Annotated in this window: 56 protein-coding genes, 2 pseudogenes and 1 riboswitch (2 of these 59 cut by a window edge); of the genes and pseudogenes, 24 read left to right on the top strand and 34 right to left on the bottom strand. The window is 71.5% G+C overall.

The window, feature by feature from the left end; genetic code table 11:
* The 4 genes from ACQEV1_RS24970 to ACQEV1_RS24955 form a co-directional block, all read left to right on the top strand.
* Positions 1 to 230, top strand: partial view of an ABC transporter permease gene (locus tag ACQEV1_RS24970; protein ID WP_433396449.1) — the 3' end only. It extends 535 nt beyond the left edge of the window; the window shows 230 of its 765 coding nt (coding positions 536-765); the start codon falls outside the window, past its left edge; its stop codon occupies positions 228 to 230.
* A gap of 3 nt (positions 231 to 233) precedes the next feature.
* The gene (locus ACQEV1_RS24965) at positions 234 to 1,175 is read left to right on the top strand and encodes an EamA family transporter (RefSeq protein WP_433396447.1); all 942 of its coding nucleotides are present in this window, start codon (positions 234 to 236) and stop codon (positions 1,173 to 1,175) included.
* Positions 1,176 to 1,324: 149 nt separating this feature from the next.
* Positions 1,325 to 1,906 carry a Uma2 family endonuclease gene (locus ACQEV1_RS24960; protein WP_285636692.1) on the top strand — a complete coding sequence of 194 codons (582 nt, stop codon included), beginning with the start codon at positions 1,325 to 1,327 and terminating at the stop codon, positions 1,904 to 1,906.
* A 61-nt stretch (positions 1,907 to 1,967) separates the two neighbouring features.
* A complete protein-coding gene (locus tag ACQEV1_RS24955; protein ID WP_433396445.1) occupies positions 1,968 to 2,993 on the top strand; it encodes a COX15/CtaA family protein in 1,026 nt (341 codons plus the stop codon).
* Here the strand turns inward: ACQEV1_RS24955 and ACQEV1_RS24950 are convergent.
* Positions 2,950 to 3,747: an MBL fold metallo-hydrolase gene (locus ACQEV1_RS24950; RefSeq protein ID WP_433396443.1), complete on the bottom strand. Its 798-nt coding sequence runs from the start codon at positions 3,745 to 3,747 to the stop codon at positions 2,950 to 2,952. The genes ACQEV1_RS24955 and ACQEV1_RS24950 overlap by 44 nt on opposite strands.
* A 47-nt stretch (positions 3,748 to 3,794) precedes the next feature.
* On the opposite strand from ACQEV1_RS24950, the gene ACQEV1_RS24945 reads away from it, so the two are divergent.
* Positions 3,795 to 4,202 (top strand): MerR family transcriptional regulator, encoded by a 408-nt coding sequence (locus tag ACQEV1_RS24945; RefSeq protein WP_433396442.1) that lies wholly within the window; start codon positions 3,795 to 3,797, stop codon positions 4,200 to 4,202.
* Here ACQEV1_RS24945 and polX read toward each other — a convergent pair.
* The 3 genes from polX to ACQEV1_RS24930 all read right to left on the bottom strand — a co-directional run bounded on the left by polX (position 4,184) and on the right by ACQEV1_RS24930 (position 7,411).
* Positions 4,184 to 5,896 (bottom strand): DNA polymerase/3'-5' exonuclease PolX, encoded by a 1,713-nt coding sequence (polX, locus tag ACQEV1_RS24940; protein WP_433396440.1) that lies wholly within the window; start codon positions 5,894 to 5,896, stop codon positions 4,184 to 4,186. The genes ACQEV1_RS24945 and polX overlap by 19 nt on opposite strands.
* Before the next feature lie 20 nt (positions 5,897 to 5,916).
* Complete coding sequence (locus ACQEV1_RS24935; RefSeq protein ID WP_285636677.1) at positions 5,917 to 6,615, bottom strand: hypothetical protein; 699 nt, start codon at positions 6,613 to 6,615, stop codon at positions 5,917 to 5,919.
* Between the two features lie 175 nt (positions 6,616 to 6,790).
* Entirely contained in the window at positions 6,791 to 7,411 is a 621-nt protein-coding gene (locus ACQEV1_RS24930; RefSeq protein ID WP_285584125.1) for a GntR family transcriptional regulator, read from the bottom strand.
* A 140-nt stretch (positions 7,412 to 7,551) separates the two neighbouring features.
* Here ACQEV1_RS24930 and pdhA point away from each other — a divergent pair, with 140 nt between their 5' ends.
* From pdhA to ACQEV1_RS24910, 4 genes and pseudogenes are all read left to right on the top strand, one after another.
* Entirely contained in the window at positions 7,552 to 8,610 is a 1,059-nt protein-coding gene (gene pdhA / locus ACQEV1_RS24925) for a pyruvate dehydrogenase (acetyl-transferring) E1 component subunit alpha (RefSeq protein WP_285636672.1), read from the top strand.
* A 10-nt stretch (positions 8,611 to 8,620) separates the two neighbouring features.
* Positions 8,621 to 9,610 (top strand): alpha-ketoacid dehydrogenase subunit beta, encoded by a 990-nt coding sequence (locus tag ACQEV1_RS24920; protein ID WP_433396438.1) that lies wholly within the window; start codon positions 8,621 to 8,623, stop codon positions 9,608 to 9,610.
* 7 nt (positions 9,611 to 9,617) lie between these two features.
* A complete protein-coding gene (locus tag ACQEV1_RS24915; protein WP_433396436.1) occupies positions 9,618 to 10,916 on the top strand; it encodes a dihydrolipoamide acetyltransferase family protein in 1,299 nt (432 codons plus the stop codon).
* Positions 10,917 to 11,021: 105 nt separating this feature from the next.
* Positions 11,022 to 11,477 (top strand): annotated as a pseudogene (locus tag ACQEV1_RS24910) (hypothetical protein); the annotation flags it as partial.
* 168 nt (positions 11,478 to 11,645) lie between these two features.
* Here ACQEV1_RS24910 and ACQEV1_RS24905 read toward each other — a convergent pair.
* The 3 genes from ACQEV1_RS24905 to ACQEV1_RS24895 form a co-directional block, all read right to left on the bottom strand.
* Positions 11,646 to 11,951 (bottom strand): glycoside hydrolase domain-containing protein, encoded by a 306-nt coding sequence (locus ACQEV1_RS24905; RefSeq protein WP_433396434.1) that lies wholly within the window; start codon positions 11,949 to 11,951, stop codon positions 11,646 to 11,648.
* A 171-nt stretch (positions 11,952 to 12,122) separates the two neighbouring features.
* The gene (locus ACQEV1_RS24900; RefSeq protein ID WP_285584117.1) at positions 12,123 to 13,394 is read right to left on the bottom strand and encodes a PrsW family intramembrane metalloprotease; all 1,272 of its coding nucleotides are present in this window, start codon (positions 13,392 to 13,394) and stop codon (positions 12,123 to 12,125) included.
* A gap of 15 nt (positions 13,395 to 13,409) precedes the next feature.
* Positions 13,410 to 14,354 carry a heme o synthase gene (locus ACQEV1_RS24895; RefSeq protein WP_432705685.1) on the bottom strand — a complete coding sequence of 315 codons (945 nt, stop codon included), beginning with the start codon at positions 14,352 to 14,354 and terminating at the stop codon, positions 13,410 to 13,412.
* A 476-nt stretch (positions 14,355 to 14,830) separates the two neighbouring features.
* Between ACQEV1_RS24895 and tkt the strand changes: the two genes are divergently transcribed.
* From tkt to pgl, 6 genes are all read left to right on the top strand, one after another.
* The gene (gene tkt / locus ACQEV1_RS24890) at positions 14,831 to 16,873 is read left to right on the top strand and encodes a transketolase (RefSeq protein WP_432705687.1); all 2,043 of its coding nucleotides are present in this window, start codon (positions 14,831 to 14,833) and stop codon (positions 16,871 to 16,873) included.
* Positions 16,874 to 16,881: 8 nt separating this feature from the next.
* The gene (gene tal, locus ACQEV1_RS24885; RefSeq protein WP_285636652.1) at positions 16,882 to 17,982 is read left to right on the top strand and encodes a transaldolase; all 1,101 of its coding nucleotides are present in this window, start codon (positions 16,882 to 16,884) and stop codon (positions 17,980 to 17,982) included.
* A gap of 115 nt (positions 17,983 to 18,097) precedes the next feature.
* Complete coding sequence (locus ACQEV1_RS24880; RefSeq protein ID WP_433396432.1) at positions 18,098 to 19,705, top strand: glucose-6-phosphate isomerase; 1,608 nt, start codon at positions 18,098 to 18,100, stop codon at positions 19,703 to 19,705.
* Between the two features lie 381 nt (positions 19,706 to 20,086).
* Entirely contained in the window at positions 20,087 to 21,622 is a 1,536-nt protein-coding gene (gene zwf, locus ACQEV1_RS24875; protein WP_433396430.1) for a glucose-6-phosphate dehydrogenase, read from the top strand.
* Between the two features lie 2 nt (positions 21,623 to 21,624).
* Positions 21,625 to 22,593 (top strand): glucose-6-phosphate dehydrogenase assembly protein OpcA, encoded by a 969-nt coding sequence (locus tag ACQEV1_RS24870; RefSeq protein ID WP_433396429.1) that lies wholly within the window; start codon positions 21,625 to 21,627, stop codon positions 22,591 to 22,593.
* A gap of 2 nt (positions 22,594 to 22,595) precedes the next feature.
* Entirely contained in the window at positions 22,596 to 23,363 is a 768-nt protein-coding gene (pgl, locus tag ACQEV1_RS24865; RefSeq protein WP_433396427.1) for a 6-phosphogluconolactonase, read from the top strand.
* Positions 23,364 to 23,371: 8 nt separating this feature from the next.
* Here pgl and ACQEV1_RS24860 read toward each other — a convergent pair whose 3' ends face one another.
* On the bottom strand, positions 23,372 to 23,824 hold the full coding sequence (locus ACQEV1_RS24860) for an Lrp/AsnC family transcriptional regulator (protein ID WP_285636638.1): 453 nt from the start codon (positions 23,822 to 23,824) through the stop codon (positions 23,372 to 23,374).
* 106 nt (positions 23,825 to 23,930) lie between these two features.
* Here ACQEV1_RS24860 and ACQEV1_RS24855 point away from each other — a divergent pair, with 106 nt between their 5' ends.
* Positions 23,931 to 24,548 carry a LysE family translocator gene (locus tag ACQEV1_RS24855; protein ID WP_433396424.1) on the top strand — a complete coding sequence of 206 codons (618 nt, stop codon included), beginning with the start codon at positions 23,931 to 23,933 and terminating at the stop codon, positions 24,546 to 24,548.
* Here ACQEV1_RS24855 and ACQEV1_RS24850 read toward each other — a convergent pair.
* Positions 24,526 to 25,284 (bottom strand): class I SAM-dependent methyltransferase, encoded by a 759-nt coding sequence (locus ACQEV1_RS24850; RefSeq protein ID WP_285584104.1) that lies wholly within the window; start codon positions 25,282 to 25,284, stop codon positions 24,526 to 24,528. The two genes, ACQEV1_RS24855 and ACQEV1_RS24850, sit on opposite strands and share 23 nt — an antisense overlap.
* Before the next feature lie 56 nt (positions 25,285 to 25,340).
* Here ACQEV1_RS24850 and ACQEV1_RS24845 point away from each other — a divergent pair, with 56 nt between their 5' ends.
* Positions 25,341 to 26,027: a (2Fe-2S)-binding protein gene (locus tag ACQEV1_RS24845; protein ID WP_433396422.1), complete on the top strand. Its 687-nt coding sequence runs from the start codon at positions 25,341 to 25,343 to the stop codon at positions 26,025 to 26,027.
* A 22-nt stretch (positions 26,028 to 26,049) separates the two neighbouring features.
* On the opposite strand, the gene ACQEV1_RS24840 is transcribed toward ACQEV1_RS24845, so the two are convergent.
* Positions 26,050 to 26,676 (bottom strand): ATP-dependent Clp protease proteolytic subunit, encoded by a 627-nt coding sequence (locus ACQEV1_RS24840; RefSeq protein ID WP_433396420.1) that lies wholly within the window; start codon positions 26,674 to 26,676, stop codon positions 26,050 to 26,052.
* 120 nt (positions 26,677 to 26,796) lie between these two features.
* Here ACQEV1_RS24840 and ACQEV1_RS24835 point away from each other — a divergent pair, with 120 nt between their 5' ends.
* Positions 26,797 to 27,384, top strand: a complete 588-nt coding sequence (locus tag ACQEV1_RS24835; protein ID WP_433396418.1) for a carboxymuconolactone decarboxylase family protein — start codon at positions 26,797 to 26,799, stop codon at positions 27,382 to 27,384.
* Positions 27,385 to 27,693: 309 nt separating this feature from the next.
* On the opposite strand, the gene glyA is transcribed toward ACQEV1_RS24835, so the two are convergent.
* The 7 genes from glyA to gap all read right to left on the bottom strand — a co-directional run bounded on the left by glyA (position 27,694) and on the right by gap (position 33,458).
* Entirely contained in the window at positions 27,694 to 28,959 is a 1,266-nt protein-coding gene (gene glyA / locus ACQEV1_RS24830) for a serine hydroxymethyltransferase (RefSeq protein WP_433396416.1), read from the bottom strand.
* 20 nt (positions 28,960 to 28,979) lie between these two features.
* Positions 28,980 to 29,062: riboswitch (ZMP/ZTP riboswitch) on the bottom strand.
* Between the two features lie 18 nt (positions 29,063 to 29,080).
* Positions 29,081 to 29,497 carry a DUF5655 domain-containing protein gene (locus tag ACQEV1_RS24825; RefSeq protein ID WP_285584095.1) on the bottom strand — a complete coding sequence of 139 codons (417 nt, stop codon included), beginning with the start codon at positions 29,495 to 29,497 and terminating at the stop codon, positions 29,081 to 29,083.
* 125 nt (positions 29,498 to 29,622) lie between these two features.
* Positions 29,623 to 29,994, bottom strand: coding sequence for an RNA polymerase-binding protein RbpA (locus ACQEV1_RS24820; protein WP_285584093.1), 372 nt, complete (start codon positions 29,992 to 29,994; stop codon positions 29,623 to 29,625).
* Between the two features lie 82 nt (positions 29,995 to 30,076).
* Complete coding sequence (secG, locus tag ACQEV1_RS24815; RefSeq protein WP_285584091.1) at positions 30,077 to 30,319, bottom strand: preprotein translocase subunit SecG; 243 nt, start codon at positions 30,317 to 30,319, stop codon at positions 30,077 to 30,079.
* A 129-nt stretch (positions 30,320 to 30,448) separates the two neighbouring features.
* Entirely contained in the window at positions 30,449 to 31,255 is an 807-nt protein-coding gene (gene tpiA, locus ACQEV1_RS24810) for a triose-phosphate isomerase (protein ID WP_285636619.1), read from the bottom strand.
* Between the two features lie 2 nt (positions 31,256 to 31,257).
* The gene (locus ACQEV1_RS24805; protein WP_433396412.1) at positions 31,258 to 32,448 is read right to left on the bottom strand and encodes a phosphoglycerate kinase; all 1,191 of its coding nucleotides are present in this window, start codon (positions 32,446 to 32,448) and stop codon (positions 31,258 to 31,260) included.
* Between the two features lie 5 nt (positions 32,449 to 32,453).
* The gene (gene gap / locus ACQEV1_RS24800; protein ID WP_285584087.1) at positions 32,454 to 33,458 is read right to left on the bottom strand and encodes a type I glyceraldehyde-3-phosphate dehydrogenase; all 1,005 of its coding nucleotides are present in this window, start codon (positions 33,456 to 33,458) and stop codon (positions 32,454 to 32,456) included.
* 331 nt (positions 33,459 to 33,789) lie between these two features.
* On the opposite strand from gap, the gene ACQEV1_RS24795 reads away from it, so the two are divergent.
* Positions 33,790 to 34,404, top strand: coding sequence for a hypothetical protein (locus ACQEV1_RS24795; protein WP_433396410.1), 615 nt, complete (start codon positions 33,790 to 33,792; stop codon positions 34,402 to 34,404).
* A gap of 60 nt (positions 34,405 to 34,464) precedes the next feature.
* Here the strand turns inward: ACQEV1_RS24795 and whiA are convergent, their stop codons facing one another.
* The 11 genes from whiA to ACQEV1_RS24740 all read right to left on the bottom strand — a co-directional run bounded on the left by whiA (position 34,465) and on the right by ACQEV1_RS24740 (position 46,861).
* Positions 34,465 to 35,445, bottom strand: a complete 981-nt coding sequence (whiA, locus tag ACQEV1_RS24790; RefSeq protein WP_285584085.1) for a DNA-binding protein WhiA — start codon at positions 35,443 to 35,445, stop codon at positions 34,465 to 34,467.
* 29 nt (positions 35,446 to 35,474) lie between these two features.
* A complete protein-coding gene (locus ACQEV1_RS24785; RefSeq protein WP_285584084.1) occupies positions 35,475 to 36,452 on the bottom strand; it encodes a gluconeogenesis factor YvcK family protein in 978 nt (325 codons plus the stop codon).
* A 6-nt stretch (positions 36,453 to 36,458) separates the two neighbouring features.
* On the bottom strand, positions 36,459 to 37,358 hold the full coding sequence (rapZ, locus tag ACQEV1_RS24780) for an RNase adapter RapZ (RefSeq protein ID WP_285636609.1): 900 nt from the start codon (positions 37,356 to 37,358) through the stop codon (positions 36,459 to 36,461).
* 31 nt (positions 37,359 to 37,389) lie between these two features.
* Positions 37,390 to 39,327, bottom strand: a complete 1,938-nt coding sequence (uvrC, locus tag ACQEV1_RS24775; protein WP_285636607.1) for an excinuclease ABC subunit UvrC — start codon at positions 39,325 to 39,327, stop codon at positions 37,390 to 37,392.
* Positions 39,328 to 39,337: 10 nt separating this feature from the next.
* A complete protein-coding gene (locus tag ACQEV1_RS24770; protein WP_433396407.1) occupies positions 39,338 to 39,760 on the bottom strand; it encodes a DUF664 domain-containing protein in 423 nt (140 codons plus the stop codon).
* A gap of 37 nt (positions 39,761 to 39,797) precedes the next feature.
* Positions 39,798 to 40,268, bottom strand: a complete 471-nt coding sequence (locus tag ACQEV1_RS24765) for a hypothetical protein (RefSeq protein ID WP_285636605.1) — start codon at positions 40,266 to 40,268, stop codon at positions 39,798 to 39,800.
* Positions 40,265 to 40,762, bottom strand: coding sequence for an RNA polymerase sigma factor (locus tag ACQEV1_RS24760; RefSeq protein ID WP_285636602.1), 498 nt, complete (start codon positions 40,760 to 40,762; stop codon positions 40,265 to 40,267). Before ACQEV1_RS24760 ends, ACQEV1_RS24765 begins: the two co-directional genes overlap by 4 nt.
* The gene (locus ACQEV1_RS24755; protein ID WP_433396405.1) at positions 40,752 to 42,119 is read right to left on the bottom strand and encodes an alpha/beta fold hydrolase; all 1,368 of its coding nucleotides are present in this window, start codon (positions 42,117 to 42,119) and stop codon (positions 40,752 to 40,754) included. The genes ACQEV1_RS24760 and ACQEV1_RS24755 overlap by 11 nt, the downstream gene beginning before the upstream one ends.
* Before the next feature lie 353 nt (positions 42,120 to 42,472).
* Positions 42,473 to 42,934 carry a Rieske (2Fe-2S) protein gene (locus tag ACQEV1_RS24750; protein WP_285636596.1) on the bottom strand — a complete coding sequence of 154 codons (462 nt, stop codon included), beginning with the start codon at positions 42,932 to 42,934 and terminating at the stop codon, positions 42,473 to 42,475.
* A 116-nt stretch (positions 42,935 to 43,050) separates the two neighbouring features.
* Positions 43,051 to 45,888: an excinuclease ABC subunit UvrA gene (gene uvrA, locus ACQEV1_RS24745; protein ID WP_285636594.1), complete on the bottom strand. Its 2,838-nt coding sequence runs from the start codon at positions 45,886 to 45,888 to the stop codon at positions 43,051 to 43,053.
* 154 nt (positions 45,889 to 46,042) lie between these two features.
* Positions 46,043 to 46,861, bottom strand: coding sequence for a hypothetical protein (locus ACQEV1_RS24740; RefSeq protein WP_285636591.1), 819 nt, complete (start codon positions 46,859 to 46,861; stop codon positions 46,043 to 46,045).
* A 120-nt stretch (positions 46,862 to 46,981) separates the two neighbouring features.
* On the opposite strand from ACQEV1_RS24740, the gene ACQEV1_RS24735 reads away from it, so the two are divergent.
* Positions 46,982 to 47,635, top strand: a complete 654-nt coding sequence (locus tag ACQEV1_RS24735) for an MBL fold metallo-hydrolase (protein ID WP_285636589.1) — start codon at positions 46,982 to 46,984, stop codon at positions 47,633 to 47,635.
* Between the two features lie 170 nt (positions 47,636 to 47,805).
* Positions 47,806 to 48,261: a MarR family winged helix-turn-helix transcriptional regulator gene (locus ACQEV1_RS24730; protein WP_285584068.1), complete on the top strand. Its 456-nt coding sequence runs from the start codon at positions 47,806 to 47,808 to the stop codon at positions 48,259 to 48,261.
* Here ACQEV1_RS24730 and ACQEV1_RS24725 read toward each other — a convergent pair.
* Entirely contained in the window at positions 48,252 to 48,845 is a 594-nt protein-coding gene (locus tag ACQEV1_RS24725) for a TetR/AcrR family transcriptional regulator (RefSeq protein WP_433396401.1), read from the bottom strand. The genes ACQEV1_RS24730 and ACQEV1_RS24725 overlap by 10 nt on opposite strands.
* Before the next feature lie 61 nt (positions 48,846 to 48,906).
* Here ACQEV1_RS24725 and ACQEV1_RS24720 point away from each other — a divergent pair, with 61 nt between their 5' ends.
* A complete protein-coding gene (locus ACQEV1_RS24720) occupies positions 48,907 to 50,187 on the top strand; it encodes an alpha-amylase family glycosyl hydrolase (protein ID WP_433396399.1) in 1,281 nt (426 codons plus the stop codon).
* 37 nt (positions 50,188 to 50,224) lie between these two features.
* On the opposite strand, the pseudogene ACQEV1_RS24715 reads toward ACQEV1_RS24720, so the two are convergent.
* A pseudogene (locus ACQEV1_RS24715) lies at positions 50,225 to 51,055 on the bottom strand (DMT family transporter); the annotation flags it as partial.
* Positions 51,056 to 51,120: 65 nt separating this feature from the next.
* On the opposite strand from ACQEV1_RS24715, the gene ACQEV1_RS24710 reads away from it, so the two are divergent.
* On the top strand, positions 51,121 to 51,717 hold the full coding sequence (locus ACQEV1_RS24710) for a TetR/AcrR family transcriptional regulator (RefSeq protein ID WP_285636582.1): 597 nt from the start codon (positions 51,121 to 51,123) through the stop codon (positions 51,715 to 51,717).
* Here the strand turns inward: ACQEV1_RS24710 and ACQEV1_RS24705 are convergent.
* Positions 51,714 to 52,190, bottom strand: coding sequence for a hypothetical protein (locus tag ACQEV1_RS24705; protein WP_433396397.1), 477 nt, complete (start codon positions 52,188 to 52,190; stop codon positions 51,714 to 51,716). The two genes, ACQEV1_RS24710 and ACQEV1_RS24705, sit on opposite strands and share 4 nt — an antisense overlap.
* A 138-nt stretch (positions 52,191 to 52,328) precedes the next feature.
* Between ACQEV1_RS24705 and ACQEV1_RS24700 the strand changes: the two genes are divergently transcribed.
* On the top strand, positions 52,329 to 52,652 hold the full coding sequence (locus ACQEV1_RS24700) for a hypothetical protein (RefSeq protein ID WP_285636576.1): 324 nt from the start codon (positions 52,329 to 52,331) through the stop codon (positions 52,650 to 52,652).
* Here the strand turns inward: ACQEV1_RS24700 and ACQEV1_RS24695 are convergent.
* The 3 genes from ACQEV1_RS24695 to murJ all read right to left on the bottom strand — a co-directional run.
* Positions 52,615 to 53,616: a TerC/Alx family metal homeostasis membrane protein gene (locus ACQEV1_RS24695; RefSeq protein WP_285636573.1), complete on the bottom strand. Its 1,002-nt coding sequence runs from the start codon at positions 53,614 to 53,616 to the stop codon at positions 52,615 to 52,617. The two genes, ACQEV1_RS24700 and ACQEV1_RS24695, sit on opposite strands and share 38 nt — an antisense overlap.
* 188 nt (positions 53,617 to 53,804) lie before the next feature.
* Positions 53,805 to 54,923 (bottom strand): glycosyltransferase family 4 protein, encoded by a 1,119-nt coding sequence (locus ACQEV1_RS24690; protein WP_285584184.1) that lies wholly within the window; start codon positions 54,921 to 54,923, stop codon positions 53,805 to 53,807.
* Between the two features lie 5 nt (positions 54,924 to 54,928).
* Positions 54,929 to 55,622, bottom strand: the 3' portion of a protein-coding gene (gene murJ / locus ACQEV1_RS24685; protein ID WP_433396395.1) for a murein biosynthesis integral membrane protein MurJ. Its footprint extends 911 nt past the window's final position; the window shows 694 of its 1,605 coding nt (coding positions 912-1,605); its start codon lies beyond the right edge, outside the window — the gene reads right to left on this strand; the stop codon is at positions 54,929 to 54,931.

The following is a 55,622-nucleotide window of genomic DNA, read 5'->3' as shown; positions in this document are numbered from 1 at the left end:
ACCTCGTCTACCTGCTGCTGCTCGTGCTCGGCGGGGTGGTATTCCCGTTGACAAAATTCTCCGGCGGGCTACGTTCGGTCCTCGAACTGCTTCCGATCTCCGCGCTCGCCGACGGCCTGCGGCAGGTCCTGCAGCACGGCGCCGGCCTGCCCGTACGTGACCTGGTCGTCCTGCTGGTATGGGCCGTGCTCGGCCTCGCCCTGGCGGCGCGCTTCTTTCGCTGGGAGTGACCGATGGCGCTCGCTGACGCCCAGGGCTCGTACGGCCGGGCGGGTTGGTTCCGCACGCGGGCGGGGGCCCTGCGCCCCTCGCTCGGCTCGGTGCCGCCGCCCGCGCTGATCCTGCTCGGCATCGTCTCGGTCCAGATCGGCGCGGGCCTGGCGAAAAACCTGTTCGCCCGGTCCTCCCCCGACGCCGTCGTGATGATGCGCCTGCTGACCTCGGCGGTCGTCCTCGGCGTGGCGTACCGGTCGTCCCTGCGCGACCTGCGCCGCCTGCACTCCTGGCGCGACATCGGCGTGGCCGCGCTGTTCGGCCTGACGCTGGCCGGGATGAACGCCTGTTTCTACCAGGCCCTGGCGCGGCTGCCGCTGGGCATCGCGGTGACCGTGGAGTTCCTCGGCCCCCTGTCGGTGTCCATCCTCGCGTCGCGGCGGCGGCTCGACCTGCTGTGGGCGCTGCTGGCCCTCGGCGGGGTGACCCTGCTGGCCCGCGGCAACGGCGACGTGACGCTCACCGGAGTGGCGTTCGCGCTGCTGGCGGCGGCCGGCTGGGCCTTCTACATCCTGCTGAGCGGTGCGACGGGGCGGCGGTTCGCCGGCTCGTCCGGGCTGGCGGTGGCGAGCATCGTCGGCGCGGCCGTCATGCTGCCCGTCGGCGTCGGCACCGCCGGCACCAAGCTGCTGGACCCCGAACTGCTCCTCGTCGCCGCCGGCGTCGGCCTGCTGTCGTCGGTCATCCCCTACACGCTGGAGCTGGAGGCGCTGCGGCGCATGTCGGCACGCCTGTTCGGCATCCTGATGAGCATCGAACCGGCGGTGGCGGCAGTGGTGGGGCTGGTGTTCCTGGGCGAGATGCTGTACTGGCGCGAATGGCTGGCCATCGGCATGGTCATCACCGCCTGCGTCGGCGCCACCCGCTTCCAGCAGTCCCCACCCGAAGCCCCCGAGGCCTGATATCCACACGCGTGAGACGTTCTGTCACCGTCCATGTACGGTGGGTGTGCACCGAGGGTATTTCGCGATGACGTGACACACTTGAGAGGACGATTGGCATGCCAGGCATGACGACGGCTTCTCCGCTCACGTCTTCCGCGAGGACACCGATGACCGGCGCACCGGACTGGCCCTACGGGCCCTACACCATCGATGACCTGGATGCACTACCCGACGAGGGGGTGCGCCGTGAACTCGTGAACGGGTGGATTCTCGTGGCTCCCTGGCCGAGCACCTTCCACGACCATGCGGCAAAGATCCTGGGACGTGCGCTGGAAGACGCCGCCGACGATGTAGACGCCGACGTCTACGTCAATGGCCCGCTCGACGTCGACACCGGACCATCGATCCGCGTGCCGGACGTCGTGGTCGTCGAGGGGGAAGCCGCGAGAGCGGCTCGGGCCCGCCGGGCGCGTGCCTACGACGCGTTGGACGTGCTTCTGGTCGTGGAGATCGTTTCGCCGAGGAGCGGCAGCGAGCAGCACGATCGCGTCGACAAGGTCTTCGAGTACGCGCGGGCGGGCATCCCGCAGTACTGGTTGATCGATCTGGAGCCCGAGCCGTCGATCGTCGTCCGTGCTCTGGGGGATGACGGCAGGTACCACGTCACCGCCTCGGCCACTGCGAGTGCGCAGCTCAAGATCGAGGAGCCGTTCCCGTTCTCGTTCGATCCGGTGCGTCTGCTCGGCTGAGTCCGGCCGTCCGTGGTGACCCGGATCCGGGTCATCACGCGGCACTCATACGATGAGGGGCGTGCGATCCGACAATCCCGTGGCCCGGCTCGTCGATGCCGTGTGGCGTCCCACGTCCGCCTCGATGCGGTGGCTCGCCCTCGCCGGGGTGGCCGGTAACGCCGTCATCATGTCCACCGGCGCGGCCGTACGCGTCAGCGGGTCCGGCCTCGGGTGCCCCACCTGGCCCAAGTGCACCGGCGACAGTCTCGTGCCGTCCCACTCCCCCGAGCACGCCGCCGTCAACATGGCGATCGAGTTCGGCAACCGGCTGCTGACCTTCCTGGTGCTCGCCGTCGGCGTGGCGGTCTTCGTGGCGGCGGTGCGCCTGTCGCCCCGGCGGCGCGACCTCGTACGGCTCGCCGCGGTCCAGCCGCTCAGCGTCGTCGCCCAGGCCGTGGTCGGCGGCATCGTCGTGCTCACCGACCTCAACCCGGCCGCGGTCACCGCGCACTTCCTGCTCTCCCCCGCCCTGCTGGCCGCGGCGACCGCGCTGTGGATCCGCGCGAGCGAGGGCGACGCGCCCGCCCACCGGCTCGTACGCGCGGAGCTGGTCTGGCTCGCCCGCGCGCTGATCGGCGTGGTCGTCGTGCTGCTGGTGGCGGGCACCGTCGTGACCGGCACCGGGCCGCACGCCGGTGACGCGAAGGCGCCGCGTTTCGGGTTCCGGATCGAGCAGGTCGCGCAGCTGCACGCCGATGTCGTCTGGGCCACGGTCGGCCTGACGTTCGCGCTGCTGCTCGGGCTGCGGCTGACGAACGCGCCACGCCGCGCCCAGCGATGCGCGCTGGAGTTGCTCGTGGTCGAGCTGGCCCAAGGCGTCATCGGCTATGTCCAGTACTTCACCGGCGTGCCCGGCCCGCTCGTCGTCGTGCACGTGCTCGGCTCGGCGCTGGTGTGGATCGCCACCCTGCGGGTCGCCTTCGCCCTGCGCGAGCGGGGTCCCGTGCCCGCGACGACGCCGCGCGCCGTGCGGGAGAGCGGGCCGGAGCCCCGGCTCCCGGTCAGCCCCGAAGGCGATCCAGCTCCCACGGGTCGTGCGCGCTGAACACCGACACCTGATCGCCGTGGTCACGGACCAGCTCGCGTAGCCGCGCCTGCGTGCCCAGCCGCAGGTCGTGGTGGACCTCCGAGGTGGTCTGCACGAGGTCCAGCACCGGGTGCGGGTGCGGGTCGGCGCTCAGCTCCCGGTGGTAGTAGTACGCGTCGCCGCAGTGCAGCAGCCAGCGGTCCCCGTCGTGGACGGCGACTCCGGTGTGACCGGCGGTGTGGCCGCCGAGCGGCACGAGCCGGATCTCCGGGGGCAGTCCGTCCGGCTGGACCGAGGTGAACCCGAACCAGTCGTCGCCCTCGGGCGTGTACGTCGCCCAGTGCGGGCCGTGGGCCCAGTGGGCCGGGCGGTAGCGGAAGCTGGGCGCCTCGGCGACCGCCGCCTCCAGCTCCGCGGCGAGCACGTGCACGCGGGCGTCGGGGAAGTCCGGCAGACCGCCGCAGTGGTCCACGTCGAGGTGGGTCACGATGACGTGCCGTACGTCGCCGGGTGAGTGGCCCAGCCGGGCGATCTGACGTACGGCGGTCTCCTCCTCGTCCAGCACGGGCTCGGCCATGGTGACCCAGTCCGCGCCGAGGGTCGCGTCCGGGTCGCGTACGTCGCCGAGGCCGAGGCCGGTCTCGACCAGGACCAGGCCGTCGGCGTCGGTCTCGACCAGCAGGCAGTGGTTGACGGCGTGCGCCGGCGGCGGGCCGTCGTAGGTGGCCTCGATCGTCCGGACCGAGCCGCAGTTGAGGTGATGGATTTTCATGGCGGGTAGTCTGCGACTTGAAGCGCGATTCAAGTCAAGGAGGCGGAATGACGGAGGCGCTGCTGGACATCGCCGAGGTGGCCGGGCGTTCCGGCCTCGCGCCGTCGGCGCTGCGGTTCTACGAGAAGAAGGGCCTGATCGCCCCGGCGGGCCGCAACGGCCTGCGGCGCACGTACCGGCCCGACGTGCTCGACCGCCTCGCGCTGATCTCCTGCGCCCGCAGCGCGGGCTTCACCGTCGCGGAGATCGGCCGGTTCCTCGTGGCCACTCCGGGCGACACCGACCTGCGCGCCCGGATGGCCGTCAAGGCGCGGGAGCTGGAGGAGGACATCGCCCGGCTGACCCGGATGCGCGACGGCCTAAGGCACGCCGCCGCCTGCGCCCACGAGACGCTCGTGGAGTGCCCGGACTTCAAGCGCGCCTTCGCGGCCCCGGCTCAGCCGGTGCCGAGGTAGTCGCGGAGCCGCTCCAGCGGCCACGTGTTGACGACGTCGTCCGGCGTCAGCCAGCCGCGCTGCGCCGTGCCGACGCCGTACCGCAGGTTGGCGAAGTGCCCGGTCGCGTGGGCGTCGCTGTCGATGGAGAACTTCACCCCGTGCCGCAGGGCGCGGCGGATCAGGTCGGCGGGCAGGTCGAGCCGGTCGGGGAACGCGTCGATCTCCACGACCGTGTGGTGGCGGGCGCAGGACTTGAACACCGCGTCCCAGTCGCAGTCGACGGGCTCGCGGCGGCCGATCAGGCGGGCGGTGGGGTGTCCGAGGACGTGGACGCCGGGGTTCTCGACGGCGCGGACGATCCGGCGGGTCATCGTCTCTCGGTCCTGGGTGAACAGCGAGTGCACCGACGCCACGCAGATGTCGAAGCCGGACAGGAACTCCTCCGGCCAGTCGACCTCGCCGTCGGCGTCGATGTTCAGCTCGGTGCCGTGCAGCAGCGTCAGGCCCGGATGGCGCTCCCCCAGCGCGTGCACGGCCTCCCGCTGGGCGAGCATCTTCTCGTCGGTCATGCGCTGCATGAACAGGTTCGGCGCGTGGTCGGTGATGGCGAAGTACTCCCACCCCTGGGCCGCCGCGGCGGCGACCATCTCCTCCAGCGGGGCGATGCCGTCGGTCAGGTCGGTGTGACTGTGCAGGTCACCGCGCAGGTCGGCGAGCTGGACCAGGCGCGGCAACGTGCCCTTGAGCGCGGCGTCGATCTCGCCGCCGTCCTCCCGCAGCGTCGGCGGCACCCACGGCAGCCCGAGGCGCTCGTAGACCTCCTCCTCGGTCGCGGACACGACGAGCTCGCCGCTCTCCACGTCGAACAGGCCGTACTCCGACAGCTTCAGCCCGGCGCGTACGGCGATCTCGCGGGTGCGGACGTTGTGCGCCTTGGAGCCGGTGAAGTACTGCAGGGCCGCGCCCCAGGACTCGGCCGGGACGACGCGCAGGTCGACCTGGAGCCCCTTGGTCGTACGGATGGAGGTCTTGGTGTCGCCGCGCGCGATCACCTCGGAGACGAGCGGGAGGGCGGCGAACGCCTCCATGAGCGGAGCGGAGTCGGCCGCGGCGGCGAGGACGTCGACGTCGCCGATGGTCTCCCGCGACCGCCGCAGCGAACCGGCGTACTCACAGCGCTCCGCGAGCGGCGACAGCGCGGCGACGACCTCCTCGGCCACCTCCATCGCCACGTCGATCAGTACGCGGTCGCCGGCGCGCTTCATCAGCTCGATGCCGTGGAGGATGTTCTCCTCGGTCTTGGCGCCGAACCCCTTGAGCCCCTCCAGCCGCCCGGCGGGAATCGCCTCGGCGAGCTCGTCGACGGAGGAGATGCCGAGTTCTTCGTACAGCACGAGCGCCTTCTTGGGCCCGAGCGTGGGGATCGCGGTGAGCGCCCGAACACCGGCCGGGATCTTGGCCCGGACGGCCTCGAGCTGGCGAATCGTGCCGGTCTCGCGGTGGTCGAGGATCTTCTTGGCGATCGCCTCGCCGACGTTGGGGATCCGCCGCAGCCCCTTGAGGTCGAGCGTCGAGACGTCCTCGGCGTAGCCGGCGATGGACCGGGCGGCCTTCTCGTAGGCGCGCACCTTGTACGCCGCCTCACCGGTGATCGAGAGCAGGTCGGCGAACTCCTGGAAGAGCTCGGCGACCTCGTCGTTGGGGCGCCCCATGGGACGATCCTAGACGCGGCTCACTTCCGCAGAACGCCGTCCCGCGCCCATTGAACGATCGTGACGGTGAGCTGCACGACCGCCTGCGCCTCTTCGAGCGTCGGCGTCCGCCTCTGGCCCGCGCCGTGCCGGTCCGGGTTGGGCCACAGCAGCCGGAGCATCCCGACCAGAGGAGCGACGGCGTGATCGCCGTCCGCCCCGGGAAGAACCAGCCTCCAGCCGTTCTCCGGCCGGCGGAGCTGGCCCAGCACGTCCCCCATCGTCGCCTTCGCCTTCTTTGGCACGACGACCGGGATCAGCACGGACTCGGCCGCCTTGATCGAGTGGTCCCACGCGTCGGACGCGTCCGGACCCCGGCCGTAGGCGGCGGCCCAGGCCAGCCGCAGTTCCTCGCTCGCCGCGTCGAGCGGCGACATCGCCCGCTCGGCGGCACTCACCATGGCCGGTGCGACGCGACGCTGCAGCGATCTCCCGTCCGGAGAAACGGTCCACACGGAACCGCAGAGCTCGAGAGCGCGCCGAAGGTCCTCCTCGCCTCCCGTCGTCACGGCGAGCGTCGCGTCGACAATGTCGAGGAAGACCTCGGGGTCCGCCTCCGCCGCACGGAAAAGCTCCTCAAAGGCGTAATTGGGGGTGCTCCACCCCCCGACCGCCACTCTGGTCATGCCGGCCACCGTGAGGATCAGCGAGTTCGCCTCAGCAGAGCTGGGGCGCCACATGAGCATCTCCTTGAGCCAATGCTCCAGCTGACCTGCCAGGTGTGCCGGGACACCCTCGTAAGGACCCTCGAGCTCGCGTCCGGCCTCGCGGTCGGAAAGTCTGCGCCAGGCCATACCGGGCCTCGATTCAGGAGATCTCCATAACCCGGAGACACCGTAACCCGGCATGAATCGGTCAGGGCGCGTACTTCATCACGTGGTCGTGGAGCATACGGCCGACGCGGGGGTCGGCTCGGCGGAAGGCGTCGGCGATCTCGATGTGTTCGGCGGTCTTGCCGCACAGCTCGGTGTCGTGGCGGCGGACCGACAGGGTGGTCCAGATCTCGATGCCCAGCGACTCCCAGACCTCGCGCAGCAGGCGGTTGCCGGCGGCGTCGACGATCTCACGGTGGAAGGCGATGCTGTGCCGCATCACGTCCGGGCCCTCCGCCGTGGCCAGGCGTTCGATGTGCCCCTCCAGGGCCTCCACCCGGCCGGCCAGGTGACGGGCGGCGAGTTCGGCCGCGGTCTCCTCGAGCCCCGCCCGTACGGGGAAGAACTCCGCGAAGTCGACCTCGGTGAACTCCCGGACGCGCGCGCCGCGGTTGGGCATCGTCTCGACCAGCCGCAGCGCCTCCAACTGCCGGAGGGCCTCGCGGACCGGCGCCTGACTGACCCCCAGTTCGGCGGCGATGCGACGCTCGACGATACGCTCGCCGGGCTGGAGTTCCCCCGACGTGATGCGGTCGATGAGGACCTGCCGGATCTGGTCCCCGAGGCCGGTGCGGACCAGGGCCGGGGCGTTGAGAGCGTTCACGCTCGTCAATCGTAGATGACCGCCGTTCAGAGGGCACCGGCGACTGAACTATGATCGATCATTGATCGGCTGCTGATCTAACGGGCGTACGTCGTGGTCACCCCAGGACGCGCGGCCTGCGTACGAAGGGGAAAACCTCGATGGCTGACACCGACACGAGGAGCCCGGCGCGTTCCCGCCGGACGCGAAAGTCCAGGCCGCGGCCCGAGACACTCGTCGCCTACTACCGGCAGATGCTGCTGATCCGCCGCTTCGAGGAGCGCGCCGCGCGGGCGTACACCGAGGCGAAGATCGGCGGGTACTGCCACCTCAACCTCGGCGAGGAACCCACGATCACCGGCCTCATGGCCGCGCTCGATCCGCGTGACTACCTGTTCACGAACTACCGCGAGCACGGTTACGCCCTCGCCCGCGGCATCGAGGCCCGCCGCGTCATGGCGGAGCTGTACGGGCGCAGCACCGGTGTCTCCAAGGGCTGGGGCGGGTCGATGCACCTGTTCGACACCGGCTCCCGGCTGCTCGGCGGGTACGGCATCGTCGGCGGCCAGCTTCCCCTCGCCACCGGCGCCGCGCTGGCCATCTCCTACCGGGGCGGCGACGAGGTCGTCATGTGCCAGATGGGCGACGGCACCACCAACATCGGTGCCTTCCACGAGTCGCTGAACATGGCCACGCTGTGGGACCTGCCGATCGTCTTCGTCGTCATCAACAACGGCCTGGGCATGGGCACCACGGTCGACCACTCCTCCGCCGAGCCCGAGCTGTACCGCCGCGCCGCCGCGTACCGCATGGAGGGCGCGCGCGTGGACGGCACCGACGCGGTGGCCGTACGCGACGCGGCGCACGCCGCCGTCGAGCGGGCCCGCTCGGAGCAGAAGCCGTTCCTGCTGGAGACGACGAGCCCGCGGCTGCGTGGCCACTCGGTCGTCGACCCCGCGCGCTACCGCACCGCGGAGGAGAAGGAGGCACTGAAGGCCGCCGACCCGCTCGCGCGCTTCGCGCTGGAGCTGGAGGAGAGCGGCGTTCTGGACGCCGAGGCGCGCGAGAAGCTCGACGCCGAGGTCAAGGCCGAGGTCGACGACGCGGCGGCGTTCGCCGACGACAGCCCGCACCCCGACGTCTCCACCCTGTTCGACTACACGTACGCGACGCCGGTACCGGGCGAGTCCCGCCGCCTGCCCGCCGACCCGGTCTTCTAGAGGAGCCCCGATGGCCACCGTCACCTATCGCCAGGCCCTGCGGGACACGCTTCGCGCCGAGATGCTCCGCGACGAGGACGTCTTCCTCATGGGCGAAGAGATCGGCGTCTTCGAGGGCTCGTACAAGATCACCGAGGGGCTGCTGAAGGAGTTCGGACCCCGCCGGGTGCGCGACACCCCCATCGCCGAGGAGGGCTTCGTCGGCGCCGCGATCGGCGCGGCGATGCTCGGGCTGCGGCCCGTCGTCGAGATCATGACGATCAACTTCTCGCTGCTCGCCCTCGACCAGATCGTCAACCACGCGGCCAAGATCTACGGCATGTTCGGCGGTCAGTGCAGCGTGCCGATGGTGATCCGCACCCCCGGGGGCGGCGGACAGCAGCTCGGCGCCACCCACTCCCAGAACGTCGAGCTGTTCTACTCCTTCATCCCCGGCCTCAAGGTTCTGGCCCCCAGCACGCCGGCCGAGGCCTCGGCGATGCTCAAGGCCGCGATCCGCGACGACGACCCGGTGCTCTTCCTGGAGAACCTCGCGCTCTACAACACCAAGGGCGAGGTCCCCGACGAGGTCGCGCCCGCGGAGATCGGCCGGGCCGCCGTCACGCGCGAGGGCACCGACATCACGCTCATCGCCTACTCGCGGATGGCGCGCGTCGCCGCGGAGGTCGCCGAGAAACTCGCCGCCGACGGCGTGTCCGCCGAGGTCGTGGACCTGCGCAGCCTGCGGCCTCTGGACCGCGAGACGATCGTCGCCTCGGTCCGCCGTACGGGCTGCGCCGTGATCGCCGAGGACGACTGGCTCACGTACGGGATCGGCGCCGAGATCGCCGCCACGATCCAGGAGGGCGCGTTCGACTGGCTCGACGCGCCCGTGCGCCGGGTGGCGATGGCCGAGGTCCCGCTCCCCTACTCCAAGCCCCTCGAACTCGCCGCGCTGCCGTCGGCCGAGTCCCTCGTCACCGCCGTACGCGACACGCTCGCCGCGACCGGCCGCCGTTAGGAAGACCATGTCCGAGATCCTCATGCCCCGCCTGTCCGACACCATGGAGGAAGGCGTCGTCAGCTCGTGGCACAAGAAGCCCGGCGACAAGGTCTCTGTCGGTGACTCGCTCGTCGACATCGAGACCGACAAGGCCCTGATGGAGTACGAGGCGTACGAGGACGGCGTCCTCGGCGAGATCCTCGTGCCCGAGGGCGCCACCGCGACCATCGGCACGCCGATCGCGGTCCTGGTCACCGATGGCGCCGCCCCGGCGGCCGCTCCCGCCGCGGCACCCGTGGAGGCGCCCGCGGCGGAGACCGCCCCGGCCCCCGCCGCCACCGCCACCGCCACCGCCGTCGCGGAGCCCGAGCCTTCGGCCGGAGGCAACGGCTCGGCGTCGACGCGGTCCCGTCCGCCCTCCTCGCCGCTGGCCCGCCGGATCGCGCGGGAGAACGGCGTCGACCTCAGCACGCTGACCGGCTCGGGTCCCGGCGGCCGCATCGTCCGCGCCGACGTGGAGGCCGCCGCCCTCGACTCCGCCGTCCGGTCCGCGCCGCCCGCGACGCCGTCCACCGCGTCCCCCGCCCCGCAGCCCGCCGCGCCGTCAACCCAGCAGCCGGTCCAGGCGTCCGCCGACGACGAGGACGTCGAGCGGGTGCCGCTGAGCCGGATCCGCAAGGTCACCGCGCGCCGGCTCGCCGAGAGCATGCGGACCGCGCCGCACTTCTACCTGACGCGTGTCGTCGACGTGGAGGAGCTGCTCGCGTTCCGCGCGACGCTCAACGCCGCGCTGGCGCCCGCCAAGGTCAGCGTCAACGACCTGATCGTCAAGGCGTGCGCGACCGCGCTGCGCGCCAACCCGGTGCTGAACGTCTCCTTCACCGAGGAGTACCTGCTCGTGCACAAGCGCGTGCACGTGGGCGTCGCGGTGGCGCTGGACCAGGGCCTGGTCGTGCCGGTGATCCGCGACACCGACCGCAAGAGCGTCTCCCAGATCGGCGCGGAGACGCGCGAGCTGGCCGGGCGCGCCCGGGAGCAGAAGCTGACGCCGCAGGAGATGTCGGGCGGCACGTTCACGGTGAGCAACCTGGGCATGTTCGGCGTGGACGCCTTCACCGCCGTGATCAACCCGCCGGAGGCCGCGATCCTCGCCGTGGGCGCGACCCGCAAGGACGTGGTGTTCCGCGACGGCGAGGTGGTCCCCCGCGACCGGATGACCATCACGCTGTCGATCGACCACCGTGCCTGCGACGGCGCGACCGGCGCGGCGTTCCTCGGAGAGCTCGCCGAGCTGCTGGAGAACCCGCTGCGCATCGTCGCCTGAGCGCGCCGCACCCAAGAGCAGGGGTGTCCCGTCTCGTGAAGAACCACAGACGGGGCACCCCGTACCAATTCCGTCAGGCGGTCACGCGAACGCCGAGGCGAACACCTGCAGCGAGCCCGAGCCCGACTTCGGCGTGTTCAGCGTGATGCTCTTGACCTGCCGGCCCGGGTCCAACGTGATCGGCGTCGCGCCGAACACGTACATGTTGATCTCCTGCTTCCCTCCGTCGGAGGAGTTGCGGTACGGCCTCTTGGCGACGATCTCGTTGCCGAACCTCGGCGGGCAGGCGTCGGCGCCGAGCGCCCAGTCGCCGGGCTCCAGCGCGTCCGAGGCCGTCGACCCGTCCGTGTAGGTGATCGTGACGGTGGACGACGCATCACCGTTGCCGGCCGCGCCCAGGAACGCCGGCTTGGACGCCCCGGCCGGCGCGCTCGGCAGGTCGACGACCTGGCCGCTCGCCTGGACGTTACCGACGGCTCGTTCCTGTCGCCGTTCGACCCCGGCTGGTACGTCGAGGGCAACGGCTCCCAGTACCACTGGATGACCTACTCCGACGTCGCCGGCCTGTTCGGCGCGATGGGCGGCCGCGACCAGGCGGCCAAGCGGCTCGGCCAAGCCGCCCGCGGGGATCACCGTGACGCCCGCCTCGGGCGCCCTCACGGTCGGCGACGCCGGGCGTGCGGACCAGAAGGTGACCGTCTCGGCGGCGGCCGGCACGAAACCGGACTACTACTCGGCGCCGTTCGAGCCGAAGCGGGGCTGGATCCAGTCGTTCACCGGGTTGTAGATCGTCTTCCAGGCGTGCGAGCGCTTCATGAACGCCTGGGAGGTGCCGTTGTCGCCGAGCCGCTGGGCGAGCTGGGCGATGCCGAAGTTTGCCAGGCCGTACTCCAGCGTGGTCGCGGGTCGCCCGGCACGTAGCCGAGCCTGAGGTAGTCGGCGTTGCCGGGCCGTTCGCTGTAGCCGGTGGCCTTGTCCTCCCCGACCCGGTTCGCGCCCTTGACCATGGCTCCTGATCCCGGTGTCGGTCGTCATAGCGTACGAGCCGGGTGAGGCCTGCTCGTTCGCGTGCTGGAAGGTCTGGACGTGCTCCGGGCCGTGCAGCCCGGCCCGGAGATGTGGGTCATGCTGAAGCCGCGAAACCGGTCGTCCTCGTACTTGTAGCCGCCGCCGGAGGTGCGCGAGCCGCTGACGTGACCGCGTGCGTCAGGCCGGGCCGTACGGGCCCTGGGGGCCGTAGGGGCCCTCGGAACCGTACGGGCCCTGGGGGCGGAACGGGCCGGGCGGCGGCGGGCCGAAGGACGGGCCCGGGCGCAGGAAGCCCGACTGGTCCGGGCCGGCCCACGGCGGCATCAGCGGGCGCGTCCGGCGCACCTGGAAGGCCTGCCGCGCCACGTGCATGAGGTTCATCAGGTCGAGCCGACGCCGGTAGAACCAGGCGGGCTCGGCCACGCCGCGCTCGGCGCGCTGGTGCAGCAGCGCGAGTTCGGTCGCGGCCAGCTGGTAGTCGCCCATGGCGCGCGCGGCCTGGCTGCCGCCGGCCATGCGGGCCCACTGCCGGGCCCGGCGCCGCAGTGCGATGCTGCCGAGCATCTGGACGTCCTGCGGCGTCACGAGGCCCGTGCCGGCGTACATCGGCAGGTGCAGCCGGATCAGGCGTACGGTCTGGCGCCGCTCGCGGACCACGATGACGATCAGGCCGACGATGATGCAGAAGTCGATGCCGTACGCGACGGTGAGGCCCTTGAGGCCGAAGGCGCTGGAGAAGTTCCAGGCGCCGTGCAGCAGCATCGCCCCGCACAGCCCGGCGACGGGCGCGGCGACCCGCGCGGCCCCGCGGTGCAGCGCCGCGTACGCCACCCCCAGCCCGGTCATCGAGGTGAACAGCGGGTGCCCGAACGGCGAGATCACGCCGCGCATGATGAAGACGGCCTCGATGTTGTGCTGGTTGATCGCCCGCATGTAGTAGCCGATGTTCTCCATCATCGCGAAGCCGAGGGCGACCATGGCCGCGTAGATGATGCCGTCGGTCAGGCCGTCGAGCTCGTTCCGACGGAACCACAGGAATCCGAACAGCACCGCGCCCTTGAGCGACTCCTCCACCAGCGGCGCGCCGATCGAGGCGGTGACGAGCTCGCCGCGTTCGCCGAAGACCGGTTTGGTCAGCAGCTCATAGCCCGCGGTGTTGAGGATCAGCGCGCCCAGCACCGCCACACCCGCGCCCCACATGAACGCGAACAGCAGCGCGCGCCAGGGCTCGGGCTCCAGCCGGTCGAGCATGAGGACCAGCGCCACCAGGAGCGGCACCGGCAGGATCGCCAGGATGAGCCCGATGACGAACGGCGCGCCGTTGAGGGCGTCGAGTCCCAGCACGATCAGCGCGCACAACGTCGAGACGATGAGTCCGACGATCAGACCGACCGGTGCCCGCCCGGGCATGCGGCCTTCAAGGACCGCCTTGGGATCAACGCGCGCCATGCCGCGACATTAACCTCAGTGCAGCAGCGGGTCGATCGCGACGGCCAGGAACAGCAGCGCCAGGTAGGCGTTGGACAGGTGAAAGTAGCGCATCGGCTTGAGCACCGCTCCGGTGACGCCACGGCGCACCCGGCCGAGCAGACGGTAGGCCTCCAGCAGCGAGACGGCGCCGAGCACCGCGGCCACGACCGGGTAGAAGAGCGTCGTGTGCGCCACCGGCCACAGGGCCAGCGAGCAGGCCACCGTGACCCAGGTGTAGACGATCACCTCGATGGCGACCCGGCGCTCGGTGGCCACCACCGGCAGCATCGGGACGTTCGCGGCGGCGTAGTCCTCGCGGTAGCGCATCGCGAGCGTCCACGTGTGCGGCGGCGTCCAGAAGAACACCACGAGGAACAGCACGAGCGGCGTCCACGCGAGGCGCCCCGTCAGCGCCGACCAGCCGATCATGACGGGCATGCAGCCGGCGATGCCGCCCCACACGACGTTCTGCGTGGTGCGGCGCTTGAGCAGCATCGAGTAGACGAAGACGTAGAAGCAGATCGCGAACACCGACATGCCGGCGGCCAGCCAGTTGAGGGCCAGCCCGAGGAACAGGGTCGAGGCGACGGCCAGCGCGATGCCGAAGACCAGCGTCTCGCGCGGCGAGACCTGCACCATGGGCAGCGGCCTGCGGCGCGTGCGGCGCATCTTGGCGTCGATGTCACGATCGATGTAGCAGTTGAGCGCGTTGGCGCTGCCCGCCGACAGCATGCCGCCCGCCAGCGTGGCGATGACCGGCCACAGCGGCGGGAGACCACCGGCGGCCAGGAACATGACCGGCAGCGTGGTGATCAACAGCAGTTCGATGATCCGGGGCTTCGTGAGCGCCACGTAGGCGCGGACGAGCGCGCCGAGCGGGCGGCGGCCGGGACCCACGGGCGCGGGCGTCCGCACGGGACGGTTGATGACCACCGTCACGGGACGTCCACTGGCGTGTTCTCGACATAAAGGGGCACTATGACGAATCCTCGAATCTTTACCGCCGCTTTGCACTGAATCCCGGGCCTTATCACTCACCGGCCACGGCCGCGCCATCACTGTAGTCCCGGTGTCGGCGCACCCCGTCATCGGGGTGGGCGGACACGCGTACGCGCCGGATGATTCGCGTCCGGGATCGCGGGAAGTGCCGTACGCGACACGACGTTAAACGACACATAGGCTCCCGCGCCCGGCAAAAGAGTCCCGGGCGATAGGCTCGCCGAGGGCCCGAGGAGTGGCCTGATCAAGGTGCTCCCCGGATCGAGGCACGCTTTTCCGCCCGCGGGGGGCGGGCCACGGGGGCATTGCACGTAGCCGAGAGGAGCCTGGAGCGTCTCGTGAGTACGGATTCCGACAACACCTTCACCTGGACCGAGCTGGACCAGCGGGCCGTGGACACGGTCCGCGCGCTCGCCATGGACGCCGTCGAGGAGGCCGGCTCAGGCCACCCCGGGACCGCGATGAGCCTGGCGCCGGCCGCCTACCTGCTGTTCCAGCGGGTGATGCGCCACGACCCGACCGACCCCGACTGGGCCGGCCGCGACCGGTTCGTGCTGTCCGCGGGTCACAGCAGCCTGACGCTCTACATCCAGCTGTACCTGTCCGGCTACGGCCTCACCCTGGATGACCTGAAGGGCCTGCGCAAGTGGGGCAGCCTGACCCCGGGCCATCCCGAGCACGGCCACACCATCGGCGTCGAGACCACCACCGGACCGCTGGGCCAGGGCCTGGGCAACGCCGTGGGCATGGCGATGGCGGCGCGGCGTGAGCGGGGCCTGTTCGACCCGGAGCCGTCGTTCGGCGACAGCCCGTTCGACCACTACATCTACTCGATCGTCTCCGACGGCGACATCGAAGAGGGCATCAGCCACGAGGTCAGCTCGCTCGCCGGTCACCAGAAGCTCGGCAACCTCATCGTCATCTACGACGACAACCAGATCTCCATCGAGGACGACACGCAGATCGCCAAGTCCGAGGACGTCGCCGCCCGCTACGAGGCGTACGGCTGGCATGTCCAGAAGGTCGACTGGACCTCGGACGACGGCTACAAGGAGGACCCCGAGGCCCTCTACCGCGCGCTGCTGGCCGCCAAGGCCGAGCTCGGCCGCCCGTCGCTGATCTCGCTGCGCACGATCATCGGCTGGCCCGCGCCCAACCTGCAGAACACCGGCAAGGCCCACGGCGCCGCGCTCGGCGCCGAGGAGGTCGCGGCGACCAAGCGGGTGCTCGGCCAGAACCCGGACAAGACCTTCGACGTGCCCGAGGAGATCCTCCAGCACGCGCGCAAGGTGGTCGAGCGCGCCCGTGCCGCGCACGCCGAGTGGAACAAGGCCTTCGAGGCCTGGCGCTCGGGCAACCCGGAGCGCGCGTCGGAGTACGACCGCATCCGCGTCCGCCGGCTGCCGGACGGCTGGACCGCCAAGCTGCCGGAGTTCGAGGCGGGCAAGGCGGTCGCGACCCGTGCGGCCTCCGGCGAGATCCTCGGCGCGATCGGCCCGGTGCTGCCGGAGCTGTGGGGCGGCTCGGCCGACCTGGCGGGCAGCAACAACACGACGATGAAGGGCGAGCCGTCCTTCATCCCCGAGGAGTACCAGACCAAGGACTACCCCGGGAACCGCTACGGCCGCACCCTGCACTTCGGCATCCGTGAGCACGGCATGGGCGCGATCATGAACGGCATCGCCCTGCACGACGGCACCCGCCCGTACGGCGGCACGTTCCTGGTCTTCAGCGACTACATGCGCCCGTCCGTGCGGCTGGCCGCGCTGATGAAGCTGCCGGTCACCTACGTCTGGACGCACGACTCGATCGGCCTCGGCGAGGACGGTCCGACCCACCAGCCGGTCGAGCACCTGTGGGCCCTGCGCGCGATCCCCGGCCTCGACATCGTCCGGCCTGCGGACGCCAACGAGACGGCCGTCGCCTGGCGGACCATCCTCGAGCACACCGACCGCCCGGCGGGCCTCGCGCTCACCCGGCAGAAGGTGCCGACGTTCGACCGCTCGGAGTTCGGCTCCGCCGAGGGCACGGCCAAGGGCGCGTACGTCCTGGTCGACGCCTCGAACGGGCAGCCGGACGTCATCCTCATCGCCACCGGCAGCGAGGTGCAGATCGCGGTGGAGGCCCGTGAGGTCCTCGAGCGCGACGGCACGCCCACGCGGGTCGTCTCCATGCCGTCGGTGGAGTGGTTCGAAGAGCAGGACGAGGCCTACAAGCAGCAGGTGCTCCCCCCGGCGGTGCGCGCGCGCGTGTCCGTGGAGGCCGGGGCCGCCCTCGGGTGGCGCACCTACATCGGCGACGCGGGCGAGAGCGTGAGCCTGGACCACTTCGGCGCGTCGGCCGACTACAAGACGTTGTTCCAGCAGTTCGGCTTCACCGCCGACCGGGTCGTGGCCGCGGCGCGTTCCAGCCTCACGAAGGTGAACGTGACCGGTCAGGGTTCGACGACCGGTAACTGAGGAGAGAGATGAGTGACATCCTGAAGGCGCTCTCCGACGAGGGCGTGTCCATCTGGCTCGACGACATCAGCCGCGAGCGTCTGCAGAGCGGCAACCTCGCCCAGCTGATCAAGGAGAAGCACGTCGTCGGGGTGACGTCCAACCCGACGATCTTCGCCAAGGCCCTCAGCAAGGGCTCGGCCTACGACGAGCAGGTCCGTGAGCTCGCGGTCCGCGGCGTCGACGTCGAGGAGGGCGTCCGGGCGATAACGACGTACGACATCCGGTGGGCGGCCGACGTCCTGCGGCCGGTCTACGACCGTACCGACGGCGTCGACGGGCGCGTGTCCATCGAGGTCGACCCGCGTCTCGCGCACGACACCGAGAAGACCGTCGCCGAGGCCAAGGCACTGTGGTGGCTGGTCGACCGGCCGAACACCTTCATCAAGATTCCCGCGACGCTCCCCGGCCTGCCGGCGATCACCGAGACGCTGGCGCAGGGCATCAGCGTGAACGTCACGCTGATCTTCTCGCTGGAGCGCTACGGCCAGGTCATCGACGCCTTCTTCGAGGGGCTGGAGAAGGCACGGGCGAACGGCCACGACCTGTCCAAGATCGAGTCCGTGGCGTCGTTCTTCGTCAGCCGCGTCGATTCCGAGATCGACAAGCGCCTGGACAAGCTCGGTGAGACCGAGCTGAAGGGCAAGGCCGGCATCGCCAACGCCCGCCTGGCGTACGCCCTGTTCGAGGAGAAGTTCGGCACCGACCGCTGGACGGCGCTCAAGGACGCGGGCGCGCGCCCGCAGCGTCCCCTGTGGGCCTCGACCGGTGTGAAGAACCCGGACTACCCCGACACCATGTACGTCGACGAGCTCGTGGCGCCACAGGTGGTCAACACGATGCCGGAGGCGACGCTCGACGCCACCGCCGACCACGGCCGCATCTCCGGCAACACGATCCAGGGCCGGTACGACGAGGCCCGGCGGCACCTGACCGCGCTCAAGGAGGCCGGCGTCGACTACGACGACGTCGTCCGCGTCCTCGAGGAGGAGGGCGTGGAGAAGTTCGAGGCCTCCTGGAAGGAGCTCCTCGACACGGTCAAGGGTGAACTGGAGGCCAAGGCAGGGTAAGTCCGGCCTGGAACGGGCAGTACCAGCCCGGGTACGGGGTGAACCTGGGAGGCACTGTGAGCGAGAGAGCGATATGGCACGACGTCACCGTCACGGGGTCGGCGAAGGAGGCCCCGTGACGTTGCGCGTGACCGGCGGCGGCGTGTCGCTGACCGTCCAGGGCGACGCGGTCGGTGAGTCCGACGGCGTCCTCGAACGGCTGGCCGCCGACGGCGTGCCGGCCGCCCTCATGGCCGGCAACGCCAGCCTGTGGGGGCCCGAGGCGACGGATGAGGCGGCCGGGCGGCTCGGCTGGGTGCACGCGCCCGAACGCTCGCGCCGGCTGCTCCCCCGCCTCGACGAGCTCACCGAGCGCTTCGCGGGCCTGGACCACGTCGTTCTCGCCGGCACGGGCGGCGCCTGCCTGGCCGCCGAGGTGATCGCGCGCGGCCAGGGCGCGGACCTCACCCTGCTCGACACGGTCGACCCGCACCAGGTGCGGCGCGCGGCCAGGGGTCCGCTCGATCGCACGCTGCTGGTCGTCTCCGGCGCCGAGACGGTCGAGACCGACGCGGTACGGCGCGTCTTCGAGCGCGCCTTCCGCGACGCGGGCATCGACCCGGCCGGACGCATCGTGGTCGTGGGGCCGCCCGGCTCGCCGCTGGACGCCCCCGGCCACACGTTCGTCGCCGCCGACCCGGAGGTGGCCGGCTGCTTCGGCGCGCTGAGCGCCTACGGCCTGGTGCCGGCGGCGCTCTGCGGGGCCGACGTACGGCGGCTGCTGGACGAGGCCGAGGCACTCGTCCCCTCGCTGCTGCTCGGCTACGACAACCCCGGGCTGGTGCTGGGCGCCGCGCTGGGCACCGCGCCGGCGAACGGGCGGGACCGGCTGCTCATCGCCGATGACGGTTCGGGGCCGCTGGGCCTGGACCGCTGGATCGAGCAGTTGGTCGCCGAGTCGACCGGCAAGGACGGCCGGGGGCTGGTGCCGGTCGTCGTGGAGGGCCCGGCCGCGCCGGGGTTCGGCGCCACGCGCGACGTGCGCCGGCTCGTGCTCGGCGACCCCGCCGACGGCACCGGGCTGGCCGTGTCCGGGCCGCTGGGCGCGCTGTTCCTGCTGTGGGAGTACGCCGCGGCGGTGGCCTGCCGGGTCATCGGCGTCAGCCCGTTCGACCGGCCGGCGATCAGTGAGTCCGAGGAGGCCCTGTCGGGCCTGCTGCGCGGCGCGGAGGACGGCACGCCCCCGGTGGTGATCGGCTGCGAGCCGGTCCTGGTGGACGGCGAGGTGGAGGTGCACGCCACCGGCGACATGCTGGAGGGTGCCAAGGACCTCCGCGACGTCCTCGACGCGTTCACCCACGCCGTGCCCGCCGACGGTTACGTGGCGGTGATGGCCTACCTCGACGCGGCGGACGACACGACCGGGCTACGGCCGCCGCTCGCCCGCCGGGCCGCGCACGAGCGCGACGCCCAGGCGGCGTTCGGCCTGGCGCCGCGGCTGCTGCACTCGACCGGCCAGGTGTACAAGGACGGACCGCGCACGGGCGTGTTCCTGCAGATCACCGGGGCGGTCACCGCCGACGTCGACGTGCCCGGCCGGCCGTACTCCCTCGGCACGCTGCAGCGCGCCCAGGCCTTCGCCGACCTGCGGGCGCTGCGCACGCGGGGGCACACGGTCGTGCGGCTGCATCTGCGGGACCGGGCGGCCGGGCTCGCGAGGCTGGAGGCCGCGCTCAGCGGCTGAATCCGAGCGCTGCGAGAACGCCAAGTGATCCACTTTTCCCGGTGTTTACCGCACGTTCGGCCCCATGGACCCCCATCAACTGAAACGATCGGAGAGGACATGCCATGTCGGGTGATATGGCATGTGCCAGAGAATGGAACAATGCGGAGGCAGGCGCCCGCGACGGCGTACATTCCGCCGACGGGGGAAGATCGTGCACGACGTGATGGTTCGGGATAGTGGTCATCGGCTCTCCGATGACCGGAAACGCACGATCGCCGCGCGGTCAGGCCCGCGGCGAGAGCGCCTGGTCCGCCGGGCGCACCACTGCCCAGGGAGGACGGGGATGTCGGGCATCAGTCGGCCCACCGGTAAGACCGCAACGCAGGACGGAGATGGCAGATGACGCGGATGGAGAACATCCTCAACCCGCTCCGCGATCCCCGCGACAAGCGTCTGCCGCGCGTGGCCGGGCCATGTGTGCTCGTGCTGTTCGGGGTCACCGGGGACCTGTCCCGTAAGAAGCTGCTTCCGGCGATCTACGACCTGGCCAACCGCGGCCTGCTGCCGCCGGGCTTCGCCGTGGTCGGGTTCGCCCGCCGCGACTGGGAGCACCAGGACTTCCGCCAGCTCGCGCACGACGCGGTCAAGGAGCACGCGCGAACGCCCTTCCGCGAGGAGGTCTGGAACCAGCTCAGCGAGGGCATCCACTTCGTACCGGGCACCTTCGACGACGACGCGGCGTTCGAGCAGCTGGCGACGGCCGTCAAGGAGCTGGACGCCAAGCGGGGCACCGGCGGCAACTACGCGTTCTACCTGTCGATTCCGCCGAAGTTCTTCCAGGACGTCGTCAAGCAGCTCCAGCGCAGCGGGCTGTCCAAGCCGTCGGAGGGCTCCTGGCGGCGTGTCGTCATCGAGAAGCCGTTCGGCCACGACCTGGCCAGCGCGCGGGAGCTCAACGCCATCCTGCACGAGGTCTTCCCCGAGGAGTCGATCTTCCGCATCGACCACTACCTCGGCAAGGAGACGGTCCAGAACATCCTGGCGCTGCGCTTCGCCAACACGCTGTACGAGCCGATCTGGAACCGCTCCTACGTCGACCACGTGCAGATCACGATGGCCGAGGACATCGGCATCGGCGGCCGGGCCGGCTACTTCGACGGCATCGGCGCCGCCCGCGACGTGATCCAGAACCACCTGCTCCAGCTCCTCGCGCTGACCGCGATGGAGGAGCCGGTCTCCTTCGAGGCCGAGTCCGTACGCGCGGAGAAGGCCAAGATCCTGTCCGCGGTGCGCCTGCCGGCCGACCTGGACACCTACACCGTGCGCGGCCAGTACGCCGCGGGCTGGCAGGGCGGCGTGAAGGTGCCCGGGTTCCGCGAGGAGGAGGGCATCCCGCCGGGTTCGCGCACCGACACGTACGCCGCGATGCGCCTCGACATCGACACGCGCCGCTGGGCGGGCGTGCCGTTCTACCTGCGCACCGGCAAGCGCCTGGCCCGGCGCGCCACCGAGGTGGCGCTGATGTTCCAGCGGGCGCCGCACCTGCCGTTCGCGCAGACCGACACCGAGGAGCTGGGCCAGAACGCCCTGGTCATCAGGGTGCAGCCGGACGAGGGCGTGACCCTGCGGTTCGGCTCGAAGGTGCCGGGCACCTCGATGGAGGTCCGCGACGTCAACATGGACTTCGACTACGGCGAGTCCTTCACCGAGTCCTCCCCCGAGGCGTACGAGCGGCTGCTGCTGGACGTGCTGATCGGTGACCCGCCGCTGTTCCCCCGCCAGGAGGAGGTCGAGCTGTCGTGGCGGATTCTCGACCCGGTCGAGGAGCACTGGGAGAAGCACGGCGCTCCCCAGCCCTACCCCGCGGGTAGCTGGGGACCCAAGGCGGCGGACGAGATGATGGCCCGCGACGGCCGAGCGTGGAGGCGACTCTAAGGATGATCATCGATCTGGCGAACACCAGCACCCGCAAGATCCAGGATGCGCTGACCGCGACCCGCCACCGGATGGGCGGCCCGGCCACCGGCAAGGTGCTGACGTTGATCGTCGTGACCGACGAGGCGGCCCAGTACGACGCGATCCGCGCCGCCACCGAGGTGGCGCGCGAGCATCCCTGCCGCATTCTCGGCGTGATCGCCCGCGGCCGCGAGGCCGAGTCCCGCTTCGACGCCGAGGTCCGCGTCGGCGAGAGCGGTCCCGGTGAGACGGTGCTGCTGCGGATGTACGGCCAGCTCGCCGAGCACGCCGACTCCGTGGTGCTGCCGCTGCTGGTGCCCGACACGCCCGTCGTCACCTGGTGGCCCGGCGAGGCACCGGCCAAGCCGGGCGACGAGGCCCTCGGCGCACTCGCCCAGCGCCGGGTCACCGACTCGGCGAGCGCCGCCGACCCGCTCGGCGCGCTGAAGCGACTGGCCGGTGGCTACCTGCCCGGCGACACCGACTTCGCGTGGGCGCGCGTCACGCCGTGGCGTTCCCTGCTCGCCGCGGCCCTTGACCAGCCGCACGACGACGTCACGGCGGCCCGTATCGAGGCCGATCCCGGCAGCCCGAGCGCGGCGCTGCTCGGCGGCTGGCTGTCGGTGCGCCTCGGCGTCTCGGCGGAGATCGCCGAGTCCCGTGGGCCGGGCATCACGGCGGTGCGCCTCACCACCAAGGACGGTGAGATCGCGGTCACCCGCCCGGACGGCCGGGTCGCGACGCTCTCGCGGTCCGACCAGCCCGACCGCCAGGTCGCGCTGCACCGGCGCTCGACCGCCGAGCTGCTCGCCGAAGAACTGCGGCGTCTCGACCCCGACGAGGTCTACTACGAGGCGGTCCAGCGGTTCGCCAAGGGCCTGGAGGCGTCGTCCGCGCAGGCCGCCCCCGCCGCGAAGAGCGCCGCGAAGCCGAAGGCGAAGAAGTCGTGACCATGCCGTCCGTCGTGGTCCACCAGGACCAGGACCTGCTCGCCAAGGCCGTCGCCGCGCGGCTGGTGACGCGGCTCGTGGACGCGCAGTCCGCGGGCGGCGGCGCCCACGTCGTCCTCACCGGGGGCGGCGTGGGCACCGCCGTCCTGGCGGAGCTGGCCGCCGCACCCGCCCGCGACGCCGTCGACTGGCAGAACGTGGACATCTGGTGGGGCGACGAGCGATACCTGCCCTCCGGCCACGAGGAGCGGAACGAGACCGGCGCGCGTGCGGCCCTGCTCGACCACGTCGACGTGGACGAACGCCGCGTACACCCGATGCCCGCGTCCGACTCGGGGCTCTCCCCCGAGGACGCCGCGCGGAAGTACGCCGAGGCGCTGCGGAAGGCCACCCGCCCGGACGATCACGGCGACGTGCCGTCGTTCGACGTGCTCATGCTCGGCCTGGGCCCGGACGCGCACGTGGCGTCGCTGTTCCCGGGCCTGCCCGCGCTGCGGGAGAGCCGCCCGGTCGTGGCCGTGCACGGGGCGCCGAAACCCCCGCCCACCCGCCTGAGCCTGACCCTCCCGGCGCTCCGCAGCGCCAGAGAGGTCTGGATCATCGCGGCGGGCGAGTCGAAGGCCAAGGCCGCGCGACTGGCCCTGTCCGACGCGGACCCCGCCGAGGTGCCGGCCGCCGGTGCCCGGGGAAAGCAGCGAACGCTGTTCGTACTCGACCGGGCCGCCGCCGGCGAGCTGCCGCCGGACATCTCCCGGCCCGCGTCCCGCTGACGCGGCGCTCAGGTGGGGAGCGGCCGGTCGTTCACCACATGCTTCATGACGAGCGTGGAGTTCAGCCGCTGCACGCCAGGGAGGGCGGACAGGACGTCGTCCTCCAGCTCCTGGTAGGCGGTCAGGTCGGCGGTGACGACGCGCAGCAGGTAGTCGGGGTCGCCGAACAGCCTCTGGGCCTGTACGACCTCCGGCACCCGGGCGACCGCCTCCTCGAAGCCGAGCAACGTGTCGCGATCCTCCTGCCGCATGGTGACGAAGACCAGCGCCTGGAAGGTCAGGCCGAGCGCGCCGGCGTCCACGATCGCGCGGTAGCCGACGATCGTTCCGTCGCGTTCCAGCTCCCGTAGACGGCGATGGCACGGCGAGACGCTCAGTCCCACCCGCGCCGCCAGCTCCGTGATCGTCGCACGGCCGTCTTCCTGTAGCTCGGCAAGGATCTTCCGGTCGATCGCGTCCACACAGAAGATTCTTCCAGAATCCGCCGCTCAGCCAGCAGAAGTTGGAAACACTTCCGCGCCGATCGCACGTATTCTCCTCATCGACAGCCGCGATCGGAGAAGACTCATGGCCGTAAGCTCCGTGCTCGCCTTCTGGATCGTCGCGCTGCTCCTCATCGTGGTGCCGGGCGCGGACTGGGCGTTCACCATCAGCGCGGGGCTGCGCGGCCGCTCCGTGCTTCCCGCGGTGGCCGGGCTGGTCGTCGGCTACGCCGCCGTCACCCTCATCGTCGCGGCGGGGGTCGGCGCCCTGGTGGCGGGGTCACCGGCCGCGCTGACCGGTCTCACGCTCGTCGGCGGCCTCTACCTGATGTGGCACGGCGCGACGACGTTCGCCCGCCCCTCCACGCCCGGCACGAGCGGCCACCGCCTGACCGGAACCGACCGGGCCGTCTTCGTCCGCGGCATCGGCGTCAGCGGGCTCAACCCGAAGGGCTTATTGATCTTCCTCGCCCTGCTGCCCCAGTTCACCGATCGCGACGGCGGCTGGCCCATCGCCGGGCAGATCGGCGTGCTCGGCCTGACGTTCATGGTGACGTGCGCGGTGTTCTATCTCTGCCTCGGCGCCCTCACCCGTACCGTCCTGTACGGCCGGCCGGCCGCCGCGCACCTCATCGGCCGCCTCTCCGGGACCGCCATGGTCGCCGTCGGCGCCTGGCTGATCATCGATCGGCTGTCGGGCTGACGCGGCGCAGGAGCGTGATCATGCGCCAGGCGTCCGGGGAGTCCAGCGACACCCCGGCGTCGAAGTCGCCGTACCGGGCCTCGACGGTGAGGCCGCCCGCGAGGCGGATGGCGGCCTGGAGCTCGGTCGCGGTCCAGAAACGGTAGGGCACGACGCCCTGGATCACGTCGCCGCCGTCGATCGCGATGGTCACCCGGTCGCGGACGACCTGGGTGATCGGGTCCAGCTCGTCACCGGGCTCTCCCCAGCGTACGTGCGCGCTCACGCCGTCCTTGCTGACCGTCCAGGCGTTGGACACGCGCGGAGTGTCGCTGAGGCGGTCGGCCGGATGGCTCATCTCGATGACCGCGAGCCCGCCGTCGGCCAGGTGCTCGCGGACGTGGGAGAGGTACGCCACGAAGGCGTCCAGCGTCATGAGATGCGCGGTCGAGTCGAGCATGGTGACGACCAGGTCGAACCGGCGGCCGAGCCGGAACCCGGTCATGTCCGCCTCCACGACCTCCAGCGGGAGGCCCTCCCCCTGCGAGCGCGCGTACGCGCACATCGCCGGGCTCAGGTCCAGCGCGGTGGCCGCGACGCCTCGGCGGGCGAACTCCCGCGCGTGTTCGGCCGGCCCGGCGGCCAGCTCCAGCACCGTACGGACCGGGCCCGCCCAGGCGAGCAGGGCGTCCACCTCGGCGCTCACGTCGCGGAAGGAACAGGCCAGCTCGTACGCCCGGGGGTGGTCATAGATCACGGCTCAATCGTCCCAGAGTTGACCGGCCGGGCCGTACCCGGCAGGCTCGGGCGGTGATGAAGGACCGGCCAGACCCCACGGCGGCGCTCGCCGACGTGGCACGGATCGGCCCGTTCTTCTCGGTCGACACCGACCCCGGCATCGCGGGCCATCCGCTCTGGCGGCCGTTCACCGAGCTGGCGGGGCGGGCCCTGCCGGATCAGATCGCCGCCGTCCGTGCGCGGCTGGGCACCGGTGAGGAGCGCGTCGCGGCCTCACTGCTGTTCCAGGGGATCGCGGGCCGGCTGTGGTCGCCGGTGCTGGCGGCGGCCGTGGAGCACGGCGTGCTCCCCGACCTGGACCCGGCCCGTACGTACTGGCGCGCGGCCTCGCCGGGGCCGGTGCTGCTGGCGGCGCCGGAGCCGCCGGGGCTGGTCGCTGACGCCTCCGCCGTGCACCGCGTCGTGGTGGACCGTCATCTGCGCCCGCTGGTGAGCGCGCTCCGCGAGGTGACTCCGGTCGCCGAGGGCCTGCTGTGGGGCAACGCCGCCTCGGCGCTGGCCGGAGCGCTCACCGTCCTGGCGGGAGCGCGCCCCGGAAGCACCGCACCTGCCGACCGGCTGGTACGGGAGTTGCTGGAGGTACCGCCCCTGCGCGGCACGGGCGAGCTCGGGCCGCGGGGCTTCCAGCGGCGCAGCTGCTGCCTGTACTACCGCGTACCCGGCGGTGGCCTCTGCGGCGACTGCGCCTTACGAGAGCCGTGACCGGCGCCGCCCCGACCGGCGATCACGGGCGGTCGCCGGCGATCGCGTGGATGAGGCCGTACTCCCGCGCCTGCTCGGCGGTGAACATGCGACCCTCGCGCGCGTCCTCGCGGACCTCGTCCACCTCGCGGCCGGTGACCTCGGCGAGCCGGAGGTAGAACGCGTCCACCTTCCGCCGGTGCTCCTCCTCGCGGATGGCCACGTCGGAGGCGGCACCGCCGGCCTCGGTGCGCGGCTCGGTCAGCAGGAGGGTCGCGTGCGGGGTCATCTCGCGGCTCCGCCCGGCCGCCAGGATCAGCAGCGCCGGCCCGCCCGCCTGGCCGATCACCACGACGTTCACCGCGCAGGACAGGACGCCCATCGTGTCGGCCACCGCGAACGCCGCCTCGAGGTCGGCGTCCGGGGCGCGCAGGTGCAGGGCGATCGGCTCGTCGCCACTCCCGTCCAGCATGATCAACCGTGCGGACAGGTCGGTGGCGAGGTCGCCGTCGATCCGGCCGTTCGCCAGCACGATGCGCCGGTCGTACAGCAGGTCGGCGGCGCTCGGCCCGGCGTACGCACCCCGCTGGGGCAGGTCCCGGGGATCGCCCTGGGGCTCCCGCCGCGACGGCTCCCATGGGAACTCGGGCGGAAACGACGGCATCGTCATGGTGACCATCCCTCTCATCCGGCCGGCAGGTTCCGCCCTCGACGATAGTCCGGCTCCCGGCCCCCATGCCCCCTCGCCGTACCCGGATCGGCCGCGCCGCGCCGCGATACGGTGCTGTCCGTGATCGACGAGCCGCGTCTCCCCTCCCTGCATCCCGACGATCTGAACGACGAGCAGCGTGACGTCTACGAGGCGATCGTCGGCGGTCCCCGCCCGGCGAACGTGTTCTCCTTCGTCGATGAGGAGGGCCGGTTGCTCGGCCCGTTCAACGCGATGCTCTACAGCCCGGCCGTCGGCGATCCGCTGCAGGAGCTGGGCGCCGCGCTGCGGTTCCGGACGAGCTTCACCGCCCGCGAGCGAGAGATCGCGACGCTCGTCGTCGCGGCACAGTCCCGCTCGGAGTACGAGTGGTACGCGCACGAGCGCGCCGGCCGCCGGGCGGGGCTGACCGAGGACGAGCTGACCGCCCTGCGAACCGGCGGCGACCCGGTCCTGGCCGACGCGCGGGAGCGGATCGTTCACGAGACGGCCCGCGCGCTCGCCGCCGACGGTGACCTGTCCGCCCCGATGTACGCCGAGGCGACGGCGTCCCTGGGCCGTACCGCCGTGGTGGAGCTTGTCACCCTCGTCGGCTACTACTCCGCGCTCGCGTTGCAGCTGCGCGTGTTCCGTGTCGGCGTCCCGGACGGCGAGGCGCCGTCCTTCTGAGCCCCCGCCCGGCACGCAGGAAGCTCGAGACGATCGCGACGGTGTCGTCGGGACGCTCGAAGTGCGGCATGTACCCTACGCCGTCGAGCAGGCGCAGGTCGGCTCGGGGAGAACACGGCGCGACGAGCGTGACCGGGACGGTCGACGCCGAGCGCGTCCAGCAGGTCGATGGGCGCCCCGCGCGGCATGCTCTCCGGTACCGCGTCCTACGACCACCACGCGGTCACCTCGATCGTCCGCCGGGTCCTGAACGCCGGCCGATGGCCGCGCGGCGCGGACGGCGGACCCGTCCGCGCCGCGGCCCACGCGTCAGCGGACGGGCGCCCAGCCGGGCATCGGGAAGCCCTTCAGCAGGTTCTGGATCTCCCCCGCGATCGCGTCGAGCGCGGGTCCGTCCTCGGCCGACGCGACCGCGCGGTCGATCCACTCGGCGACGGAGGCCATGTGCTCCTCGGTGAGGCCGCGGGTCGTGACCGCCGCCGTGCCGAGGCGGATCCCCGACGGGCTCCACGGCTTGCGCGGATCGAAGGGCACCGTGTTGAAGTTGAGCTCGATTCCGGCCAGGTCGAGCGCCTTGGCCGCCGGTTTGCCGGCGATGTCCTTGTTCGTCAGGTCGACCAGGATCAGGTGGTTGTCGGTGCCGCCGGACACGAGGTCGAAGCCCCGGTCCGTCAGCGCGGCCGCGAGGGCCTTGGCGTTCGCGACGACCTGCTGGGCGTAGGTGCGGAACTCCGGCCGGGCGGCCTCGTTCAGCGCCACGGCGATCGCCGCGGTCGTGTGGTTGTGCGGGCCGCCCTGCAGCCCGGGGAAGATCGCCTTGTCGATCGCGGTGGCGTGCTCCTCGGTGGTCAGGATCATCGCGCCGCGCGGGCCGCGCAGGGTCTTGTGGGTCGTCGTGGTGATCACGTCGGCGTGCCCGGCCGGGGACGGGTGCGCTCCCCCGGCGACCAGACCCGCGATGTGCGCGATGTCGGCGACGAGGACGGCGCCGGTCTCCCGGGCGATCTCGGCGAACGCGGGGAAGTCGATCGTGCGCGGGATCGCGGTGCCGCCACAGAAGATGACCTTCGGGCGCTCCTTGCGCGCGAGGTCGCGTACCTGGTCCATGTCGACCCGCCCGGTCGTGCGGCCGACACCGTAGTGGACCGGGCGCAGCCACTTGCCGGTGATCGACACCGGCGACCCGTGCGTCAGGTGACCGCCGTGGGCGAGCTCCAGCGACAGGAAGGTGTCACCCGGCTCCATGAACGCCAGGTGCACGGCGAGGTTGGCGGGCGAGCCGGAGTACGGCTGGACGTTGGCGTGCGGGACGCCGAAGAGCGTACGGGCGCGTTCGCCGGCCAGTTCCTCGATCGGGTCGACGACCTGCTGGCCCTCGTAGTAGCGCTTGCCCGGATAGCCCTCGGAGTACTTGTTGGTCAGGACCGAGCCGGTGGCCTCCAGCACGGCGGGTGAGACGTAGTTCTCCGACGCGATGAGCCGGACCTTGTCGTGCTGACGCGTGGCCTCGGCCTCGATGAGCTCGGCGACCGCGGGGTCGGCGTCGGTGAGATGCGACAGCGGCGGTTGGTGCATGGGGATCCTCCCTTGGCAGGAGAGGACACCCAGGCGCGCGGTGCCGTACTCTTCGCTCCCCGGTGGTGAACTCCACCTCGATGCGCCAGTCGCGAGGCCACCCATGGTAGCCGCACGCGGATCAGTCGGTGGCCGCGTCGAAGGACTCGGTGAGCCAGGCGCACACCTGCTCGTCCACGTCGGCGGGGTCGATCAGCTTGATGACGTGCATCGTACGGTCACCGGAGACGAGCAGACGGCGCGCGATGCGTGCGTGCTCGACCGGGCGGGGCAGGAACAGCCAGAGGTTCAGCGACCGCGCTTTGGGCCGCACCTCGGCGAGCTTGCGGTCGCTCTTCAGGAACACCCCGACGCCGACCGCGTCGGCGTGGAAGGGGCCCAGCGTGGCCAGGTGGCCGACCAGCCGGTCGTAGATCTCCCGGTAGGTGTCCGGCCAGGGGGCGAAGCACTCCTCGACCGTGCAGCCGGGCACGCACACGTGCGACTGCCGGGCGCGCCCGAACTCACGGTCGCACCGCGGGCAGGTCCACCGGCCCATGGCCACCTCCGTGACGGCGACGGCCCGGCGTACGCCGAGGCGTGCGCCGGGCCGGTCGCGGACGTGCCTGTCCCGCTCGGACTTGTCCCGAAGCTCCCGTCCGTGACGGGGCTTCGAGTCAGGCCCTAGTTGCGGGCGCGCTCCATGGCCGCCTGGATGGCGGCGCGCTCGTTGCGGAGCTTGGTGAGGGCCTCTTCGAGAATGGCCTCACCGTCGGCGTCGCTGCGCCGCTCCTTGACGTACGCGAGGTGCGTCTTGTACGGCTCGTTGCGCGGGGGCGCAGGGGGGTTCTGGGGGTCCTTGCCGGCGGGGAAACCGCAGCGAGGGCAGTCCCACTGGTCCGGTACGGCGACGTCGGTCGCGAAGCTCGGCCGGGATTCGTGCCGGTTCGCGCAGTAGAACGTCACCCACACCCGGGGTGCCGCCTCACCGCGCTCGGCCTCTCCCATCGGGCCGGCGCCGACGCGGCTGCCCCGAATGGCGTTGCCACTACCCACGGAGTACTCCTCGTTATTCCTGCCGTCGCGACGAGGACGCGACGGCCGTCAACACTGCCTGGCCGGTATGCCTGTGCGCGGATCAGCCGTGGTGGCCGTGTGCGAACAACAGGCCCAGGGCGATGATCGACAGAAACCAGATGATGCCCGTGCCGATCGTGAGCCGGTCGAGGTTGCGCTCGACCACGGACGACCCGCCCAGCGAGGAGCTGATACCGCCGCCGAACAGATCCGACAGGCCACCGCCCTTGCCCTTGTGGAGGAGGACGAGCAACACCATCAGCGCGCTCGTGATGATGAGGACGATGGAAGTTCCGATGATCACAGCAGTTCAGCGCTTTCGTGATTCACCCCGCCGGGCGCGGGGAATAGTCGCGTATTCAGGTCATCCGTTCCGAGGGTACGTCACTACCCCCGCCTGTCTCAGCAGAAACGCTCAGTCCGGCGACGGAGATCAGACGAGCCGCTCACGGAACCGGCAGATCTTGATGAACTCTCCGGCATCGAGGCTGGCGCCCCCGACGAGGGCCCCGTCGATGTCGGCCTGGGCCATGATGCCGCCGATGTTGTCACCCTTGACGGAGCCGCCGTAGAGGACACGCACCTGATCGGCGAGATCTCCACTGTACAGCTCGGCGAGGCGTGTGCGGATCGCGCCGCACACCTCCTGCGCGTCGTCGGGGGTGGCGACCTCACCGGTGCCGATCGCCCAGACCGGCTCGTAGGCGATGACGATCTGCCGGGCCTGCTCCGCCGGCACCTTCTCCAGGGCGCCGTCGAGCTGGCCGAGCGTGTGCGACAGGTGCTCGCCCGCCTGGCGGATCTCCAGGCCCTCGCCCACGCACAGGATCGGCGTCAGCTCGTGCTTGAACGCCGCCTTCACCTTCGCGTTGACGAGCGCGTCGTCCTCGTGGTGGTACTCACGGCGCTCGGAGTGCCCGGCGAGCACGTAGGTGCAGCCGAGCTTGGCGAGCATCGCGGCCGACACCTCGCCGGTGTAGGCGCCCTTCTCGTGTGCCGAGACGTCCTGGGCGCCGTACTTCAGCACCAGCCGGTCGGCGTCCACCAGCGTCTGCACGCTGCGGATGTCGGTGAACGGCGGGAGCACCACGACGTCGGCCGCTTCGTAGTCGGCCTCCTTGAGGCCGAACGCCAGCTTCTGGACGTGCGCGATCGCCTCGAGGTGGTTGAGGTTCATCTTCCAGTTGCCGGCGATGAGGGGCTTGCGGCCCCCCTCGCCGGCGGCACTCTTCGGCGCCACGGTCAGTCCTCCAGAGCGGCAAGGCCGGGCAGCGACTTACCCTCGAGGTACTCGAGGCTCGCGCCGCCGCCGGTCGAGATGTGCGAGAACCCGTCTTCGGGCAGACCCAGCTTGCGTACGGCCGCCGCCGAGTCACCGCCGCCGACGACGGTGAACGCGTCGGAGGCGATCAGGGCCTCGGCCACCGCACGGGTGCCGCCGGAGAAGGCGTCGAACTCGAACACGCCCATCGGGCCGTTCCAGAACACGGTCGCCGCGTCGGCGAGCTTGCTCGCGAACAGCTCACGGGTGCGCGGCCCGATGTCGAGGCCCTCGCGGTCGGCCGGGATCGCGGTCGTGTCGACGACCTCGTGCGGCGCGTCGGCGGCGAACCCGGTCGCGGCCAGCACGTCGACCGGCAGCACGAGCTCGACACCGCGCTCCTCGGCCTCCTTGAGGAAGCCGCTGACCTGGTCGAGCTGGTCATCCTGCAGGAGCGAGTTGCCGACCTCGTGGCCCTGGGCCTTGAGGAAGGTGTAGGCCATACCGCCGCCGATCAGGAGACGGTCGACCTTGCCGAGCAGGTTGGCGATGACACCGAGCTTGTCGGAGACCTTCGCGCCGCCCAGCACCACGGCGTACGGGCGCTTGGGGTCCTCGGTGAGCTGCTTGAGCACCTCGACCTCGGCGGCGACCAGCCCGCCGGCCGCGTGCGGGAGCCGCTGCGGCACGTCGTAGACGCTGGCGTGCTTGCGGTGCACCGCGCCGAAGCCGTCGCCGACGTACAGCTCGGCGAGACCGGCCAGGGCGTCGGCGAACGCGCCGCGCTCGGCGTCGTCCTTGCTGGTCTCCCCCGCGTTGAAGCGGAGGTTCTCCAGCAGGGCGACCTCGCCGTCGGCGAGGGCGTCGACGGTCGCCTTGGCCGAGTCACCGACGGTGTCGTCGGCGAAGCGGACCTCGCGGCCGAGTAGCTCGCCCAGGCGGGCGGCGACCGGCTTCAGAGAGAACTCCGGCTGAGGCTTTCCGTTGGGGCGGCCGAGGTGGGCGCACACGATGACGCGTGCGCCCTTCTCCGCGAGCTCGTTGATGGTGGGCACGCTGGCGCGGATGCGGCCGTCGTCGCCGATCACGCCGTCGGCGAGCGGGACGTTCAGGTCCGAGCGGACCAGGACGCGCTTGCCGCGCACGTCACCGAGCTCATCGATCGTTCGCATCGGGCTCAGAGCCTCGCACCCACGAGCTTGACGAGGTCGACGAGGCGGTTGGAGTAGCCCCACTCGTTGTCGTACCAGCCGACGACCTTGATCTGGTCGCCGATCACCTTGGTCAGGCCGGCGTCGAAGATGCAGGAGGCCGGGTCCGTGACGATGTCGCTGGAGACGATCGGGTCCTCGGTGTAGGTGAGGATGCCGCGCAGCGGGCCCTCGGCGGCGGCGCGGATCGCGTTGTTGACCTCTTCCACCGTGGTCTCGCGGGACAGCGTGGCGGTGAGGTCGGTGGCCGAGCCGGTCGGGACCGGCACGCGCAGGGCGTAGCCGTCGAGCTTGCCCTTGAGCTCCGGCAGCACCAGACCGATCGCCTTGGCGGCGCCGGTGCTGGTCGGCACGACGTTGAGGGCGGCGGCACGGGCGCGGCGCAGGTCCTTGTGCGGGCCGTCCTGGAGGTTCTGGTCCTGGGTGTAGGCGTGGATCGTGGTCATCAGGCCACGCTCGATGCCGAACGTGTCGTTGATCACCTTCGCCATCGGGCCCAGGCAGTTGGTGGTGCAGGAGGCGTTCGAGATGATCGTGTGCTGGTCGGGGTCGTACGCGTCGTCGTTCACGCCGAGAACGATCGTGACGTCCTCGTTCTTGGCCGGCGCGGAGATGATGACCTTCTTCGCACCGTTGTCGGCGTGCACCTTGGCCTTGGTGGCGTCGGTGAACAGGCCGGTCGACTCGACGACGATGTCCACGCCGAGGTCGCCCCACGGCAGCTTGGCCGGGTCGCGCTCCGCGAAGGCCTTGATCGTGTGGCCGCCCACGGTGATCTCGTCGGCGCCGGCCTTCACGTCCTCCGGCAGCCGGCCGAGGATGCTGTCGTACTTGAGCAGGTGAGCGAGCGTGGCGTTGTCGGTGAGGTCGTTGACCGCCACGATCTCCACATCGCCACCCGCCGCGTTGAGAGCGCGCCAGAAGTTACGGCCGATACGGCCGAAGCCGTTAACGCCAACCCGGATGGTCACGGCACCAATCTCCTTCGTCCCCCGGCCTCGTCTACCGGGCAGTGAATCGATGTTTTTTCAGAACCGACCTTATCGAACCCGGGCGGGGAACTCGTCACCACGGCGCCGGGGCGATCGGCCCGCCGCCCGGCCGGGAGCCAACATCCATGGCGGGCGGCGAACCAGACGCAGCCTAATTGGTCTAGACCATGTTGGTCCAGTCGTGGTCTAGACCAAATTGTCCGGAACCATACGCATCGTCCGCCCATCAAACCCAGCACGTATCAAGGGTGGGGCGCTGATTCACCAGGTGAAGACCTGCCTGCGCCCACATAACGGCAAGGTAGGTGTCATGCACGAATCGTCGGCGCGCCCGAGCGGGGGCAACGGCAAAGCGATCGTCCTCGGATTTCTCGCGATGATCCTCGGTGCCGCCCTCTGGGCGGTCATCACCGTCGTCACCGCGCACGAGTTCAGCCTCGTGGCGATCGGGGTCGGCGCCCTGGTCGGCCTGACCATGTTCGCGGCCCGTCCGTCGAGCACCGGCATCGCGGTCGTGGCGGCCCTGTTCACGGTCGTCGGCTGCGCGCTCGGGGAGTTCCTCGCGATCCCCGCGTACGTGGCGCACAAGGCCGGCGCCAGTTTCTCCAAGGTGCTCAGCCTCGAGGTGCACCAACCGAAGCTGTACTTCGACTCGCTCGACGGCAAGACGTACCTGTTCTGGGCGATCGGCGCGGTCGCGGCGTTCAGCATGGTGTTCCGCCGCATCCAGGCCGCCCGGGCCTCGGCCCCCGCGCCCGCTCCGTACGGCGCCGCTCCCCAGCAGCCGTACGCGCCGCAGCAGCCGTCCGCCCCGGCGTACCCGAACCCGCAGCAGCAGTACGGGCCAGGCCCGCAGCAGTACGGCGGGCAGCAGCAGTACGGCGGACAGCCCGGCCCGGGTCAGCAGCAGTATCCGCCGCGCTGAGCGCGGTTCACGAAGAGGGCCCGCCGTGCCTGGCACGGCGGGCCCTCTCGTGTTCCGGGATCAGGGGGCGAGCATGTCGGCGGTGACGTTGGCCTCGGTGCCGGCGATGCCCTGGTCCATGGCGCGCTTGTCGGCCATGGCCAGCAGCCGCCGGATCCGGCCGGCGATGGCGTCCTTGGTCAGCGGGGGGTCGGCGAGCTGGCCGAGCTCCTCCAGTGAGGCCTGCTTGTGCTCCAGACGCAGGCGGCCGGCCGCCACGAGGTGCTCGGGGGCGTCGTCGGCCAGGATCTCCAGCGCGCGGGCCACCCGGGCGCCGGCGGCCACCGCGGCGCGGGCCGAGCGGCGGAGGTTCGCGTCGTCGAAGTTGGCCAGGCGGTTCGCGGTCGCGCGCACCTCACGGCGCATGCGGCGCTCCTCCCACGCGAGCACCGAGTCGTGGGCGCCCAGCCGGGTCAGCAGCGCCGAGATCGCGTCGCCGTCGCGTACGACCACGCGGTCGACGCCGCGGACCTCGCGGGCCTTCGCGTGGATCCGCAGCCGCCGGGCCGAGCCGACGAGCGCCAGCGCGGCCTCCGGGCCGGGGCAGGTCACCTCCAGCGACATCGACCGGCCCGGCTCGGTCAGCGACCCGTGGGCCAGGAACGCCCCACGCCACGCCGACTCGGCGTCGCAGGCGGCTCCGGCGACCACGTGCCGGGGCAGGCCGCGCACCGGGCGGCCGTTGTTGTCGATCAGCCCGGTCTGGCGGGCCAGCGACTCACCGTCGCGGAAGACACGTACGACGTAGCGGTTGCCCTTGCGCAACCCGCTCGGCGCGAGCACCACCACGTCGGAGGTGTGACCGAAGACCTCGGCGAGGTCCTTGCGCAGACGTCGCGCCGCGGCTCCGGTGTCGAGCTCGGCCTCTATCACGATCCGGCCGCTCACAATGTGCAGTCCGCCGGCGAAGCGCAGCAGCGTCGACACCTCGGACTTGCGGCAGCACGGCTTCATGACGGACAGCCTGCTCAGCTCGTCCTTCACCACGCCGGTCATCGCCATTGATGTGATCCTCCCCCTGTAGAACTCCGTCAGGGCAGTCTCGCCGAATCTCGCCGCGTCACGTGGCCGCTGACGAAGATCTGTGCGAACGCTTGGGCCAACCGTGCCGGATCATGCCGTGGAGATCCATCTCCCGCGGCGACGTCGGCGAGGGCCAGCCTGCCGCCGAGGGTACGGACGGCTTTTTCCAGAACATCGGGCTCATCGACGAGATTCCGGTCGGCGAGCACCACATCGATCTTGAGCTCGGGCGCGTGGGCGCGCAGGACCTCCAGATGCGTCTGCGGCGAGAAGTCGTCGGTCTCCCCCGGCTGGGGCGCGAGGTTGAGCGCGACCAGCCGTCTCGCCCGGGTGCGCAGCAGCGCGTCGGCCAGCTCGGGCACCTTCAGGTGCGGCAGCACGCTGGTGAACCACGAACCGGGCCCGAAGATCACCCAGTCGGCCTCCTCGACCGCGCGCAGGACCTCGGGGCAGGCCGGCGGGTCCTCCGGCACGAGCGAGACGCTCAGCACCTTGCCGGGCGTCTTGGCGCAGGCCACCTGGCCGCGTACGTGCGTGATCTCCTCCGGCGCCGCGGGGTCGGCCCCCCGGACCTCGGCGACGATGTCGAGCGGCACCGAGGCCATCGGCAGCACCCGGCCTTCGGCGCGCAGCAGCCGGCCCATCCAGTCGAGGCCCGCGACCGGGTCGTCGAGCAGCTCCCACAGGGCGACGATCAACAGGTTGCCGACCGCGTGCCCGTGCAGCTCGCCCTGGCTGAGGAAGCGGTGCTGGACCACCTCGCTCCAGGTGCTCCCCCAGTCGTCGTCGCCGCAGAGCGCGGCGAGGGCCATGCGCAGGTCGCCGGGCGGCAGGACGCCGAGCTCACGGCGCAGCCGCCCGCTGGACCCTCCGTCGTCGGCGACCGTGACGACGGCCGTCAGGTGGTCGGTCACCCGCCGCAGCGCGGAGAGGGAGGCGAACAGCCCGTGCCCGCCGCCCAGGGCGACGACCTTGGGGGAGTCCACGTCGTGTCATTCCCGTCCGAGATCCCGATGGACGACCTGAAGATCCAGGCCCTCGTCGCGGAGCCGGCCGCCGAGCTGCTCCGCCATCGCGACGCTACGGTGCTTGCCGCCGGTGCAGCCGACCGCGAGCGTCACATAGTGCTTGCCCTCGCGTTCGTATCCCCGCACCAGGAGGCGCAGCACCTCGGTGTAGGCGTCGAGGAACTCCTTGGCGCCCGGCTGGGCCAGGACGTAGTCGCGTACGGGGGCGTCGCGCCCGGTGTGGGGACGCAGCTCGGGGATCCAGTGCGGGTTGGGCAGGAAACGGCAGTCCACCACGAGGTCGGCGTCGACCGGCAGGCCGTACTTGTAGCCGAAGGACACGACGGTGGCGCGCAGGCTCGACTCGTTGCCCTCGCCCCCGAAGAAGCTCACGATCTTGCCGCGCAGCTCGTGGACGTTGAGCGAGCTGGTGTCGATGACCAGGTCGGCCTCGGCGCGGACCTCGCGCAGCAGCTCGCGCTCGCGGGCGATGCCGTCGACGATCCGCCCGTCGGCCTGGAGCGGGTGCGGGCGCCGTACGCTCTCGAACCGGCGGACCAGGACGTCGTCGGAGGCCTCCAGGAACACCACGCGGGGGTGCGCGCCGCGCGCCTCCAGCTCGTCGAACGCGGACTGCAGGTCGGTGGTGAACGCCCGGCTGCGCACGTCGACGACGACGGCGATGCGGGGCACCGCGCCCTGGCCGCGCTCGGCAAGGTCGGCCATGGTGGCGAGCAGGCCGGGCGGCAGGTTGTCGACCACGAACCAGTCGAGGTCCTCCAGGGACTTGGCCGCCGTGCTGCGGCCTGCGCCGGACATGCCGGTGACGATCACGATGTCGGGCACCTGCGGGGTGCCGCCGAGGTTGGCCGCCGCGGTGTTCACGCGCCACCGCCCGACGGCGCCGTGCTGTGTCTCATGTGCCTGTTCCCCCGTCCTGCGCGTGCAGTGCCGCCACAATGCTCTCAGCGGTACGGCGTCCGATGCCCGGAACCTCGGCGATCTGCTCGGGTCCGGCCTCCTTGAGCATCTTCACCGACCCGAAGTGCTTGATCAGGGCGGTGCGCCGGCTCGGCCCCAGACCCGGCACGGCGTCGAGCTCACTCACGATCATGCCCTTGGAACGCTTGGTGCGGTGGAACCGGATGGCGAAGTCGTGAGCCTCGTCACGCGCCCGCTGCAGGAGGTACATGCCCTCGCTGTTGCGCGGCAGGATGACCGGGTCCTCCTCGCCGGGCAGCCAGACCTCCTCCAGCCGCTTCGCGATGCCGCACAGGCTGACGTCGTCGATGCCCAGCTCGTCCAGGGCCCGCTGGGCGGCGGCCACCTGCGGCGGCCCGCCGTCGACGACGACGAGGTTGGGCGGGTAGGCGAACTTGCGCGGCCTTCCGGTCTCCGGGTCGATCGGGCCGCCCTCCTCGGGCTCGCCGAGGACGTCGAGCTCGCCGGTGCGTTCGGTCTCCTCCAGGTAGCGCCGGAACCGGCGGGTGATCACCTCGTTGATCGAGCGGACGTCGTCCTGGCCCTCGACGGTCTTGATGGAGAACCGCCGGTATTCGCTCTTGCGGGGCAGGCCGTCCTCGAAGACCACCATCGAGGCGACGACGTGGGTGCCCTGGAGGTTGGACACGTCGAAGCACTCGATGCGCAGCGGCGCCTGCTCGAGCTCGAGGGCGTCCTGGATCTCCTGGAGCCCCCTGCTGCGGCTGGTCAGGTCGGCCGCCCGGCGCGTCTTGTGCTGCTTGAACGCCTCCTTGGCGTTGCGCTCGACGGTCTCCAGGAGTGTCTTCTTGTCGCCCCGGCGCGGCACGCGCAGGTCGACCCGGCCGCCCCGGTGCTCGGCGAGGAGCTCGACCACGGCCTCCTGCTCGGGCGGCAGCGCCGGCACGAGGATCTCGCGCGGCACCGCATCGCCGGCGACGTCGCCGTACATCTGGAGGACGAACTGCTCGACCAGGTCGCCGGTGGAGATGTCCTCGACCTTGTCGACGACCCAGCCGCGCTGACCGCGGATGCGCCCGCCCCGGACGTAGAACACCTGCACGGCGGCCTCGAGCTGGTCGTCGGCCAGCGCGATGACGTCGCAGTCGGTGTTGTCGCCGAGGACCACCGACTGCTTTTCCAGGGCGCGCTGCAGGGCGCGGATGTCGTCGCGCAGGCGCGCCGCGCGCTCGTACTCCTGCTCCCCCGCCGCGGCGCGCATGTCCTTCTCCAGCGCCCTGATGAACCGCGCGGTGTCGCCGGCCATGAAGTCGCAGAAGTCCTCGGCGATCTCGCGGTGCGCCTCCTCGGTGACGCGGCCGACGCAGGGGGCCGAACACTTGCCGATGTCGCCGAGCAGGCAGGGCCGGCCCATCTGCCGCTGCCGCCGGAACACCCCGGCCGAGCAGGTGCGGACCGGGAAGACCCGCAGCAGCAGGTCGACGGTCTCCCGGATCGCCCACGCGTGGGAGTACGGGCCGAAGTAGCGGACGCCCTTCTTCTTCGCGCCGCGCATCACCTGCACCCGGGGGACGTCCTCGTTCATCGTCACCGCGAGGTAGGGGTAGGACTTGTCGTCGCGGTACTTGACGTTGAAGCGCGGGTCGAACTCCTTGATCCAGGAATACTCCAGCTGCAGGGCCTCGACCTCGGTGCCGACCACGGTCCACTCGACCCCGGCCGCGGTCTGCAGCATCGTCTGGGTGCGCGGGTGCAGCCCGGCGAAGTCCGCGAAGTAGGAGTTGAGCCGGGCACGCAGGTTCTTCGCCTTGCCCACGTAGATGACCCTGCCGCCCGTGTCACGGAAGCGGTACACCCCGGGCGATTCGGGGATGGTGCCAGGCGCGGGCCGGTACGTCGCCGGATCTGCCACGTCCGTCAGCCTAGTGCCGTGCGGGGGCGGCGGAGGCCGCGTCGGCCGGTCCGGTCCCGGTCGGTACGGCCCCTGCCGCCGTGATCGTCGTCATCCCAGTATCCCGCGGCGCCGTCGACCCGCTCGCGCAGGAGGTCGGCGTGGCCGTTGTGCCGGGCGCGGAGACCGGCAGGTCCTCGTCGGCGAACTGGATGGCGAACCACCACCGCTCGACCGCGGTCAGATGCCGGAGCAGCCCGTGCGGGCTGAGCCCGGACGGCGGCACGCCCTTGTCCGACAGGCGCGCCGCCGGGACACCGGCGCACTTGAGCGCGAACGTCCGGCGGTGCCGGTCGAGAAACGCCGTGAGCGTCTCCCCCGCCGTCGCCGGCGGCGCGGCGCGGGTGTCCGCACTCCGTGCCGGCGCGTAGTCGGCCTCGGGAACATCGGTCATGGCCCGAGCATGCCGGTCGCCACCGACAAACCGGCGCTCAGCCGCCCGTGCCCGCGGCCAGCGCGGTGAGCCGGTCGAGGGCGCGGTCGGCCGCGCGGCGGACGCCGAGCGGCACGAGCGCGGCCCGGCCGGGAACCCGGACTCCCCCGGTGAGCGCGACCCTGGTGCCGCCGCCCGGCTCCGGCGCGGCGGCGACGCCGATGAGGAGGAACCGGCTCTGCAGCCAGCACCAGCCGGGCCGCAGGGTCCCGTCGAACCGGGCTCGCATGCCGAACCGGCTGCGGGCCCGCGCCTCCAGCCGGTCGCCGTCCGTGCGGATCACGCGGATCCGGCGCATGTCCGGCTCGATGCGGCCGAAGGTGCCCTCCAGGTCGGCCAGTAGCGCCCAGACCTCGGCGAACGGTTCGTCGAGCACGCGTTCGGTCACGTGCGCGCCGGGGATGCCGGCGGCCAGGGCGCGAAGACGGCGTACCGGGTCCAGGTCGGCGGTCGGCCAGCGTACGGTCATGACGTCCACGCCTTTCGGAAGCTGTCGCGTGCTCGGTGCAGCCGGGATTTGACGGTGCCCGCGGGGATGGCCAGGACCTCGGCGGCGGCGTGCTCGTCGAGCCCCTCGACGTCGCGGAGCGTCAGGACGGCTCGGTGTTCGGGTGACAGCCGGGTCAGCACGTCGCGGATGTCCGCCGCCAGCTGCGGGTCTCCCGGCTCCGGCACCTCGGTGAGCTCGGCCGGGTCCGAGCGGGAGCCACGGCGGGCGACCCGGATGGCTTCGTGCACCGCGATCCGGCGGGCCCAGGCGAAGAGAGCCGCCGGTTCCCTCAGCCCGCGCAGGGCCCGGAAGATCGCGATGAGGGCCTCCTGGGTGGCGTCGTCCCCGTCGGAGAGGGCGATGGGCGCGCAGATCCGCCCGACGTACGGGGTGAGCCGGTCCAGCAGCGCGTTCATCGCCAATGTGTCGCCGCTCTGCGCGGCACGCACCAGGCGCGCGTCGTCATCGGACACCGAGGAAGTCTTCCATGAGGCCCGTGACCTGGTCGGGGCAGTCCAGCGTCAGAGCGTGACCGCAGTCGCCCAGCACCGACACCCGCGCGTTCGGCAGCAGCCGGCCGAACGTGGCGGCCTGCGCGACGGGCAGGACGGTGTCCTTCGCTCCCCAGACGATGAGGGTCGGCTGGAGGGTGCGCCGGAGGCCGTTCTGCGTCGTCCGCCAGTCCAGACCGCGTTCGAGCAGGTACTCCGAACGGAGGTTGTCCCGCAGCGTCCCGGGCGCCCACATCGCGTCGATGACCGGGCCCGTGACGCGTTCCCGATGGACGAACAGATCCCGTACGCCGGCGGCCACGGCGGCGCGGCTGCCGAAGCCGGCCTTGGTGGCGAGTTCCCCGACGACGAGAGGCTTGAGGAGTTCCCAGCTCCACACGTCGGGCCGGGCCAGGCCGGAGGGGGCGAGCAGGATGAGCCGGCTGACCCGCTGCGGGTGGCGCTGGGCGTACGCCAGGGCCCACCCGCCGCTCCAGGAGTCGCCGCCCAGGACCGCGCTCCGCACGCTCACGGCGTCCAGGAACGTGTCGACGGCCGAGACCATCGAGGGCAGGTCGAAGCGGAACCCGTGGTCGTGCAGTTCGGTGAAGCCCTGGCCGGGCAGGTCCACGGCGTAGACGGTGTGGGTCCGCGCGAGCGTGGTCAGCTGTGGCCGCCAGGCGAATGTCGAGGCGGCTCCGGGCGAGAGGAGCACGATCGCGGGGCCCTGTCCTTCACGCAGGTAGTGGAACCGCGCGACGGGCGTGTCCACGAACCGAGAGCCCGCCTCGGGCCGGTATCCGCGCTGCTGCACGGGGGTGTAGCCGTACGCGCCGTACAGGGCCACCGCCGTGACGAGCAGCGGCAGGACCGTGCAGGGCAGCCAGGAGCGGCCCTTCGCGTCGTACCGGACGACCGTGACCGCGGCGAGGCCCAGACCCAGGCACGCCGGCGTGTACGCGCACAGGTTGAGCCAGTAGAACGCGGTGCCGGTGCGCACTCCGATGCCGCACGCCCAGACCAGACCGGCCAGGGCCCGGATCAGCAGGCCGGCGGCCACGGCCACGGTGCCGGCCTGCGGCAGCCACCCGAGACGGTGCCGGCGGCCGAGCGTGACCCGGCCGTGGACCAGTAGCGCGGCGCCGAACAGCGCCGCGGCCAGCGGCAGCAGGATCTGGGGGGTGAACGGCACGGGAAAGCCGAGCACCGCGAAGGACAGCGTGCGGGAGTCCGCCGCCGGCCAGGTCAGGCCCGTCGACCAGTACATGTGGGCCAGCCCGTCGACGGCGAGCACCGCGGCGATCAGTGTCCCGGCGCGGCGAATCGAATGTTCGGTCACAGTGCTTCCTCAATGAGGTGGATTCGTCACCCATGAGGAGGAGGCCCACGATCGGAACGTTCCGTATGGCGTAGGTCACACCGATGATGAAGACGAGTCGCGCGCCGGCGGAGCAGGTACGCGGCCGTCGCCGAGCACTGCGAGTCGGTCGGCCGCGCCCCGAGCGCCACGCGCCGCATCGGCCGATGGCCGCCGCCACGGCGCTACGAGCGCCGGACCCGCGGCGGCGTCGACGCTCTCAGCGGCCGGCGCGATAAGCGACGCGTCACGCCGATCGGCCATCGCGTGGCAGCCTCGGTCAGGCCTGGGCGTCGCGGTCGCCGGTCGGAGCCGTGACCGCGACGCCTCGGACGTCAGCCGAGCTTCAGCTCGCCGTTCTGGACGGTGACGTTCTTGGACGGGAGCGGCTTGTCGGCGGGGCCCTTGGCGACCGACCCGTCGGTCACGTTGAAGGCGCTGCCGTGGCACGGGCAGTTGATCTTCCCGTCCGAGACGGAGCCCACGGGACAGCCGCGGTGGGTGCAGATGGCGCTGAAGGCCTTGAACTCGCCCTGCTTGGGCTGGGTCACGACGACCTTCTCGTCCTTGAAGATCTTTCCGCCGCCGACCGGGATGTCGGCGGCCTTGCCCAGGCTGCCGCCTCCGCTCTGACCCCCGCCGTTCTGACTCCCGGTGCCCTGGGAGGCGTCGGCCGACGAGTCGTCCTTCGAGCCTCCGCAGGCGGTCAGCGTGCCGGCGAGGCCGACGAGGCCGACCCCCACCAGCATCCCCCGGCGGGTGGACTCCGGTCCGGGCGTGGACGGTTCGAACGGCATAAGACTCCTCCTTGGTTTCGGGGACGTTCCCCCTTGGCACGGAGGAATCGACGGTTCGGTTCAAGGTGGTGCGGAACTTTCTCTTCCGCACCACGAGCACCAGGCGACGACTCCGGTCAGCCGAGGATCTTGGCGAGGAACTGGCCGGTGTGGCTCTCCTCCACCTTCGCGATGTCCTCCGGCGTCCCCGTGGCGACGACGGTGCCGCCGCGGGAGCCGCCCTCCGGACCCATGTCGATGATCCAGTCGGCGGTCTTGATGACGTCGAGGTTGTGCTCGATCACGATGACCGTGTTGCCCCCGTCGACGAGGCGGCCGAGCACGCCGAGGAGCTTGCGGATGTCCTCGAAGTGCAGGCCGGTCGTCGGCTCGTCGAGCACGTAGATGGTACGCCCGGTCGAACGTCGTTGCAGCTCGGACGCCAGTTTCACCCGCTGCGCCTCACCGCCGGACAGGGTCGGCGCGGGCTGGCCGAGCCGGACGTAGCCTAGGCCGACGTCGTTGAGGGTCTGCAGGTGCCGCCGGATCGCCGGGATCGCCTCGAAGAACTCCAGGCCCTCCTCGATCGGCATGTCGAGCACCTCGGCGATGGTCTTGCCCTTGTAGTGCACGTCGAGGGTCTCGCGGTTGTAGCGCGCCCCGTGGCACACCTCACACGGCACGTAGACGTCCGGCAGGAACTGCATCTCGATCTTGATGGTGCCGTCGCCGGAGCAGGCCTCGCACCGGCCGCCCTTGACGTTGAAGGAGAACCGGCCGGGCTGGTAGCCGCGGACCTTCGCCTCGGCGGTCGCGGCGAACAGCTTGCGCACGTGGTCGAACACGCCGGTGTAGGTGGCGGGGTTGGAGCGCGGCGTGCGGCCGATCGGCGACTGGTCGACGTGGACGACCTTGTCGACCTGGTCGATCCCGTTGATGCGCTTGTGCCGGCCCGGGACGCTGCGGGCGCCGTGCAGCTGCTTGGCGAGCGAGAGGTAGAGGATGTCGTTGACCAGCGTCGACTTGCCGGATCCCGACACACCGGTGACCGCGGTGAACACGCCGAGCGGGAACGCCACGTCGACGCCGCGCAGGTTGTGCTCGCGCGCGCCCTTGACGACCAGCTCACGGCTCCGCTGCCGCTTGCGCCGGGTGGCCGGCACCGGGATCTCGGTGCGGCCCGAGAGGTAGGCGCCGGTCATCGAGCTCTCGGAGGCGAGCAGTTCCTCGACCGTGCCGGACACGACGACCTGGCCGCCGTGCTCGCCCGCGCCCGGGCCGATGTCGACGACCCAGTCGGCGGCCTTGATGGTGTCCTCGTCGTGCTCCACGACGATGAGCGTGTTGCCGATGTCGCGCAGCCGGATCAGGGTCTCCAGCAGACGGTGGTTGTCGCGCTGGTGCAGCCCGATGGACGGCTCGTCGAGGACGTACAGGACGCCGACGAGGCCCGAGCCGATCTGGGTGGCGAGCCGGATGCGCTGCGCCTCGCCGCCGGCGAGGGTGGCCGACGCGCGGTCGAGGGTGAGGTAGTCGAGGCCGACGTCGAGCAGGAAGCCCAGCCGTGCGTTGATCTCCTTGAGGACCCGCTCGGCGATGTGCTTCTCACGGTCGTTGAGCTCCATCGACAGCAGGAACTTGGCGCACTCGCCGATCGGCATCGCGGCCACGTCGGCGATGGACCTGTCGTTGACCGTGACGCTCAGCACGACCGGCTTGAGGCGGCGGCCCTGGCACGACGGGCACGGGATCTCCCGCATGTAGCCCTCGAACCGCTCGCGGCTGGAGTCGCTCTCGGCCTCGGAGTGGCGGCGCTGGACGTAGGGGATCACGCCCTCGTACGTCGTGTAGTAGGAGCGCCGCCGGCCGTAGCGGTTGCGGTAGCTCACGTGGACCTGGGTGTCGTGGCCCTTGAGGATGGCCTTGCGCGCGGCGGCCGGGAGACGCTCCCACGGCGTGTCCAGGTCGAAGCCCAGCGCCTCGCCCAGCGCGGTGAGCAGCCGGAGAAAGTAGTCGCTCACGTGCCCGCCGGACCACGGCGAGATGGCGCCCTCGCCGAGGGTCTTCTCCACGTCGGGCACGATCAGCTCGGGGTCGACCTCCATGCGGGTGCCCAGGCCGGTGCAGTCGGGGCAGGCGCCGTACGGGGAGTTGAACGAGAAGGACCGGGGCTCGAGCTCGTCGAAGGACAGGTCGTCGTAGGGGCAGTAGAGGTGCTCGGAGTACATCCGCTCGCGGCGCTCGTCGTCCTCCGGCAGGTCGACGAAGTCGAGGATGACCGTGCCGCCGGTCAGCCCGAGCGCGGTCTCGACCGAGTCGGCCAGGCGCCGCCGCGAGCTGTCCTTGACGCTCAGCCGGTCGACGATCACCTCGATGTCGTGCTTTTCGTACTTCTTGAGCTTCGGCGCCTCGTCGAGGCGTACGGTCGCGCCGTCGACCCGGGCACGGGAGAAGCCCTTGGTCTGCATCTCGCGGAACAGCTCGACGTATTCGCCCTTGCGCCCGCGCACGACCGGCGCGAGCACCTGGAAACGCGTGCCCTCCTCGAACTCCATCAGCCGGTCGACGATCTGCTGCGGCGTCTGCTTGCTGATCGCGCGGCCGCAGACGGGGCAGTGCGGGTGCCCGATGCGCGCCCACAGCAGGCGCAGGTAGTCATAGACCTCGGTGATGGTGCCCACGGTCGACCGCGGGTTCTTCGAGGTGGACTTCTGGTCGATCGACACCGCCGGCGACAGGCCTTCGATGAAGTCGACGTCCGGTTTGTCCATCTGGCCGAGGAACTGCCGCGCGTACGCCGACAGCGACTCGACATAACGCCGTTGGCCCTCGGCGAAGATCGTGTCGAACGCCAGGCTGGACTTTCCGGATCCGGAGAGCCCAGTGAAGACGATCAGCGCGTCACGCGGCAGATCGAGCGAGACGTCCTTCAAATTGTGTTCACGTGCTCCGCGCACGATGAGACGGTCGGCCACGGCGTATTCGCAATCCCCTTGAGAGCCTGGACGAGACAGGTCAGCTTCAGGCTAACGAGTGGGTGCGACGGTTTCTTCCAGACGACCTCATCCACCCCGCTCGTCGCAGCTGAACCGTACACGTGTTCGAATGAGCGTCGCCACCGGAACACGCCTACTCGGGACCGTCGTCCAGGGCGTGCTCCAGGTACCGCTCCGCCGACCGGCGTACCGCCTCGACGCCGTCCGCGCGGACGATCCGCCGCCACCACGCCCCGTACACGCGCTCGAACGGGTAGGGCTCCAGCAGCCGCAGCGCGCGCCGGATGACGCGCGGGCGCTCGGGGATGTGGTTGGGATAGCTGTACATGAAGCTGACGTAGCGCCGGTCCTGGACGACGGTGAGGATGTCGCCGGACAGCAGCGCGCCGCGCCCCTCCTCGCCGTCACGCCAGTGCAGCACCTGGCCTCCGGCAAAGTGCACCCCGGCGTTGACCAGCGTGAGCCCGTCGCCGAGTGAATGCGTCTCCCCCGACCAGAAGACCACCGAGTCGTCGGGCCGGGCCACCCATTCGCGGTCGGCCTCGTGGATGTAGACCGGCGCGTCGAACGCGTGCGCCCACTCGATCATCGAGCCGTAGAAGTGGGGATGGCTGATCGCGATGGCCGAGACCCCGCCCAGCTCGCGCACCCGGGCGACCATGTCGTCGTCGATGTAGGTGATCATGTCCCACAGGACGTTGCCCGACGGCGCGCGGACCAGCAGGGCACGTTGCCCGATCGCGGTCGGCGGTGTGGCGCCGACACCGACGATGCCCGGCCCCTCCTCCTCGATCCGCCCGCGGTGCCCGGCCTCGCGCAGTTCCGCCAGGGTCGTCCACCGCTGACCGTCCCAGCCCACGTACTGCCGCTCGTCCTCACAGATCGGGCAGTCGGCGCGCGGCGCGCCGTACTGCGCCCCGCAGGTGCGGCAGATGGGGAGATCGTCTCGCATACGGGCAGCGTAACCGCCGACGTCCCGGGCGACGTGGACCCTCCGCGGTCCCCACCGTGACAGGATGGAACGAGAGCCGAAAGGAAGCCGCAAGGCGCCCGCGCCCGATCGGAGGACAGCGTGACCTACACAGGCGACGTCAAGGTCGGTGGGCCCCCCGACGTGCGAGAGCTCCCCGCCTTGACGATCACCAAGCTGGCCGTCGGACCGTACGAGAACAACGCCTATCTGCTGCGCTGCACGGCGACGGGCGAACAGGTCCTCATCGACGCCGCGGCCGAGCCGGACCGGCTGTTCGAGATCATCGGCGACGGGCCGCTCTCCCACGTCGTCACCACGCACCGCCACCAGGACCACTGGGGCGCCCTCACCGCCGTGATCGACGCGACCCACGCGCGGCTGGTCGCCCACCCCGACGACGCCGAGGCCCTGCCGCTGCCGGTCACCGAGCCGGTCGAGCACGGCGGCACGGTACGCGTCGGGCAGGTCACGCTGTCGGTCCTCCACCTGCGCGGGCACACGCCCGGCTCGATCGCGCTGCGTTACGACGACGGCGACACGCCCCACCTGTTCACCGGCGACAGCCTGTTCCCCGGCGGCCCCGGCAACACCTGGGGTGACGCGAAGCTGTTCAGCCGGCTCATGGACGACCTGGAGGAACGCGTGTTCGGCGAGCTGCCGGACGAGACGTGGATCTACCCCGGGCACGGCAAGGACACGAGCCTCGGCCGGGAGCGCCCGCACCTCGCGGAGTGGCGCGAGCGCGGCTGGTGAGCGCCGGCCGGACGGCGTCGTCCGGCCGTCCGGAACGTTCCCGTCCGCGGATCGCCGGTCCGCACTGCTGCGAGCCAGGTGTCCATGCAGCAAGATTGGGGAATGGGCATGCTCATCAGTACGCCCGGGACGCACGATCGTGAGGCGGCGGGTAAAGAAAGATGACCGGCGTGACCAACCAGGCACCCGATGCGGAAGACCTGACGAACGTCGAGCTCGCAGCGAGGCTGCGGATGACTCTCGGGCGGCTCAACCGCCGCGTGCGCCAGCACGGCCCGCAGGCCCTGTCCTCGAGCCAGGCGTCCACGCTGGCGAGCGTCGAGGCGCTCGGCCCCGTACGCCTCGGCGACCTGGCCGCGCACGAAGGTGTCACCGCGCCGACACAGAGCCGGCTGGTCGGCTCGCTCGAACAGCAGGGGCTGCTGCGGCGCATGCCCGACACCGAGGACCGGCGCGCCACCCTGCTGGCCATCACGGCGCAGGGCCGCCGTCAGCTCGAACAGCTGCGCGGCGAACGCTCGGCGTTCCTCGTCGGTCAGATCTCCACGCTGACGTCCGAGCAGCGCGCGGCCCTGGTGGCGGCGCTGGACGCTCTGGAGGCCCTCGCGGAGTGCCCCTACGACTGACCGAGCGCGCCCCGTAGCGCGCCAACCACCTGAGCGACGAGGGGCTCGCGTTCGGCCGGCGGGCAGCCCCGCTCCACCCAGCTGAGGCAGGCGGCGTCGAGGAAGCCCAGGTAGCCATGGAGCGCGTGGTCGAGCGCCGGGTCGGCCGGCAGCGTGAGCAGGTCGCGCAGCAGCGCCAGGTACATCCCCCGGGTCCGGCGGCGCAGCTCGGCCGCCTCGGGCACGTCACCGGCCGGCGACCGCAGTGGCGCGGCCCAGCCGACCGGCGCCTCGCCGACGAAGTCGAGGTAGACGCGCACGCTGACGGCCAGCCGGTCGTACGGGGCGGCCGCGGGGACGTCGGCGGCGCGCTGGCGCCGCAGCAGCTCGTCGACCGCGGCGCGCACGACCTCGCGGTAGAGGCCGCTCTTGCTGCCGAAGTAGCGGTGGACGAGCGCCTCGGAGGCGTCGGCCGCGGCCGCCACCCGCGCGACGGAGACCTGGTCGTACGGTTCTGCGGCGAACGCGCCCGCCGCGGCGCGCAGGATGTCGGCGCGCCGGGTCTCCACGTCGAGACGCCGCCGGGGGCGCCGGTCCTTGCGCACACGACCTCCCTTACTGAGCTACCCTCAACAGTACTACTGAGTCTCCCTCAAAAGGACCTCGATGACCTCGTGGATCGACCACACGATCTGGTGGCACGTCTATCCGCTCGGCTTCACCGGCGCGCTGGAGGCCGGGCCGGGACACCGGCTGGACCGGCTGGAGGCCTGGCTGGACTACGCCGTCGAGCTGGGCTGCAACGGCCTGGCGCTGGGCCCGGTCTTCGCCTCGGAGACCCACGGCTATGACACCGTCGACCACCTGCGCCTGGACCCGCGGCTGGGGGACGACGCCGACTTCGACCGCCTCGTGGCGGCGGCGCGCCGCCGCGGGGTGCGGATCCTGCTCGACGGCGTGTTCAACCACGTCGGCCGCGGTTTCCCCCGCTTCGCCGCGGCGCTGCGGGAGGGCCCGGACTCCCCGGACGCCCGGTGGTTCCGCCCGCGCGGGGACGACTACGACTGCTTCGAGGGTCACCGCTCGCTCGTCGCCCTCAACCACGACGAGCCGGCCGTCGCCGAGTACGTCGCGACGGTCATGCGGCACTGGCTCGACCGCGGCGCGGACGGCTGGCGTCTCGACGCGGCCTACGCCGTGCCGCCGGAGTTCTGGCGGGCGGTGCTCCCGCAGGTCCGCGCCACGCATCCGGACGCCTGGTTCGCCGGTGAGATGATTCACGGCGACTACGCGGGCTACGTCGCCGGCTCCGGGCTGGACTCGGTCACCCAGTACGAGCTGTGGAAGGCGATCTGGAGCTCGCTCAACGACCGCAACCTGTTCGAGCTGGCCTGGGCGCTGGAGCGCCACGACGGGTTCACCGAGGCGTTCACGCCGTTCACGTTCGTCGGCAACCATGACGTGACGCGGATCGCGACCCGCCTGGAGGAGCCCCGCCACCTGGCGCACGCCCTGGTCGTGCTGTTCACCGTCGCCGGTGTGCCGGCCGTCTACTACGGCGACGAGCAGGCGTTCCACGGCCAGAAGGAGGACCGGGCGGGCGGTGACGACGCCGTGCGGCCCGCCTTCCCCGGTTCGCCGGCCGCACTCGCCTCCTGGGGCCGGCCCACCTACCGGCTGCATCAGCGGCTCATCGGCCTGCGCCGGCGTCACCCGTGGCTGGTGCGGGCCCGCACGAGCGTCGAGCACCTCACCAACGAGGCGGCCGCACTGCGCAGCCGTCCCGCCGACGGCGGGCCGGGCATCACCGTCCTGCTGAACGCCGGTGCGGAGCCGTACCGGTTCCCGATCTCGCTGGAGGGCCTGCGCGTCCTGGACTCCGCCGAGGAGAAGGAGCCGGACGATCCCGCGCGGGTGCCCGCGTACGGGTGGGCGATCCTGGGTTAGACCCGTCTCCCCCGGCCCCCCTCCGGACGATCACCACCGCCGCGAGTCCGATGACCAGGCCGAAGACGGTCTGGGGGCCGAACGGTTCACCGAACATGAGCGCTCCCCAGACCGCCGTGACGGGAGCCATGAGGAACATCAGCGTGTTCACCTTGGTGATCCCCGACCGCCGCAGGATCACCCAGTACAGCCCGTAGCCGCCGAATGTGGACAGGGCCACGAGCCAGGTGATCGCGAGCCAGAACGGAGGGTCGGCCGGCGGCCGCGCGGCCCCGGCGCTCAGGGCGAGTGCCGTGAAGATGACGGCACTGGTGAGGCAGTGCGCGGTCATCGCCACCACGGGTGTGACCCGCGTGCGGGAGCGGCCGTCGAGGAACGTGGCCGCGACCAGCGAGAGCATGCCGAGGAACGGGATGAGATAGGCCCACCAGGTCACCCCGGCGGCGGCCGCGGCGTCGGCCCGGGTGACGATGACGACGCCGCCCATCCCCAGGCACAGGCCGAGCCACTGCCGGCGCGAGACGTACTGGTGCAGGAGCGGCCCGGCGAACGCTCCGGCGACGAGGGGCTGCACCCCGTCGATGAGGGCGGTGGTGCCGCTGGAGACGCCGAGCTGGATCGCGTAGTAGACGGTGAGCAGGTAGCCGCTCTGCGACAGGACGCCGACCAGCACCTGCCGGGCGACGTCCCGGAGCACGAGGCCACGCCACCACGTCCGGGCGACGGCGATGACGATCAGGATGACCGCCAGCGGCAGGAACCGCCACATCAGGACGGTGACGGCGGACGCGCTCCCGGCACCGAGCCGGGCTCCGATGAACCCGGAACTCCAACAGAGCACGAAGGCCGCCGAGAGGAGAAAGTCCACGCCACACCCTTCGCTATACAGATCGGTATACCTCGCTCACTATACAGATCTGTATACTCATGGGCATGGGCACCACGGAGCTCCGGCGGATCACGATGACGCCTGCCGCGCTGCGCGTCCGGGAGGCCGCGGCGCGACTGTTCTACGAGCGCGGCATCCACGCCGTCGGCGTCGACCTGATCGCCGCCGAGGCGGGGGTGACGAAGAAGACCCTGTACGACCGGTTCGGCTCCAAGGAGCAGATCGTCGTGGAGTACCTCGTGGATCGCGACGAACGCTGGCGGGCCTTCCTCGCCCGGCACCTCGACGCCGCACCGCCGGAACCGCCGGCGCGCGTCCTGGCCGTGTTCGACGCCTCACACGCGTGGTCGCGGGCGAACGGTTCCAAGGGGTGCAGCATGGTCAACGCCCATGCCGAGATCAGCGACGCGTCCCATCCCGCGTATCCGGTCATCATCGGGCAGAAGAAGTGGATGCTCGCCCTGTTCACACGCCTCGCCGGGGAGATCGCCCCGGACGAGGCCGACCGGCTCGGCCGGACGCTCATGCTGCTGAACGAGGGAGCGCTCGTCGCCTACGGCCTGAACGTCTTCCCGGACCCCTTCGGCCATGCCCGTGAGCAGGCCCGGGTCCTCCTCACCACGGCCGGAGACCGCCCCTAGGACCTGGTGAACGTCTGGTTCGTGCCGGCGAACAGCAGCCTGTCCCGGGACAGCAGCCGGACCTGCCAGTACGAGCCGCCGTGCCCGTCGGTGTCGGTCAGGTCGAAGGTCTTCGCGTCGCGCGGCGTGGCCTTCCCGGTCCACAGCTTCTGGCCGAAGGCCACCCACTCGCCGCTGCCGTCGGTGTGGAAGCGGAAGTAGGTGTTCTTGACGTTGCGCGTCCAGGTGCCGGTCAGGGCGCGGAGCCAGGCCCTGGTCTGCCGGGCCGGGACCGTGGGCGTGGCGCCGGGCGAGTCGACGCTTCCCGGCAACGTCGAGACGGGGACGGGCGTGACCGGGTGCGTGGCCACCGGGCGGGGCGACCGGCTTCCGCTCTGGGCGTTGACGACGGCGGTGAACACCAGCACGCCGACGGCGGCGAGCGCCGTCCCGGCCGCGGCGGCCCTCGTCACCGCGGGCGCGAACGTGCGCATTCCCACCTCCGTACCGACGACTCCTGCGGCTCACCGTACAAGGTCCACCGGGCACCGTCGGACGTCCTCCTCAGGTCTCAGCGCCAGATCACCCGAGCGATGGAGGCGCGCGCCGCGAGCGGGGCGTACAAAGGGGGGATGAGCACCTCCGAACTGCCGCGCGACGACCTGGCGGCCTCTCTCGCCGCGCGGCGAGAGCTGGGGCCCGACTACGACGCGGCGTTCGCCGACGCGATCGCCGCGCGGATCGAGCAGTCCGCCGCGGTGCGTCACTCGGCCGCCGTAGCGGACGAGAGGGCCGAGCGCGCGGTGGCGCTCACCGTGCTGTGCGTCACCCTCGGCGTCTCCATCCCCACCTCGGCCATTGCCGCGGGCTATGCCGGGCTGTCCGGCCTCGTCGTGGTGTGGGCGGCGCTGGTGGCGATCAACGTGGCGTTCGCCCTGCGTCGCCGACCCCGGTAGGCACCGGCTCTCCGGCCTCGCGCGCCGCGTCGTGGCGCGCCTTGAGCAGGCTCACCACCGTGGTGATGAGCATCGCCACGCCGATCACCACCAGCGAGAGCCAGATCGGCACCTGCGGCACCTGCTCGAACCCCGTCGCGTGCAGCGCCTCGAGGATGAGCTTGACGCCGATGAAGGCGAGGATGAACGACAGCCCCTTGCTCAGGTAGATGAGCCGGTCGAGCAGGCCGCCCAGCAGGAAGTAGAGCTGCCGCAGGCCCATCAGGGCGAAGGCGTTCGCGGTGAACACCAGGTAGGACTGCTTGGTCAGGCCGAAGATCGCCGGGATGGAGTCGAGCGCGAACAGCAGGTCGGTCGAGCCGATCGCGACCATGACGATGAGCATGGGGGTGACGAGCCGTCGCCCCTGGACGCGGACGGTCAGCCGGTCGCGGTAGTACTCCCCGGTGGCCGGGATGACGCGTTGCACCCAGCGCAGCAGGACGTTCTCCTTGAACTCCTCGTCACCGCCGCCGCGCAGCAGGCCCAGCGCGGTCCAGATGAGGAACAGGCCGAACACGTAGAACAGCCACTCGAAGCGCGCGAGCGCGGCACCGCCGACGAGGATGAACGCGCCCCGCATGAACAGCGCGATCAGAATGCCGACGAGCAGCACCTTGTGCTGGTTGACGCGTGGCACGGCGAACCGCGCCATGATGACGTAGAAGATGAAGAGGTTGTCGACGCTCAGGCTGTATTCGGTCAGATATCCCGCGTAGAACTGCGCGGTGTACTGCCCGCCGGCCACGAACAGCAGACAGATGCCGAAGGCCACGGCGAGCACGACGTAGAACGTCACCCATGCGCCGGCCTGCCGGAGGCTGAACTCCTTGGGCTGCCCACGGTCGACGATCCACAGATCGACCAGAATGACGGCGAGGATGCCGACCAGAGTGAGGGTCCAGCCCAAAATCGTGACATTCACGAGACAGCATCCTCCGGCGGCAGACAAAAGCCCCGGAGGTCTCTCCCGTCCGCGCTCATGGGCACGAACCGACAGTACCGGGCCGCATGCGACTCCAGCCGTGGTGACGACACTGCCGCGAAAGGGATACTCCCCTCCTGCGCCTCGACTATATCCAACACCGCAGGTGTCCCGAACAGTGTGCCGCGTTAGGAAGTCATACCGGTCGCCCGAGCATAGACCTGAGTGAGCTGATCGATCGCGTCCTCTTCGGTGGGCAGCCGGAGCGCCTGGCGGGACGCGGACGACGCGAGCCGTTCGGCGAATTCCGGATTGTCCAGAATGCGCATTACGGCCGCCTCCAGCGCCGCCTCGTCGCCGGACGGGACCAGGACCGCCGCCTCGCCGACCATGGCGGGGACGCCGCCGACCCGGGTGGCGACCAGGGGTCGTCCGGCCCGCAGCACCTCCTGGACGATGAGCGGCTGCCCCTCCCAGACGCTGGGCACCACGGCGACGTCGGCGGCGGCGAGCAGCTCGGGCACGTCGGATCGGCGTCCGAGCAGCCGCACGGGCAGGGTCTCGGCCTCGATCCGCGCCCGCAGCGGCGCCTCCAGCGGCCCGTCTCCGGCGATCGCCACGAGCGGCGCGGGCGTCTGCCGGGCCCACCCGGCGGACGCGTCGAGCAGCGTGGGCAGACCCTTCTGCTCGGCGAGCCGTGCCACGACCGCGATCAGTGGACGCTCGACGGCGCCGAGTTCGGCGCGGAGCTTGGCCTGCGCCGCGGCGTCCTCCGAACGGCGGCGCGGCGGGGCCGGCACCAGCGCCCGGCCGACCGACTCCGCGCCGAGGGAACGCATCCGCTCTTCGAGGTCCGGCGAGACGGCGAGGACCTCGGCGGCGCCGCGGGCCACGATGCGCTCGAGCGTGGCGTACGCGGCGCCGATCACGCCGCCCGCGATGACGGCGTTGTGAAGAGTGACGACCAGCGGCGGGGTCGCCGTCCGCAACCCCGCGGGGACCGCGCGGGCGAGCGCGAGGGCGGCGAGTCCACCGGCGCGCAGGCCGTGGGCGTGCACGACGTCCGCGCCACGGGTCAGCCCGCGGATGCGGGCGACGGCGCGCGCGTCGGCGGCCGGATGCGGCCGATCGGCGATCTCCACCGCGACGAACCGCGCGCCGGCCGCGGCGAAGCCGAACAGTTTCTCGGTCGAGGCCGGGCCGAGCACGACGACGCGGGCGCCACGGGCGGTGAGCCCGGCCACCACCGAGCGCACGTGACCGCCCACTCCCCCAGCGCTCGTCGCCAGCACGATGGCGACCTTCAAACCGCTCAACGCATCCTCCGCCCGATCACGGCCTTGAGATCCCGGCCGTCCAACGTGTAAGTGACCAGCGCGAACACCGCGCAGGCCGTGAGCCCGGCGGCGATGGCCGCGCCGATGCTCGTGAGCTGTCCGCTCGCGTCGATCGCCACCGCCACCGCGTAACCGGCGACGCCGCCCGCGACCGCTCCCGTGACGCCCGCCGCCGTCGCCCGTCCGAGGCCGGCGAGCACGCCCCGCCCGCGGACCCGTACGAGCGCGGCGAGCAGCAACGCGCCGGCCACGGTCATCCCGGCGGTGTTGCCGAGCGCCAGCCCGGCGACCGTCCAGTCGCGCGGCAGCGTGAACACCAGCGCGAGGTCGGCGACGATCACGACCAGCCAGCCGGCGACCGTCGCACCGGCCGAGTCGCGGCCCCGGTGGCAGGCGAACAGCACCCGGCCCAGATGCGCGACGAAGCCGTAGCCGAGGAGACCGGGCGCGAACGCCAGGACCGCGCGCGAGAGCACGGCGGGAACCGCGTCGTGGTCGAGGAAGGTCGCCACCGGCACCGCGACCGCGGCCAGACCGGCGGCCCCCACACAGGAGACGAGCACGATCGCCCGGGTGGTCGACGCGGTGATCCGGTCGAACTCCTCCGTCTCGCCCGCGCTGACGCGCGCCGACAGCATCGGAAAGGCACTGGTGGCGACCGGCACCGCG

The organism is Actinoallomurus sp. CA-142502, assembly GCF_050936355.1.
Taxonomy (GTDB): domain Bacteria; phylum Actinomycetota; class Actinomycetes; order Streptosporangiales; family Streptosporangiaceae; genus Actinoallomurus; species Actinoallomurus iriomotensis.
Note: the sequence above shows the minus strand (reverse complement) of the source record. Positions and strands in the feature narration are given on the sequence as shown.

Coding starts and splice junctions, on each gene's coding strand:
- ACQEV1_RS24765 (WP_285636605.1), bottom strand. CDS start 40,268: ATGACCGTACGCTGGCCGACCGCCGACCTGGACCCGGTACGCCGTCTT.
- ACQEV1_RS24705 (WP_433396397.1), bottom strand. CDS start 52,190: ATGCGCACGTTCGCGCCCGCGGTGACGAGGGCCGCCGCGGCCGGGACG.
- ACQEV1_RS24795 (WP_433396410.1), top strand. CDS start 33,790: ATGCACGAATCGTCGGCGCGCCCGAGCGGGGGCAACGGCAAAGCGATC.
- ACQEV1_RS24740 (WP_285636591.1), bottom strand. CDS start 46,861: ATGCGAGACGATCTCCCCATCTGCCGCACCTGCGGGGCGCAGTACGGC.
- ACQEV1_RS24935 (WP_285636677.1), bottom strand. CDS start 6,615: ATGTGGCGCCCCAGCTCTGCTGAGGCGAACTCGCTGATCCTCACGGTG.
- ACQEV1_RS24870 (WP_433396429.1), top strand. CDS start 21,625: ATGATCATCGATCTGGCGAACACCAGCACCCGCAAGATCCAGGATGCG.
- pdhA (WP_285636672.1), top strand. CDS start 7,552: ATGGCTGACACCGACACGAGGAGCCCGGCGCGTTCCCGCCGGACGCGA.
- whiA (WP_285584085.1), bottom strand. CDS start 35,445: ATGGCGATGACCGGCGTGGTGAAGGACGAGCTGAGCAGGCTGTCCGTC.
- ACQEV1_RS24945 (WP_433396442.1), top strand. CDS start 3,795: ATGACGGAGGCGCTGCTGGACATCGCCGAGGTGGCCGGGCGTTCCGGC.
- ACQEV1_RS24840 (WP_433396420.1), bottom strand. CDS start 26,676: ATGACGATGCCGTCGTTTCCGCCCGAGTTCCCATGGGAGCCGTCGCGG.
- ACQEV1_RS24700 (WP_285636576.1), top strand. CDS start 52,329: ATGAGCACCTCCGAACTGCCGCGCGACGACCTGGCGGCCTCTCTCGCC.
- ACQEV1_RS24825 (WP_285584095.1), bottom strand. CDS start 29,497: ATGGGCCGGTGGACCTGCCCGCGGTGCGACCGTGAGTTCGGGCGCGCC.
- glyA (WP_433396416.1), bottom strand. CDS start 28,959: ATGCACCAACCGCCGCTGTCGCATCTCACCGACGCCGACCCCGCGGTC.
- ACQEV1_RS24805 (WP_433396412.1), bottom strand. CDS start 32,448: ATGCGAACGATCGATGAGCTCGGTGACGTGCGCGGCAAGCGCGTCCTG.
- ACQEV1_RS24900 (WP_285584117.1), bottom strand. CDS start 13,394: ATGGCGCGCGTTGATCCCAAGGCGGTCCTTGAAGGCCGCATGCCCGGG.
- zwf (WP_433396430.1), top strand. CDS start 20,087: ATGACGCGGATGGAGAACATCCTCAACCCGCTCCGCGATCCCCGCGAC.
- ACQEV1_RS24915 (WP_433396436.1), top strand. CDS start 9,618: ATGTCCGAGATCCTCATGCCCCGCCTGTCCGACACCATGGAGGAAGGC.
- ACQEV1_RS24960 (WP_285636692.1), top strand. CDS start 1,325: ATGACCGGCGCACCGGACTGGCCCTACGGGCCCTACACCATCGATGAC.
- ACQEV1_RS24770 (WP_433396407.1), bottom strand. CDS start 39,760: ATGACCGATGTTCCCGAGGCCGACTACGCGCCGGCACGGAGTGCGGAC.
- ACQEV1_RS24710 (WP_285636582.1), top strand. CDS start 51,121: ATGGGCACCACGGAGCTCCGGCGGATCACGATGACGCCTGCCGCGCTG.
- ACQEV1_RS24920 (WP_433396438.1), top strand. CDS start 8,621: ATGGCCACCGTCACCTATCGCCAGGCCCTGCGGGACACGCTTCGCGCC.
- ACQEV1_RS24855 (WP_433396424.1), top strand. CDS start 23,931: ATGGCCGTAAGCTCCGTGCTCGCCTTCTGGATCGTCGCGCTGCTCCTC.
- ACQEV1_RS24905 (WP_433396434.1), bottom strand. CDS start 11,951: ATGACGACCGACACCGGGATCAGGAGCCATGGTCAAGGGCGCGAACCG.
- tkt (WP_432705687.1), top strand. CDS start 14,831: ATGGACGCCGTCGAGGAGGCCGGCTCAGGCCACCCCGGGACCGCGATG.
- ACQEV1_RS24750 (WP_285636596.1), bottom strand. CDS start 42,934: ATGCCGTTCGAACCGTCCACGCCCGGACCGGAGTCCACCCGCCGGGGG.
- polX (WP_433396440.1), bottom strand. CDS start 5,896: ATGGGGCGCCCCAACGACGAGGTCGCCGAGCTCTTCCAGGAGTTCGCC.
- ACQEV1_RS24965 (WP_433396447.1), top strand. CDS start 234: ATGGCGCTCGCTGACGCCCAGGGCTCGTACGGCCGGGCGGGTTGGTTC.
- pgl (WP_433396427.1), top strand. CDS start 22,596: ATGCCGTCCGTCGTGGTCCACCAGGACCAGGACCTGCTCGCCAAGGCC.
- ACQEV1_RS24950 (WP_433396443.1), bottom strand. CDS start 3,747: ATGAAAATCCATCACCTCAACTGCGGCTCGGTCCGGACGATCGAGGCC.
- ACQEV1_RS24845 (WP_433396422.1), top strand. CDS start 25,341: ATGAAGGACCGGCCAGACCCCACGGCGGCGCTCGCCGACGTGGCACGG.
- tal (WP_285636652.1), top strand. CDS start 16,882: ATGAGTGACATCCTGAAGGCGCTCTCCGACGAGGGCGTGTCCATCTGG.
- ACQEV1_RS24720 (WP_433396399.1), top strand. CDS start 48,907: ATGACCTCGTGGATCGACCACACGATCTGGTGGCACGTCTATCCGCTC.